Annotated in this window: 60 protein-coding genes, 1 tRNA gene, 1 other RNA gene and 1 pseudogene (1 of these 63 running past the window's edge); 24 read left to right on the forward strand and 39 right to left on the reverse strand. The window is 51.5% G+C overall.

Going from position 1 to position 55,505, the window contains the following annotated elements; all coding sequences use genetic code 11:
- Positions 1-115: 115 nt before the first annotated feature.
- Positions 116-226, forward strand: a pseudogene (locus Q9J80_RS08805) (IS5/IS1182 family transposase); the annotation flags it as partial.
- A gap of 250 nt (positions 227-476) precedes the next feature.
- A complete protein-coding gene (locus Q9J80_RS08810; RefSeq protein WP_301673996.1) occupies positions 477-1,934 on the forward strand; it encodes an oligopeptide:H+ symporter in 1,458 nt (485 codons plus the stop codon).
- A 478-nt stretch (positions 1,935-2,412) separates the two neighbouring features.
- Here Q9J80_RS08810 and rnpB read toward each other — a convergent pair.
- The 5 genes from rnpB to Q9J80_RS08835 all read right to left on the reverse strand — a co-directional run bounded on the left by rnpB (position 2,413) and on the right by Q9J80_RS08835 (position 5,653).
- An RNA gene (gene rnpB, locus Q9J80_RS08815) (RNase P RNA component class A) lies at positions 2,413-2,773 on the reverse strand.
- A 78-nt stretch (positions 2,774-2,851) separates the two neighbouring features.
- Entirely contained in the window at positions 2,852-3,955 is a 1,104-nt protein-coding gene (gene prfB / locus Q9J80_RS08820; protein ID WP_304671493.1) for a peptide chain release factor 2, read from the reverse strand.
- Between the two features lie 102 nt (positions 3,956-4,057).
- Positions 4,058-4,951: a patatin-like phospholipase family protein gene (locus tag Q9J80_RS08825; RefSeq protein ID WP_304671492.1), complete on the reverse strand. Its 894-nt coding sequence runs from the start codon at positions 4,949-4,951 to the stop codon at positions 4,058-4,060.
- Between the two features lie 30 nt (positions 4,952-4,981).
- The gene (locus Q9J80_RS08830; protein WP_181778430.1) at positions 4,982-5,152 is read right to left on the reverse strand and encodes a hypothetical protein; all 171 of its coding nucleotides are present in this window, start codon (positions 5,150-5,152) and stop codon (positions 4,982-4,984) included.
- Positions 5,153-5,164: 12 nt separating this feature from the next.
- Entirely contained in the window at positions 5,165-5,653 is a 489-nt protein-coding gene (locus tag Q9J80_RS08835) for an Imm26 family immunity protein (protein ID WP_304671491.1), read from the reverse strand.
- Positions 5,654-5,926: 273 nt separating this feature from the next.
- Between Q9J80_RS08835 and Q9J80_RS08840 the strand changes: the two genes are divergently transcribed.
- The 7 genes from Q9J80_RS08840 (at position 5,927) to Q9J80_RS08870 (ending at position 9,926) form a co-directional block, all read left to right on the forward strand.
- Positions 5,927-6,376, forward strand: a complete 450-nt coding sequence (locus Q9J80_RS08840) for an HvfX family Cu-binding RiPP maturation protein (protein ID WP_003710760.1) — start codon at positions 5,927-5,929, stop codon at positions 6,374-6,376.
- A gap of 73 nt (positions 6,377-6,449) precedes the next feature.
- On the forward strand, positions 6,450-6,758 hold the full coding sequence (locus Q9J80_RS08845) for an HvfA family oxazolone/thioamide-modified RiPP metallophore (RefSeq protein ID WP_003688122.1): 309 nt from the start codon (positions 6,450-6,452) through the stop codon (positions 6,756-6,758).
- Between the two features lie 117 nt (positions 6,759-6,875).
- Positions 6,876-7,718: an HvfB family MNIO-type RiPP peptide maturase gene (locus Q9J80_RS08850; RefSeq protein WP_304668286.1), complete on the forward strand. Its 843-nt coding sequence runs from the start codon at positions 6,876-6,878 to the stop codon at positions 7,716-7,718.
- Positions 7,708-8,436: an HvfC family RiPP maturation protein gene (locus Q9J80_RS08855; protein ID WP_304671490.1), complete on the forward strand. Its 729-nt coding sequence runs from the start codon at positions 7,708-7,710 to the stop codon at positions 8,434-8,436. Before Q9J80_RS08850 ends, Q9J80_RS08855 begins: the two co-directional genes overlap by 11 nt.
- A gap of 39 nt (positions 8,437-8,475) precedes the next feature.
- Positions 8,476-9,063, forward strand: coding sequence for a sigma-70 family RNA polymerase sigma factor (locus Q9J80_RS08860; RefSeq protein ID WP_304671489.1), 588 nt, complete (start codon positions 8,476-8,478; stop codon positions 9,061-9,063).
- Positions 9,064-9,067: 4 nt separating this feature from the next.
- Positions 9,068-9,247 carry a zf-HC2 domain-containing protein gene (locus Q9J80_RS08865; protein ID WP_304671488.1) on the forward strand — a complete coding sequence of 60 codons (180 nt, stop codon included), beginning with the start codon at positions 9,068-9,070 and terminating at the stop codon, positions 9,245-9,247.
- A 238-nt stretch (positions 9,248-9,485) separates the two neighbouring features.
- Positions 9,486-9,926 (forward strand): surface-adhesin E family protein, encoded by a 441-nt coding sequence (locus tag Q9J80_RS08870; RefSeq protein WP_304671487.1) that lies wholly within the window; start codon positions 9,486-9,488, stop codon positions 9,924-9,926.
- A 164-nt stretch (positions 9,927-10,090) separates the two neighbouring features.
- On the opposite strand, the gene Q9J80_RS08875 is transcribed toward Q9J80_RS08870, so the two are convergent.
- Genes Q9J80_RS08875 through purD form a run of 3 tightly spaced genes read right to left on the reverse strand, consistent with a single transcriptional unit; the run spans position 10,091 to position 12,528 of the window.
- Positions 10,091-10,606, reverse strand: a complete 516-nt coding sequence (locus Q9J80_RS08875) for a hypothetical protein (protein WP_304671486.1) — start codon at positions 10,604-10,606, stop codon at positions 10,091-10,093.
- Between the two features lie 14 nt (positions 10,607-10,620).
- On the reverse strand, positions 10,621-11,223 hold the full coding sequence (locus Q9J80_RS08880; protein WP_304671485.1) for an L-threonylcarbamoyladenylate synthase: 603 nt from the start codon (positions 11,221-11,223) through the stop codon (positions 10,621-10,623).
- Positions 11,224-11,256: 33 nt separating this feature from the next.
- Positions 11,257-12,528, reverse strand: a complete 1,272-nt coding sequence (purD, locus tag Q9J80_RS08885; RefSeq protein WP_304671484.1) for a phosphoribosylamine--glycine ligase — start codon at positions 12,526-12,528, stop codon at positions 11,257-11,259.
- Between the two features lie 156 nt (positions 12,529-12,684).
- On the opposite strand from purD, the gene Q9J80_RS08890 reads away from it, so the two are divergent.
- On the forward strand, positions 12,685-13,002 hold the full coding sequence (locus Q9J80_RS08890) for a DUF4298 domain-containing protein (protein ID WP_304671483.1): 318 nt from the start codon (positions 12,685-12,687) through the stop codon (positions 13,000-13,002).
- 53 nt (positions 13,003-13,055) lie between these two features.
- On the opposite strand, the gene Q9J80_RS08895 is transcribed toward Q9J80_RS08890, so the two are convergent.
- The 6 genes from Q9J80_RS08895 to Q9J80_RS11005 form a co-directional block, all read right to left on the reverse strand.
- Positions 13,056-13,667, reverse strand: coding sequence for an IMPACT family protein (locus tag Q9J80_RS08895; RefSeq protein ID WP_304671482.1), 612 nt, complete (start codon positions 13,665-13,667; stop codon positions 13,056-13,058).
- A 61-nt stretch (positions 13,668-13,728) separates the two neighbouring features.
- Positions 13,729-14,664 (reverse strand): electron transfer flavoprotein subunit alpha/FixB family protein, encoded by a 936-nt coding sequence (locus Q9J80_RS08900; protein ID WP_304671481.1) that lies wholly within the window; start codon positions 14,662-14,664, stop codon positions 13,729-13,731.
- A 10-nt stretch (positions 14,665-14,674) separates the two neighbouring features.
- On the reverse strand, positions 14,675-15,424 hold the full coding sequence (locus Q9J80_RS08905; RefSeq protein WP_304671480.1) for an electron transfer flavoprotein subunit beta/FixA family protein: 750 nt from the start codon (positions 15,422-15,424) through the stop codon (positions 14,675-14,677).
- Positions 15,425-15,638: 214 nt separating this feature from the next.
- Positions 15,639-16,619, reverse strand: coding sequence for a lipopolysaccharide heptosyltransferase I (waaC, locus tag Q9J80_RS08910; RefSeq protein WP_304671479.1), 981 nt, complete (start codon positions 16,617-16,619; stop codon positions 15,639-15,641).
- A 36-nt stretch (positions 16,620-16,655) separates the two neighbouring features.
- Positions 16,656-17,291, reverse strand: coding sequence for a nicotinamidase (locus Q9J80_RS08915; RefSeq protein WP_304671478.1), 636 nt, complete (start codon positions 17,289-17,291; stop codon positions 16,656-16,658).
- A 12-nt stretch (positions 17,292-17,303) separates the two neighbouring features.
- On the reverse strand, positions 17,304-17,591 hold the full coding sequence (locus Q9J80_RS11005; RefSeq protein WP_107863587.1) for an Imm32 family immunity protein: 288 nt from the start codon (positions 17,589-17,591) through the stop codon (positions 17,304-17,306).
- A gap of 161 nt (positions 17,592-17,752) precedes the next feature.
- On the opposite strand from Q9J80_RS11005, the gene tsaA reads away from it, so the two are divergent.
- Entirely contained in the window at positions 17,753-18,433 is a 681-nt protein-coding gene (gene tsaA, locus Q9J80_RS08920) for a tRNA (N6-threonylcarbamoyladenosine(37)-N6)-methyltransferase TrmO (RefSeq protein ID WP_301674006.1), read from the forward strand.
- A gap of 152 nt (positions 18,434-18,585) precedes the next feature.
- Here the strand turns inward: tsaA and gap are convergent, their stop codons facing one another.
- Positions 18,586-19,590, reverse strand: coding sequence for a type I glyceraldehyde-3-phosphate dehydrogenase (gap, locus tag Q9J80_RS08925; RefSeq protein ID WP_301674007.1), 1,005 nt, complete (start codon positions 19,588-19,590; stop codon positions 18,586-18,588).
- A 443-nt stretch (positions 19,591-20,033) separates the two neighbouring features.
- Between gap and mutS the strand changes: the two genes are divergently transcribed.
- The gene (mutS, locus tag Q9J80_RS08930) at positions 20,034-22,628 is read left to right on the forward strand and encodes a DNA mismatch repair protein MutS (protein WP_304672779.1); all 2,595 of its coding nucleotides are present in this window, start codon (positions 20,034-20,036) and stop codon (positions 22,626-22,628) included.
- A gap of 123 nt (positions 22,629-22,751) precedes the next feature.
- On the opposite strand, the gene Q9J80_RS08935 is transcribed toward mutS, so the two are convergent.
- The 5 genes from Q9J80_RS08935 to arsC form a co-directional block, all read right to left on the reverse strand.
- On the reverse strand, positions 22,752-23,243 hold the full coding sequence (locus tag Q9J80_RS08935) for a GNAT family N-acetyltransferase (RefSeq protein WP_304671477.1): 492 nt from the start codon (positions 23,241-23,243) through the stop codon (positions 22,752-22,754).
- A 3-nt stretch (positions 23,244-23,246) separates the two neighbouring features.
- The gene (locus Q9J80_RS08940; protein ID WP_101097009.1) at positions 23,247-23,642 is read right to left on the reverse strand and encodes a hypothetical protein; all 396 of its coding nucleotides are present in this window, start codon (positions 23,640-23,642) and stop codon (positions 23,247-23,249) included.
- Between the two features lie 20 nt (positions 23,643-23,662).
- Positions 23,663-25,057, reverse strand: a complete 1,395-nt coding sequence (gltX, locus tag Q9J80_RS08945; protein WP_101141255.1) for a glutamate--tRNA ligase — start codon at positions 25,055-25,057, stop codon at positions 23,663-23,665.
- A 203-nt stretch (positions 25,058-25,260) separates the two neighbouring features.
- A complete protein-coding gene (locus tag Q9J80_RS08950) occupies positions 25,261-25,905 on the reverse strand; it encodes a YdcF family protein (protein WP_002220030.1) in 645 nt (214 codons plus the stop codon).
- On the reverse strand, positions 25,902-26,255 hold the full coding sequence (arsC, locus tag Q9J80_RS08955) for an arsenate reductase (glutaredoxin) (protein ID WP_002224210.1): 354 nt from the start codon (positions 26,253-26,255) through the stop codon (positions 25,902-25,904). The genes Q9J80_RS08950 and arsC overlap by 4 nt, the downstream gene beginning before the upstream one ends.
- A gap of 123 nt (positions 26,256-26,378) precedes the next feature.
- Here arsC and Q9J80_RS08960 point away from each other — a divergent pair, with 123 nt between their 5' ends.
- From Q9J80_RS08960 to Q9J80_RS08975, 4 genes are all read left to right on the forward strand, one after another.
- Complete coding sequence (locus Q9J80_RS08960) at positions 26,379-26,861, forward strand: TlpA disulfide reductase family protein (RefSeq protein ID WP_301674010.1); 483 nt, start codon at positions 26,379-26,381, stop codon at positions 26,859-26,861.
- Positions 26,862-27,055: 194 nt separating this feature from the next.
- A complete protein-coding gene (gene ftsE / locus Q9J80_RS08965) occupies positions 27,056-27,706 on the forward strand; it encodes a cell division ATP-binding protein FtsE (protein ID WP_118793083.1) in 651 nt (216 codons plus the stop codon).
- A complete protein-coding gene (gene ftsX / locus Q9J80_RS08970; protein WP_301674011.1) occupies positions 27,703-28,620 on the forward strand; it encodes a permease-like cell division protein FtsX in 918 nt (305 codons plus the stop codon). Before ftsE ends, ftsX begins: the two co-directional genes overlap by 4 nt.
- A 91-nt stretch (positions 28,621-28,711) precedes the next feature.
- Positions 28,712-28,960: a BolA family protein gene (locus Q9J80_RS08975; RefSeq protein ID WP_301674012.1), complete on the forward strand. Its 249-nt coding sequence runs from the start codon at positions 28,712-28,714 to the stop codon at positions 28,958-28,960.
- A 66-nt stretch (positions 28,961-29,026) separates the two neighbouring features.
- On the opposite strand, the gene Q9J80_RS08980 is transcribed toward Q9J80_RS08975, so the two are convergent.
- The 11 genes from Q9J80_RS08980 to Q9J80_RS09030 form a co-directional block, all read right to left on the reverse strand.
- Positions 29,027-30,205: a phosphoglycerate kinase gene (locus tag Q9J80_RS08980; protein ID WP_304671476.1), complete on the reverse strand. Its 1,179-nt coding sequence runs from the start codon at positions 30,203-30,205 to the stop codon at positions 29,027-29,029.
- 80 nt (positions 30,206-30,285) lie between these two features.
- Positions 30,286-31,539: a UDP-N-acetylglucosamine 1-carboxyvinyltransferase gene (gene murA, locus Q9J80_RS08985; protein ID WP_301672884.1), complete on the reverse strand. Its 1,254-nt coding sequence runs from the start codon at positions 31,537-31,539 to the stop codon at positions 30,286-30,288.
- 219 nt (positions 31,540-31,758) lie between these two features.
- Positions 31,759-31,834, reverse strand: a tRNA-Lys gene (locus Q9J80_RS08990).
- A 68-nt stretch (positions 31,835-31,902) separates the two neighbouring features.
- A complete protein-coding gene (locus tag Q9J80_RS08995; protein WP_301672883.1) occupies positions 31,903-32,877 on the reverse strand; it encodes a TerC family protein in 975 nt (324 codons plus the stop codon).
- Between the two features lie 32 nt (positions 32,878-32,909).
- The gene (locus Q9J80_RS09000) at positions 32,910-33,359 is read right to left on the reverse strand and encodes a CopD family copper resistance protein (RefSeq protein ID WP_301672882.1); all 450 of its coding nucleotides are present in this window, start codon (positions 33,357-33,359) and stop codon (positions 32,910-32,912) included.
- Between the two features lie 43 nt (positions 33,360-33,402).
- Positions 33,403-34,671 (reverse strand): lipid IV(A) 3-deoxy-D-manno-octulosonic acid transferase, encoded by a 1,269-nt coding sequence (gene waaA / locus Q9J80_RS09005; protein ID WP_301672881.1) that lies wholly within the window; start codon positions 34,669-34,671, stop codon positions 33,403-33,405.
- A 62-nt stretch (positions 34,672-34,733) separates the two neighbouring features.
- The gene (gene gnd, locus Q9J80_RS09010; protein ID WP_301672880.1) at positions 34,734-36,182 is read right to left on the reverse strand and encodes a decarboxylating NADP(+)-dependent phosphogluconate dehydrogenase; all 1,449 of its coding nucleotides are present in this window, start codon (positions 36,180-36,182) and stop codon (positions 34,734-34,736) included.
- A gap of 61 nt (positions 36,183-36,243) precedes the next feature.
- A complete protein-coding gene (locus tag Q9J80_RS09015) occupies positions 36,244-36,525 on the reverse strand; it encodes a hypothetical protein (protein WP_304671475.1) in 282 nt (93 codons plus the stop codon).
- A 330-nt stretch (positions 36,526-36,855) separates the two neighbouring features.
- Positions 36,856-37,779 (reverse strand): UDP-3-O-acyl-N-acetylglucosamine deacetylase, encoded by a 924-nt coding sequence (gene lpxC / locus Q9J80_RS09020; protein ID WP_304671474.1) that lies wholly within the window; start codon positions 37,777-37,779, stop codon positions 36,856-36,858.
- 162 nt (positions 37,780-37,941) lie between these two features.
- Positions 37,942-38,271, reverse strand: coding sequence for an FKBP-type peptidyl-prolyl cis-trans isomerase (locus Q9J80_RS09025; RefSeq protein WP_304671473.1), 330 nt, complete (start codon positions 38,269-38,271; stop codon positions 37,942-37,944).
- A gap of 75 nt (positions 38,272-38,346) precedes the next feature.
- Complete coding sequence (locus Q9J80_RS09030; protein WP_304671520.1) at positions 38,347-38,565, reverse strand: DUF2061 domain-containing protein; 219 nt, start codon at positions 38,563-38,565, stop codon at positions 38,347-38,349.
- A 121-nt stretch (positions 38,566-38,686) separates the two neighbouring features.
- Here Q9J80_RS09030 and Q9J80_RS09035 point away from each other — a divergent pair, with 121 nt between their 5' ends.
- Positions 38,687-39,640: a D-2-hydroxyacid dehydrogenase gene (locus Q9J80_RS09035; RefSeq protein WP_304671472.1), complete on the forward strand. Its 954-nt coding sequence runs from the start codon at positions 38,687-38,689 to the stop codon at positions 39,638-39,640.
- A 73-nt stretch (positions 39,641-39,713) separates the two neighbouring features.
- Here the strand turns inward: Q9J80_RS09035 and metG are convergent, their stop codons facing one another.
- Both metG and glmS read right to left on the reverse strand, forming a co-directional pair.
- Positions 39,714-41,768, reverse strand: a complete 2,055-nt coding sequence (gene metG / locus Q9J80_RS09040; protein ID WP_304671471.1) for a methionine--tRNA ligase — start codon at positions 41,766-41,768, stop codon at positions 39,714-39,716.
- Positions 41,769-41,873: 105 nt separating this feature from the next.
- Entirely contained in the window at positions 41,874-43,712 is a 1,839-nt protein-coding gene (gene glmS / locus Q9J80_RS09045; protein ID WP_304671470.1) for a glutamine--fructose-6-phosphate transaminase (isomerizing), read from the reverse strand.
- A gap of 284 nt (positions 43,713-43,996) precedes the next feature.
- Here glmS and Q9J80_RS09050 point away from each other — a divergent pair, with 284 nt between their 5' ends.
- The gene (locus Q9J80_RS09050) at positions 43,997-44,518 is read left to right on the forward strand and encodes a hypothetical protein (RefSeq protein ID WP_301672873.1); all 522 of its coding nucleotides are present in this window, start codon (positions 43,997-43,999) and stop codon (positions 44,516-44,518) included.
- Between the two features lie 371 nt (positions 44,519-44,889).
- On the opposite strand, the gene mltA is transcribed toward Q9J80_RS09050, so the two are convergent.
- Positions 44,890-46,215 carry a murein transglycosylase A gene (gene mltA, locus Q9J80_RS09055; protein WP_301672872.1) on the reverse strand — a complete coding sequence of 442 codons (1,326 nt, stop codon included), beginning with the start codon at positions 46,213-46,215 and terminating at the stop codon, positions 44,890-44,892.
- 207 nt (positions 46,216-46,422) lie between these two features.
- On the opposite strand from mltA, the gene efeU reads away from it, so the two are divergent.
- The 3 genes from efeU (at position 46,423) to efeB (ending at position 49,833) form a co-directional block, all read left to right on the forward strand.
- Complete coding sequence (gene efeU, locus Q9J80_RS09060) at positions 46,423-47,262, forward strand: iron uptake transporter permease EfeU (protein WP_118811889.1); 840 nt, start codon at positions 46,423-46,425, stop codon at positions 47,260-47,262.
- Positions 47,259-48,425, forward strand: coding sequence for an iron uptake system protein EfeO (efeO, locus tag Q9J80_RS09065; RefSeq protein ID WP_301672871.1), 1,167 nt, complete (start codon positions 47,259-47,261; stop codon positions 48,423-48,425). The genes efeU and efeO overlap by 4 nt, the downstream gene beginning before the upstream one ends.
- 142 nt (positions 48,426-48,567) lie before the next feature.
- Positions 48,568-49,833 carry an iron uptake transporter deferrochelatase/peroxidase subunit gene (gene efeB / locus Q9J80_RS09070; RefSeq protein ID WP_101148238.1) on the forward strand — a complete coding sequence of 422 codons (1,266 nt, stop codon included), beginning with the start codon at positions 48,568-48,570 and terminating at the stop codon, positions 49,831-49,833.
- A 69-nt stretch (positions 49,834-49,902) separates the two neighbouring features.
- Here efeB and Q9J80_RS09075 read toward each other — a convergent pair whose 3' ends face one another.
- From Q9J80_RS09075 to Q9J80_RS09095, 5 genes are all read right to left on the reverse strand, one after another.
- Positions 49,903-50,232 (reverse strand): zinc ribbon domain-containing protein YjdM, encoded by a 330-nt coding sequence (locus tag Q9J80_RS09075; protein WP_301672870.1) that lies wholly within the window; start codon positions 50,230-50,232, stop codon positions 49,903-49,905.
- Positions 50,233-50,506: 274 nt separating this feature from the next.
- Positions 50,507-50,791 (reverse strand): hypothetical protein, encoded by a 285-nt coding sequence (locus Q9J80_RS09080; protein WP_301672869.1) that lies wholly within the window; start codon positions 50,789-50,791, stop codon positions 50,507-50,509.
- 49 nt (positions 50,792-50,840) lie between these two features.
- Positions 50,841-52,220: a bifunctional UDP-N-acetylglucosamine diphosphorylase/glucosamine-1-phosphate N-acetyltransferase GlmU gene (gene glmU / locus Q9J80_RS09085; protein ID WP_301672886.1), complete on the reverse strand. Its 1,380-nt coding sequence runs from the start codon at positions 52,218-52,220 to the stop codon at positions 50,841-50,843.
- 54 nt (positions 52,221-52,274) lie between these two features.
- A complete protein-coding gene (locus tag Q9J80_RS09090) occupies positions 52,275-52,550 on the reverse strand; it encodes a spore cortex protein (protein ID WP_304672778.1) in 276 nt (91 codons plus the stop codon).
- Between the two features lie 25 nt (positions 52,551-52,575).
- Positions 52,576-53,256, reverse strand: a complete 681-nt coding sequence (locus Q9J80_RS09095) for a pyrimidine 5'-nucleotidase (RefSeq protein ID WP_301672867.1) — start codon at positions 53,254-53,256, stop codon at positions 52,576-52,578.
- Positions 53,257-53,314: 58 nt separating this feature from the next.
- On the opposite strand from Q9J80_RS09095, the gene Q9J80_RS09100 reads away from it, so the two are divergent.
- The 3 genes from Q9J80_RS09100 to Q9J80_RS09110 all read left to right on the forward strand — a co-directional run.
- Positions 53,315-54,316 carry a thiamine ABC transporter substrate-binding protein gene (locus Q9J80_RS09100; protein WP_301672866.1) on the forward strand — a complete coding sequence of 334 codons (1,002 nt, stop codon included), beginning with the start codon at positions 53,315-53,317 and terminating at the stop codon, positions 54,314-54,316.
- Between the two features lie 94 nt (positions 54,317-54,410).
- A complete protein-coding gene (locus Q9J80_RS09105) occupies positions 54,411-55,259 on the forward strand; it encodes a mechanosensitive ion channel family protein (RefSeq protein ID WP_301672865.1) in 849 nt (282 codons plus the stop codon).
- Between the two features lie 25 nt (positions 55,260-55,284).
- A protein-coding gene (locus Q9J80_RS09110) for a CinA family protein (protein ID WP_301672864.1) crosses the window boundary here: on the forward strand, positions 55,285-55,505 show its 5' portion. Its footprint extends 265 nt past the window's final position; 221 of the gene's 486 nt are visible here — the first part of the coding sequence; its start codon is at positions 55,285-55,287; its stop codon lies off the right edge, out of view.

The raw sequence follows: 55,505 nt of genomic DNA on the forward strand, positions 1-55,505 counted from the left end.
GCACCTTAGAGAATCGTTCTCTTTGAGCTAAGGCGAGGCAACGCCGTACTGGTTTTTGTTAATCCACTATAATGCGCCCTTCGGCGTGGCGGATATATAAGGCGGTGATTTTCCATCTAAGTATAGTGGATTAAATTTAAATCAGGACAAGGCGACGAAGCCGCAGACAGTACAAATAGTACGGCAAGGCGAGGCAACGCCGTACTGGTTTAAATTTAATCCACTATAAAAAACCGCCCTATCGGATAAGCCGCTTGACTGAAAAGACTTTACCCGCGCCGTATCGGAACACGTCCTCTAAAATACAATCCGTTGAATTGAAACAAATATAAAACATCCGTCCGCAAAAAACGGCAGCGCATCGTTTGACAAAGAATGAAAATATCGGTTAAAAACCGATTTTCATACAAAAAACACCGCCGCCGTCCGCATCCGTTTCAGACGGCATTGAGAGAAAATCTTTTAGGAGAACCTTTATGTCCCGGCATCCCGCCCCCACCGGAGAAAAAACATTCTTCGGCCACCCCTTCCAGCTTTCCACCCTCTTCCATATCGAATTGTGGGAACGTTTTTCATTTTACGGAATGCAGGGCATCCTGCTGATTTACCTCTATTACACCGCCGACAAAGGCGGCTTGGGCATAGACAAAACCCTCGCCGGCGGCATTGTCGGCGCATACAGCGGCAGCGTGTACCTGTCCACCATTTTGGGCGCGTGGTTTGCCGACCGCGTATGGGGTGCGGAAAAAACCCTCTTCCTCTCGGGCATCGTCGTGATGCTCGGACACATCGTCCTTGCCGCAGCACCGGGCCTGTACGGCCTTTTAATCGGGCTGATATTCATCGCATTGGGCAGCGGCGGCGTGAAATCCACGGCCAGCTCTATGGTGGGCGCATTATACGAACAGGACGAAATGCGCCCGCTGCGCGATGCGGGATTTTCCATTTTCTACATCGCCATCAATATCGGCGGCTTCCTAGGCCCGCTGCTGACCGGACTGCTTCAAGAAAACATCGGTTTCCATTATGGTTTCGGCGCGGCGGCAGTCGGTATGGCATTCGGCTTGTGGCGTTATTCCTTGGGACGTAAAAATCTGCCCCATCCCACCGTCCCCCATCCGCTTTCAAAAGGACAGGGCAAAACTGCGACCGCCGTCGGCATCGCCCTCATCGCCGCACTTGCAACCGCCATCAAAACCGGGCTTGTCAACCTCGACAATTTCTCCGGCATCCTCTTATCTACCGTCATCCTTGCCGTCATCGCCTATTTCGCCCGCCTGCTGGCCACCCCCCGCGTCAGTTCCGACAACAAACGGCACATCATCGCCTACATCCCGCTTTTCCTGACCATCTGTATGTTTTGGGCGGTCTGGTTTCAGATTTACACCGTGGCAACCGTCTATTTCGACGAAACCGTCAACCGCACCATCGGTTCGTTTACCGTGCCCGTCGCTTGGAAAGATTCTATGCAAAGCCTGTGGGTCATCCTGTTTTCCGGACTTATGGCGGCAATGTGGACAAAAATGGGGCGCAAACAGCCTAAAACCCCGCTGAAATTTGCTATGGCGGTATTTGTTACCGGCGCGTCGTTTTTGGGATTCGTCCCCTTTATTTCCTCCGGCACGCCGATGCCTATTGCGGTTTTCGCACTGATTGTCCTCGCCATCACGATAGGCGAACTGATGATTTCCCCGATTGCACTGTCCATCTCCACCAAAATCGCACCGCCTTTATTCAAAACCCAAATGGTCGCCCTTAATTTCCTTGCCTTTTCATTAGGCTTCACTTTGGGCGGCGTATTGTTTGAAAAAGGCTATCAGGCGGGCGACGAAATCGGCTTCTACCGGCTGCTGTTCTACATCGGCGCAGCCACAGGCTTCCTGCTGCTCCTGCTCGTCCCCAAATTGAACAAAATGCTCGAAGGCACAGACTAAGTCCTTCCCCGATGCGCCGATGCCGTCTGAACCCTTCAGACGGCATTTTTCCGCATAATGAAACCAAACCGTTTCCATCCGACAGGACAGGCTCCCGCTCAACCGGAAGGCAGCCTGCCGATTGTCATTTGAATACCCGTCTGATTCCGTCTGTTTGCAAGAAAAAACCGCTTATTTCCGCTTGGGCGGAAACCGGTTCTATTGAGTAAAAGGCATTTTGTCCGACTAAATGAGTGCTGCATCAACGAAATATATAGTGGATTAACAAAAATCAGGACAAGGCGACGAAGCCGCAGACAGTACAAATAGTACGGAACCGATTCACTTGGTGCTTCAGCACCTTAGAGAATCGTTCTCTTTGAGCTAAGGCGAGGCAACGCCGTACTGGTTTTTGTTAATCTACTATAAAAACACAGCCTAAATAAAAATGCCGTCTGAACCATATTTCAGGTTTCAGACGGCATTTGCGTGTCGGATGCACACCGGACGGGCGGTAAGCCGGGTTCTGTCGTTGGACAGTCATTCCTCTAGGCATACCGTTGCCGGTATGCTCAAGCAACCTACCCGAACGCTCGGCGGGCAGCGTCATTGCGTTCTGTTTGGTCTTGCTCCGAATGGGGTTTGGCCTGCCGCATATTGTTACCAAATGCGCGGTGCGCCCTTACCGCACCTTTTCACCCTTGCCTGTGCTGCCAAAGCAGCCATCGGCGGTTTTACTTTCTGTTCCACTTTCCGTCGCGTTACCGCGCCCGGCCGTTAACCGGCATTCTACCCTGCGGAGCCCGGACTTTCCTCCCCGTATGCCTTACGCGATACGCGGCGACTGTCTGCCCGTCCCGTGTGCGGCGCGGATTATAACACGAAACGCAAAAATGCCGTCTGAAGCGGTACAGGTTTCAGACGGCATACAGCCTAAACTACACACCCTGTTTCAGGCTGGCTTCGATAAAGCCGTCCAAATCGCCGTCCAATACGGCTTTGGTATTGCCGACTTCGTAGCTTGTACGCAAGTCTTTAATGCGCGAGGAATCCAAGACATACGAACGGATTTGGCTGCCCCAACCCACATCGGATTTACCTTCTTCCAACGCCTGTTTCTCTTCGTTGCGTTTGCGCATTTCCAATTCATACAGTTTGGACTTCAACATTTCCATCGCAGCGGCTTTGTTGGCGTGTTGCGAACGGTCATTTTGACATTGCACTACAATCCCGGTCGGCTCGTGGGTAATACGCACGGCGGAGTCGGTTTTATTGATGTGCTGACCGCCCGCACCGGATGCGCGATAGGTGTCGATGCGCAAATCAGCAGGGTTGATTTCGATTTCAATGGAATCATCGATTTCAGGGTAAACGAACACGGAGGCAAACGAGGTATGGCGTTTGTTGTTCGAGTCAAACGGCGAATAGCGCACCAAGCGGTGAACGCCGGTTTCGGTACGCAGCAAACCATAAGCGTATTCGCCTTCCACTCGGATAGTCGCGCGGTTGATGCCTGCGATTTCGCCGTCGTCTTCCTCAAGGATTTCGATTTTGAAGCCTTTGCGCTCGGCGTAGCGGCTGTACATACGGAACAGCATCCCCGCCCAGTCTTCCGCTTCGGTACCGCCCGCGCCTGCAGTGATGTCGATAAAGCAGTTGTTCGGGTCGGCGGGCTGGTTGAACATCCGCTTGAACTCTAAATCCGCCATCTGTTTTTCCAGCCCCGACACGTCTTCCTGCACGGCGGCAAAACCTTCTTCGTCGTTTTCTTCGACGGTCATTTCAATCAGCATTCGGTTGTCTTCGATGCCCGACGCGATGTTGTCGAGCGTCAGCACGATGCCTTCGAGGATTTTGCGCTCTTTGCCGATTTCTTGGGCGCGTTTCGGGTCATTCCAAAGTTCGGGGTCTTCAGAAAGGCCGACAACTTCTTCCAATCGGTCTTTCTTGCCCTGATAATCCATATAAACGCGGATGTCTTCGCTGCGCTTTTCCAAATCGTTCAGGGTATTGTTGAGCTGGTTGATTACTTCGGCTTCCATGATTCTTTTGTTCTTTCAAAATTTTAGGGGCGTATTGTACGGGATTCGGGTATTTTTTTCTATGGATAAAGCCTTCTGGAAACACGTTCAGACGGCATCGCGTCAATAACGGTATGCCGCCAATTTGCGTTTAATTTCGGGCAATGCGGCACGCGCTGCCTCTTCACCCAACCGGATGGCACGTTTTTTCTGATCGAATCCGCCGACTGCACCCAAACCCAAAACCTGCGGTTTGATAACCACATTTGCCTGCCCCAACTCATTTTGCAGTGCGGAAACGCTCATTACGTTCAGCGTCTGATCGAGATACGAGAAGAAGCCTTGACCGACATTTTTGCTCGGATGTGCGGAAATATCGACGGCAATCACGAAATTCGCTCCCTGCCGCCGGGCGGCACTGACGGGCACGGGCTGCGACAGGCCGCCGTCAACATATGTATGCCCGCTGATGATAACGGGTTGGAACACATTGGGAATTGCTGCGGAAGCACGAACCGCCTGCCCGGCATTCCCCTGATTGAAAGTGGCGGCCTTGCCGGTTTCAAAATCAGTGGCAACGGCGGCAAATTTGATGGGAAACTGCTGAATCTGCCTGCCGCCGACTTTTCGGTTAATGTAATTTTGCAGCTTTTCGCCTTTGATAAAACCACTGGTGGACAAGGTTAAATCGACTAAATCGGTTTTGCCTAAAATTTCGGCTTCCAATTCGAGGCGGTCGGGCGACATACCCGATGCAAAAAGGCTGCCGACTATCGAACCTGCCGATGTGCCGGTAACCACCTTAACAGGAATACCGTTTTCTTTCAAAACCTTAATAATTCCTATATGGGCAAATCCTTTAGATGCGCCGCCACCGAGAGCCAAACCGACCACTGCGGCGGGTTTGGCGGTTTGCACCGGCTTGCGGGCGGCATTGTTTCCCTCCGTACCGCAGGCGGCAAGCAACGCGGCGGCGGCGATTGCCAAAAGTGGTCTGATTTTTGAAAACGTTACCATATTTTCCATTCCTTTATATATCGCATCCCGTCAAAGGGGGATTGCTTTTCTTAACAACCACCTTTGACAGCCAAGCGAAAGGGGCTTTGTTAAGTCATCATCAAAATTAATATTTTCTTTTTTTCCTTTACGGAAATTGTAATTGTTGGGGTCATATGAATGATCGAAGCCACCATCAATAGTTTCATTTTCCAGCGACATAGGCCGTTGCCCCTATAAATACTGAGATGGCAAAGGAAATATGCCTTCACTTTCTGGATAATTTTCCACATTACTAGACAGCCAGAGTTCAAAGATTTTGTAATCGTCAAAGAAACCAAATATATACCCTCGCTTTAGTAAGTCTATATAATCTTTTTGAGGAACTACCAAAGGATTTCCGTTTCTCATTACTCTTGATTGTCTAATAAAAAGTTCTTTATTGTATGATAAGAAAATCGCTAAATCTGGATATATTATATTTTCTTTCTCTAAATCAACTTGCCCTATCAGTTTCCAAATCTTCTTTCTTATGGCTGTTTCTATACAGGCTTTATAAGTCTTAAACCCAACAGAAAGAAGCTCATCCATATTGGCTGTCTTTTCCGAGAGATAATCAAAAATACCAAACTCGTATTGCCTCACCCTACATATGTAAGCAAATTTCCCATTTGGGAGCGAGATTTCATAGATTCTGCCGTATTTTTTTATACCCTTATCCATATTGATTATTTTTTAAGTGATTTATTTGATAAATTATCATCGAGTAGTCCCGTTTTGTTATTGTCGGGATTAACATTTGAAAGCATACCGTCCAAGGCGGGAATTATCTCACAACACCGCCGTTATCCAAATATCCCGCCTTTTTCCCTTTCTTTCCGTCAAAATACTTTCTTTTTATATTCATTAACTTGTTAAATTGTTGGCTGCCGAGTGTCAGTTTTTCCGACAAAATCCGTCTAATGGGGTATCAACAGAACCAAAATAGGAATACTTATGAAAATCGGAACAACTTGGCAGACGGCATCCGCTATGCTGGTTTTGCGTCTGTTTGCCGCATATGAATTTTTGGAATCGGGTTTGCAAAAATGGAACGGGGAGAATTGGTTTTCCGAAATCAACGATCAATTCCCATTCCCGTTCAACTTGCTGCCGGATGCGTTAAACTGGAATCTTGCGATGTATGCGGAGCTTTTGCTGCCCGTACTGTTGCTTTTGGGTTTGGCAACGCGCCTGTCGGCATTGGGGCTGATGGTCGTTACCGCCGTCGCCTGGGCTGCGGTTCACGCCGGTTCGGGTTACAATGTCTGCGACAACGGTTATAAAATGGCTTTAATTTATATCGTGGTATTAATCCCGCTGCTTTTGCAGGGTGCGGGCGGATGGTCGCTGGATACGCTGCTGAAAAAACGGTTTTGCCCCCGATGCCGTCTGAAACAAGATTGATTCAGTCGTGGAATCTGACTTTAAACATTCCAACCTTATCTCGTTAACTTGATATTCTGAAAAGGAAATAGAAATGAACAAAAACATTGCTGCCGCACTCGCCGGTGCTTTATCCCTGTCTTTGGCCGCCGGTGCCGTTGCCGCCGACAAACCGGCAAGCAACGCAACAGGCGTTCAAAAATCCGCCCAAGGCTCTTGCGGCGCATCCAAATCTGCCGAAGGTTCGTGCGGCGCGGCTGCTTCTAAAGCAGGAGAAGGCAAATGCGGCGAGGGCAAATGCGGTGCAACCGTAAAAAAAGCCCACAAACACACCAAAGCATCTAAAGCCAAAGCCAAATCTGCCGAAGGCAAATGCGGCGAAGGCAAATGCGGTTCTAAATAATCCCGCCCCTTCAAACCAAGCCGCGTTTTTCATTAAAATGCGGCTTTTTTAACGGCAAACAAAGATTTTTTTAAACAAGCACATTATTCTTTTGTGTCATCCGAACCGGGTAAAAATATGATTCAACACGCAGGCTTGGGCTACCGCCGCGATTTGGCGGAAGACTTTCTCTCGCTTTCCGAAAACAGCCCGATATGCTTTATCGAAGCTGCACCGGAAAATTGGCTGAAAATGGGCGGCAGGGCGCGCAAACAGTTTGACCGCGTGGCGGAACGGCTGCCGCTGGCGTTGCACGGATTGTCTATGTCGCTGGGCGGGCAAGCACCGCTGGATACCGATTTGATAGACGGCATCAGAGAAATGATGCGCCGTTACGATTGCACGTTTTTCTCCGATCATTTGAGCTACTGCCACGACGGCGGTCATCTTTACGATTTGTTGCCGCTGCCTTTCACTGAAGAAATGGTGCATCATACGGCGCGGCGTATCCGCGAAGTGCAAGACCGTTTGGGCTGCCGCATCGCCGTGGAAAACACGTCCTACTACCTGCATTCTCCGCTTGCCGAGATGAACGAGGTCGAGTTTCTCAACGCAGTTGCCCGTGAAGCCGACTGCGGTATTCATTTGGATGTGAACAATATTTACGTCAACGCTGTCAATCACGGCCTGTTGTCGCCTGAAGCCTTTTTAGAAAATGTGGATGCAGAGCGCGTGTGCTATATCCATATTGCCGGACATGACGTGGAAACGCCGGAATTGTTGATTGATACACATGGCGCGGCAGTTTTGCCGACTGTTTGGGACTTGCTCGAACTTGCCTATGCCAAACTGCCGACGATTCCGCCCACCCTGTTGGAACGCGATTTCAATTTCCCACCTTTTGCCGAACTCGAAGCCGAAGTTGCCAAAATTGCCGACTATCAAACGCGTGCCGGAAAGGAATACCGCCGTGCAGCCTGAAACCTCCGCCCAATACCAGCACCGTTTCGCCCAAGCCATACGCGGGGGCGAAGCCGCAGACGGCCTGCCGCAAGACCGACTGAACGTCTATATCCGCCTGATACGCAACAATATCCACAGCTTTATCGACCGCTGCTATACCGAAACGCTGCAATACTTTGACAGCGAAGAATGGGGCCGTCTGAAAGAAGGTTTCGTCCGCGACGCGCACGCCCAAACGCCCTATTTTCAAGAAATCCCCGGCGAGTTCCTACAATATTGCCAAAGCCTGCCGCTTTCAGACGACATTTTGGCACTGATGGATTTTGAATATACCCAATTACTGGCAGAAGTTGCACAAATTCCGGATATTCCCGACATTCATTATTCAAATCACAGCAAATACACGCCCTCCCCTGCGGCCTTTATCCGGCAATATCGATATGATGTTACTGATGATTTGCAGGAAGCGGAAACAGCCTTGTTAATATGGCGAAACACCGAAGATGATGTGATGTACCAAACATTGGACGGCTTCGATATGATGCTGCTGGAGATAATGGGTTCCTCCGCGCTTTCGTTTGACACCCTCGCCCAAACCCTTGTCGAATTTATGCCCGAAGCCGATAATTGGAAAAATATTTTGCTTGGGAAATGGTCAGGCTGGATTGAACAAAGGATTATCATCCCCTCCTTGTCCGCCATATCCGAAAATATGGAAGGCAATTCCCCGGGCTAAAACCATCTATCCGCATAAAATTACCTTGTTCCCGATACTATGCCGCTACCCGACCTGACCGATGCCGAATTAATGGAGTCTCGCAAACTGCTTCTGCATTTTGCGCGGCTTCAATTGCCCGACCATCCTGATTTGGCTGAAGATTTAGTGCAGGAAACATTGCTGTCCGCATACAGCGCAGGCGACAGTTTTCAAGGCAGGGCGCTTGTCAACAGCTGGCTTTTTGCCATATTGAAAAACAAAATTATTGACGCATTACGTCAAATCGGGAGACAAAGGAAAGTCTTTACCGCACTAGATGACGAGCTGCTGGATGAAGTATTTGAAAGCCATTTTTCCCAAAACGGGCATTGGACGCCGGAAGGGCAGCCGCAACATTGGAACACTCCGGAAAAATCATTAAATAACAACGAATTCCAAAAAATTCTGCAAAGCTGCCTATACAACCTTCCTGAAAACACCGCACGGGTATTTACCCTGAAGGAAATACTCGGTTTTTCATCTAACGAAATACAACAAATGTGCGGTATTAGCACGGCCAACTACCACACCATTATGCACCGCGCCCGAGAATCATTGCGCCAATGCCTGCAAATCAAATGGTTCAACCAAGAAAACCCGAAGTAACGTTATGAAAAAATGCCGCGATATTGCCCTGCTTCTTTCCAAACATCAGGACCGGGAAACCACCCCAGGCGAGAAGATTTCCATATATATGCACCTGCTGTTCTGTCCGTATTGCCGTGAATATAAAAGACAACTTCAAACCATCAAAATATCACTGGCAAAAACAACCAGAACTTCAAAATAAATGCCGTCTGAAAGGGCTTCAGACGGCATAAGCTGACGGAAACAAATCAAACCGATTTACTGTTATCGGCAGTTCATCCATAATACACGCTTCAAAAGCAGCATATTCCCATACGGAATGTATAAATACGCAAAATACGAAGGCTGCATCAATTTGCCATATTTGCTTTATTTGCCTTATTTCACAGACGGCATTATCCCTCCCGCCCAACCCGTTCTTTCTGAATGAGCGGATTTCAATGATTAAGGAAACCCTAATGCGCCCAATCTTCCTATCTTTCGTTTTACTCCCTATATTGCTAACCGCCTGCAGCACACCGGACAAGTCTGCCCGATGGAAAAATATCGGCACGATTTCAAACGGCAATATTCATACATATATCAATAAAGACAGCGTGAGAAAAAACGGAAATCTGATGATTTTCCAAGATAAAAAAGTTGTTACCAATCTAAAACAAGAACGTTTTGCCAACACCCCCGCATACAAGACTGCCATTGCCGAGTGGGAAATCCACTGCAACAACAAAACATACCGCTTAAGTTCGCTACAGCTATTTGATACAAAAAACACGGAAATTTCCACACAAAGCTACACAGCCTCTTCCCTCCGCCCGATGAGCATCCTGTCCGGGACATTAACCGAAAAACAATATGAAACCGTATGCGGAAAAAAACTCTGATTGCAACTTATGCACAAATTTATCCATAAACCTTATCATAAAAATGCCATCTAAAATACTGAAATATCAGCATTTCAGACGGCATTTTGCCATTCCCTGAAAAGTTACCCCGAAGTTATCCACATTATTTTTTTAAACCGGCTTCCATCCGAAATATAAGCCTGCTATACAATTTCACTATCCAAACGTAAATTGTTCCATTGATACACAAAACTGCTTGCCCCTATAATTTTGATAAAGCATTTTTTACATTCCCGGCTCCGTCCCTTAACCAACACAGCCTCTAAAAAATAATCGCTTGTTTTGATACCGATACACTCATACAGATACAGAAATTCAAGAAAATAGCCTTGTGTATTGACCATCTCAAGCAATTCGGAAAGATCAAGGAATTTTCTGACCGTAAACAAACGTTTCCCTAAAAAAACGATGTCTTCAAAAATATCGACCAAATAATCGTCTTCGGCGTTTTCATTTTCATGGGTTAAAACAACACGGGAAAAATCTGTTTTCAGATGCTTGCCCGCTTGATTGTTTGGATTGTTGTTCAGAACGATAAAACCGTCCTCAAAATCAAAGCAGACGTTGCGTCCTTCTACCTTTATCTCTGTGCAATAACAGTCATGTAGAGAAATACCATCCGAAAATTTTTTTCTTTGTGTATGCAAAAAAGTTTTCATTCAAGCAACCATATCTAACGTAAACGTTTACCTGTTTCCCCGTCGATAATCTGACTCGGCGATTTCTGCCTGCCGATTCTCCCACCAACAATCCACACATCGCGTCCGAATTGCCTTCTGACTTCCCTCTCCGTCCGACACGCGCGTTTGCCCGCCCGATTGCATGAAGTGGAAACCAAAGGCATACCCAATGCCTGACACAAACGCCTTGCACCTGCATGATCGGGGACTCTGACCGCCAGCTTGCCGCGCCTCTTCCCACGCAGCTCAGGTAAGACACAGGATTTGGCGGATAATAGGAAAGTCTTAGGAGCAGGCCATTCTTTTCTAAGCACAGCCTGTAGATTTTCAGACGGCATTTGAAGAAAAGGCTGCAATTGTTCAAATTGATTCCCGATGACAATCATACCCTTGTGTTGCGGCCTTTTTTTCAAATGCGCCAACTTACCGAGTGCTTTGGCTAATGTAGGAAGACACCCCAAGCCATAACAAGATTCGGTCGGATAAGCGACCAAACCGCCTTTTTTCAAATAAACGCTTAACCTACGTTGCGCTGATGCTGCGATAATTCTCGGAAATAACATAATATAAAATGCCGTCTGAAGCGTATCAGTCATACTTGGCTCCAGACGGCATCATCCTCTTTCTAATTAACGATTAATCGCTTTATCGGCAATGTCTTTACGGTATTGCATGCCGTCGAAGCTGATTTTTTCCAATGCGCCATACGCCTTGGCTTTCGCTTGCGCCACATCGTCGCCCAATCCCACAACACACAATACGCGTCCGCCGTTGGTCAATACGTCGCCTTTCCCGTTTGCCGTTGTGCCTGCATGGAAAACTTTGCCGATTTGGTTGGCTGCATCCAGACCGGAAATAACATCGCCTTTTTTGGGCGTTTCGGGGTAATTTTGAGCCGCCAGCACTACACCTACGGCAGTTTGCGGGTTCCATTCTGCGGTTACGTTATCGAGTTTGCCGTCTATTGCCGCTTCGACCAAATCCGCCAAATCGCTGTTCAGACGGCTCATAATCGGCTGGGTTTCAGGATCGCCGAAACGGCAGTTAAACTCAATCGTATAGGGTGCACCGCTTTGATCAATCATCAAACCTGCGTACAGGAAGCCGGTAAACTCATGTCCTTCCGCTTTCATACCCGCTACAGTCGGCAAAATAATTTCATTCATCGCGCGCTCATACACGGCTGGCGTTACCACAGGCGCGGGACTGTACGCACCCATACCGCCTGTATTCGGACCTTTGTCGCCGTCTAAAAGACGCTTGTGGTCTTGGCTGGTCGCCATAGGCAATACATGATTGCCATCAACCATAACGATAAAGCTCGCTTCTTCGCCTTGCAGAAAATCTTCAATCACAACGCGTGCGCCTGCATTGCCCATTTTATTGCCCAACAACATATCGTCAATCGCAGCATGCGCTTCATCCAAAGTCATTGCCACAATCACGCCTTTACCTGCCGCCAAACCATCGGCTTTGATGACGATGGGCGCACCTTTCTGATTAACGTAATCATGTGCGGCATCGGCGTTTTCAAAGGTTTGATATTGCGCGGTCGGAATGTTGTATTTCGCCATAAATGCTTTAGCAAAATCTTTAGAACTTTCCAACTGCGCCGCATATTGTGTCGGACCGAATATTTTCAGTCCTGCGGCACGGAATTCATCCACAACACCCGCCGCCAAAGGTGCTTCAGGACCGACGACGGTAAAAGCAATATTTTCTTTACAACAGAATTCGATCAAATCCTGATGCGCAGTCAAGGCGATGTTTTGCAACTTAGGTTCAATCGCCGTACCGGCATTACCAGACGCAACAAATACTGTTTCCACTTTGGGCGACTGCGCCAATTTCCAAGCCAGCGCGTGTTCGCGACCGCCATTACCGATAACCAGCAGTTTCATGCCATCTCCTTGACAAATATATACTTTTAACGAAAACTCGATACAAAGGGACTTTTGTCCCATCTGAAGAAATTTTGGTGGAATCAAACAAAGACCACTTCATTCCACTATGCAACCTATTCAACTTATCCATAAATTAAAAAAGGACAAGCAACCATGCAAAAACGTATTGATGAAATCCAAAGCAAATACCGCGAATGGTGTCATTTACTACCGCAACTGGAAGAAAACATCCACCGTTGGAAATATGCCGTCGCTTTAATTCGCGATATGGATAATTTCTACATCCACGAATATCAGGTGTGTCATCAGGCTATTGAAGATGGAGCAGAACTGGATTTGCGTACGAAAGGCGAATACAGCATTATGAGCGAAGATGCCTTATGGAACGCGCTGGGCGAATTCCATCAATTAGCCTGGCTATATTTGCGCTACAGCGTCGATGCCTTGGACAGATATACGCAAGAAGATTAATGAGCGAAGAGGTCGTCTGAAAACTCTAAGATGTGGATTTTCAGACGACCTTTTCATTCAAAAGGCTTTTCCGTATTTACTTCAATCTGCCGAGTATTCTTCCAAGCCGAAACACAGGCCTCATAATTTGCCAACGATAAACTTACCATCAATCGGCAATCCAACTGTAAATCCTGCTCGAATATATCCGCCTGATATTGTTTGGCAATGCGTATTGCTTCATTCAAAAACGGATACTCACATTTCAGCCAAACGGTTTTTTCAATATTCTTTTCAATCACTTCCGCAATAGCCAACGCCTGAGCCGTCGCCTCTTTGTACGCGTGAATCAGACCAGGAACGCCCAATAAAGCACCACCGAAATAGCGGACGATCACGACCAAAACATCGGTGATGCCCACCGAATCAATCTGTCCCAAAATTGGTCGTCCAGCACTTCCTGATGGCTCTCCATCATCGTTGGCACGAAATTGCATACCATCCACGCCCAAACGATAGGCATAACACCAGTGTCGTGCTTTATGATGTTCTTCCTTTAACGGATCGAGGTATTTTTTCACATCAGCCAATGTCCGAATCGGATAGGCAAATGCAATAAAACGGCTGCCTTTATCTTTAAACTCAGCCTGTGTCGGGGAAGTAATGGTTTTATAAGTCGTAATCATGCTGAAATGTTTTCAGACGACCTCATTAATACAAGGTCGTCTGAAAGTTTCACGTGAAACATCATTTTTTCAATACTTCTGTTAACTGTGGAACAATTTCAAATAAATCGCCAACCAATCCGTAATCGGCTACATTGAAAATCGGCGCATCGGCATCTTTGTTGATTGCGACAATCACCTTACTGTCCTGCATACCAGCAACGTGTTGAATCGCACCTGAAATACCGATTGCAAAATAGAGTTGCGGCGCAACCACTTTACCGGTTTGTCCGACTTGAGCATCGTTTGGCGCATATTCGGCATCAACTGCCGCACGGGATGCACCGATTGCCGCACCTAAAACATCCGCCAACGGTGTCAGCACTTCATTAAATTTTTCCGCACTACCCAACGCACGACCACCGGAAACAATCACTTTTGCCTGAGTCAGTTCGGGACGATCGGAATGGGAAAGCTGACGGTTAACAAAACGACTCAGGTTTTGGGCAGGGGTTGTTTCAATATTAATTACCTCAGCATTACCACCTTGCACCGCCGCTGCGTCAAAAGCCGTCGCACGGAAGGTCAGCACCAATTTTTCCGCATTGGCTTGCACGGTTTCAAATGCATTACCTGCATAAATCAGACGTACAAAAGTCGTGTTATCTACAATCTCGGTCAAATCAGAAATTTGCGGTACGTCTAATAAGGCGGCTACGCGGGGCAAAAGGTTTTTACCGAATGTGGTTGCCGTTGCTGCAACATAGCGGTAATCCGCCGCCAATTTGACAACCAGCGGAGCCAACTCTTCAGCCAAACCTTCAGCATAATGGGCAGCATCTGCAACCAAAACTTTTTCCACTCCCGCTACTTGCTTCGCGAACTCCACGACGGACGATGCGCCGTTTCCGGCGACCAATAAATCGACTTTGCCTAGTTTTGCGGCAGCGGTAACAGCATGCAAAGTGGCAGGATTCAACTGTTTGTTGTCGTGTTCGGCAATAATCAATACGCTCATTTCAGTCTCCTCAAATCACTTTGGCTTCGTTTTTCAATTTTTCAACTAATTCGGCAACGCTTGCTACTTTTACGCCTGCCTGACGCGCTTTAGGCTCGGCGAATTTCACCGTTTTCAGACGAGGTGAAATGTCAGCAACCAAATCGGCAGGAGCCAGTTTTTCCAAAGGTTTTTTCTTCGCCGCCATAATATTGGGGAGTTTGACGAAGCGCGGCTCGTTCAAACGCAAATCTGCACTGATAACAGCGGGCAATTTCAATGCTATGGTTTCTTCGCCGCCATCAATTTCGCGCACAATCTGTACTTCATCACCTTCAATTTGTACTTTTGAAGCAAACGTACCTTGCGCCGCATTCAGCAAAGCTGCCAGCATTTGCGCCACTTGATTGGCATCGTCATCAATCGCTTGTTTACCCAAAAAGAAAATTTGCGGATTTTCTTTGTCCGCAACAGCTTTCAGCAGCTTGGCAACGGCCAGCGGCTCCAATTTTACATCGGTTTCAACATGAATTGCACGGTCGGCACCCATAGCCAAAGCGGTACGCAAGGTTTCTTCGCATTTTTTCTCACCCAAAGAAACCGCTACGATTTCGCTTACTTTTCCGGCTTCTTTTAGTCGGACAGCTTCTTCCACAGCGATTTCGTCAAACGGATTCATCGACATTTTGACATTGCCGATATCCACATTCGAACCATCGGCTTTTACACGAACTTTGACGTTGTAGTCCACTACGCGCTTTACTGCGACCAGTGCTTTCATTGAACCCTCCTAAAAAGAACGCTGCTTTCACCATCCAGCGAAACCAAACCTTCTTCCCTATAAAACCAAATCCGTTTTCCTTAAAAACGAATTCATTCAAAAATCTTTCGGATAATGCTTGCCGATTATACCATTTTTAAAGCATTTACTCAGGCTGAAGGATATACATTCCTGTACTCAACAAACTGGAAAATGTCATGCCGCTATATCAGTTTCAGACGACCTTTGAGCCTTCATCAGCAGCCACACAATCCATCAACGTTTGATAAACCAAATCCGCAGTCGGAATCTGCCCGATATTGCCCAAATTTTTTGCAACAGCCGAAACTTGAACGCCTGTTTTAATCGGATCGGTATCGGTATAAATACCGACCACAGGTTTTTCCAAAGCATTTGCCAAATGCAGTAAACCGGTATCCACACCGACAATTCCAACCGCGTGTTTCAGCAGATACGCCGCCTGCAATAAATTCATTTTGTCGCACACAATGGCAAATGGCAGTCCGTCTGCAATTTGTTCGGCACGCGTTTTTTCAGTTTCATTTCCCCATGGCAGGTAAACGTTGCATTGTTGTTCTTCATTCAGCTTTTGCAGCAAGGCCCGCCAGTTTTCCACAGGCCATAACTTACTGTCCCGGCTGGTCGCGTGCAAAGCCGCATAATACGGCTGCTCCAAATTTTTCAGACGACCTGCTTCAAGAATGGTCAAACCGAATACCTGTGTTTCCGGCATTGCATATCCAAATACTTGGGCGAACAGTTCACGGTTGCGCCAAACGGCATTTTTTCCTTTCGGTACAGCGTATGTTTTCGCATACGCCAATGCAGCCAATCCTTCGCGTGCGCTGTTTTTATCTAAACCATAAATAGGGGATTTTGCCATTTTGGCGAAACACGCGCTTTTAATCAGACCTTGACTGTCCAATACAAAATCAAATACTTCCTGCCGCAAAGTCTGTTTCAGACGACCTATTTCCTGCCAAGTTTCTGCTTGAAAAAGATGTTTGCGCCATTGCCGCCATTTCATCACATGGATTTTTTTCACAAACGGATGCAGGCGCGCAATATTCGCAAATCCAGCTTCACACAACCAATGAAGTTCCGCATCAGGAAATTGTCGCGCCAAATCTTCGATTGCGGGCAAAGTGTGAATTAAATCGCCCATACTGGACAAGCGGACAAGCAAAATTTTCATATTTAGGAAGGGTGTTTCACGTGAAACGATTTTAACTTATTGATTATTAATATATTTTTTAATTTCTTCAGCGTTTTTTAAGATAATAGCACCGGCAGAACGCATTTCCTGCCATGCTGTTTCGATGGTTTCCGGCGCAATGCCCCGACAAGCCGCTTCATTGACGATAACCTGCCAACTACCGCCTTTAAGCAACTGTAAAACCGTTGTTTTCACACAATAATCCGTAGCCAGCCCACCGACAATGACCGTATCTGTATTTTGACAGCGCAGCCACTCAATCAGCCCCGTGCTTAGTTTTTCCTCAATATCGTGAAAACACGCACCGTAAGGATGCAACTCAGGATCAACGCCTTTCCAAACGCAATAATCATATTCCTTGACAGAAGGCAGCCCGTCCAACAATTCATAGCCGCGCGTACCGACCATCGCATGAGCCACCCAAGTCAAATCCGCATCGGGCAAACCTGTCGGTTTCAACATATCAATAGGGTTATCCACAAGCCATTTCGCCGCCATATGATGCGCATCTTTCGTCATCACGCGCAAATCCGCCAAAGCGGCTTGGGCATTCAACTCTTCGACAATCAAATGCCCCTCGTTCACAGGCAGCTCTTTAGGACACAAAGGCGTAAACGTTTTTTGTGCATCAACATCAATAGAAACAATCATCTCATTACTTCTTCACTTAAGATCGTCATTCTCTATTTTACGAATAACAAAACTCTTACCTTCTTTATTTAAGGAGTACAATTCATCTAGGTGGATATGATATGTCATATCCACCTCCTCCATTTTAGCTATACCTAAGATACTCCTTGCTAGAAGCTGTAATCCGATTTTATTACCCAAAATTTCAATCTCACCTCCTATAGGTGAGATCTGAAAGGAAAGATAACAACCTGACTTGGGTGTAATATACGGGATTCCCTCTTCGTTATAGCGAACCGTTATGCTTCTTTTTTTTATCAATACTCCAATGCCTTTTTTAAGAGCGTCTTGGACACGAGGATTCTGTGCTACTTTATTTCAACACGATTAAAATGCCCTGTATTATAACAAATTACTGCCCCAAAGCGGTAAAACCGACTGTGATAAGATAGCGTTTTTCCGAAAAACTTATCCACAACCTTATGACTTATACCATTACCCCCATCGGCACCGCCCGCTCGCCCTACAAACAGAAATTCGGCATCGCCCGCCAGCCCGGTTTGGTCTCCGCCGCAGAAGTCTGCATCGAGCTGAATCCCGAATTTACCGCAGACAGCGTGCGCGGACTGGAACACTTCGACTATGTGTGGATAAGTTTTATTTTTCACGGCGTATTAGATGAAGGCTGGGTACAAATGGTGCGCCCGCCACGGCTCGGCGGCAAACAAAAAATGGGCGTATTCGCTACGCGCAGCCCCCACCGCCCCAATCATCTCGGACTGTCACTTTTAAAACTCGAACGCATTGAAACCGGCAAACCCGTCCGCCTCTATTGCAGCGGCGCAGACCTGTTGGACGGCACACCGATTGTCGACATCAAGCCTTATATCCCCTTTGTCGAATCCAAACCCGATGCCGCATCCGGCTTTGTCAGCGGCAAACCCGAAGAGTTGGAAGTCGTATGGCTGGAAAACATCGGCGCGGAAAATTTATCTGAAAGCACCAAAAATCTCATCAGCCAAAGTATTGCCCAAGACCCGCGCCCCGCCTATCAGGATATTCCCGAACGAATTTATGTGATGAATATTGCGGATTACGAAGTCAGGTTTCAAATCGAGGAAAACCGCGCAACCGTTATTGATCTTTCCCCAACCCCGCTTTAAATCGGGCAAAAATCCGGTTTTGCCGCATAGCAGTTGAACAAACGGCTGTTGTTTGTTCACCATAAGCCGCAATATCAAGTTACAGATAAACAATGCCGTCTGAACACATTGCGTTCAGACGGCATTTACTTATCCACAGGTTTGTTCAAGCCTTAGATTTTGCCTGCAAAGTATTCCAAAGTGCGGACGAGTTGGCAGGTGTAGGACATTTCGTTGTCGTACCAGGCAACGGTTTTCACCAGCTGTTTGCCGCCCACGGTCATCACGCGGGTTTGGGTTGCGTCAAAGAGCGAACCGTATTCGATGCCGACAACGTCGGAAGAAACGATTTGATCTTCGGTGTAGCCGTAAGATTCGCTGGCGGCGGCTTTCATCGCGGCGTTGATTTCTTCTTTGGTTACGGGGCGTTCGAGGACGGAAACCAATTCGGTCAGCGAGCCGGTGGCGACGGGGACGCGTTGGGCGGATCCGTCGAGTTTGCCGTTCAATTCGGGGATAACCAGACCGATGGCTTTGGCGGCGCCGGTGCTGTTGGGCACGATGTTGAGCGCGGCGGCGCGGGCGCGGCGCAAATCGCCTTTGCGGTGCGGCGCGTCAAGGGTGTTTTGGTCGCCGGTGTAGGCGTGGATGGTGGTCATTAGGCCTTCGACTACGCCGAATTCCTTTTGCAGGACTGCCGCCATCGGGGCAAGGCAGTTGGTGGTGCAGGAAGCGGCGGAAATGACGGTTTCGCTGCCGTCCAAAATGTCTTGGTTTACGCCATATACGACGGTTTTCACATCATTGCCGCCGGGCGCGGAAATCACGACTTTGCGCGCGCCGGCACGAATGTGTGCTTCGGCTTTGGTTTTGCTGGTAAAGAAACCGGTACATTCAAGGACGACATCCACACCCAACTCGCCCCAAGGCAATTCTTCGGGATTCGGATTGGCGAAAACTTTGATTTCTTTGCCATTTACTACGATGGCATCGTCTTTTAATTCAGCAGTACCTTGGAAACGGCCTTGTGTGCTGTCGTATTTGAAAAGGTGCAGCAGCATTTCGGCAGGGGTCAGGTCGTTGACGGCGACGACTTCGATGCCGTGGGCTTTTTCAATTTGACGCAATGCGAGGCGGCCGATGCGGCCGAAACCGTTAATCGCTACTTTAATGCTCATGTTTATACTCCAAGCTATGAAACGAAATTTCAATACCTGTATTGTATTCTGAAATAAAGTTACATTCTACTATTACACCCAACTACTTGATGCTTATTTGATATAGATGAATTTTGCTGTTTTCGCAGATTTCCAAAACTTTTATTATCAATATTTGAATTTAAAATTTTAACGATGATTTTGATGATTGCCGACCTGCTTGTGTATAAGTATTAAATATCCAATATTTTCATTAACTTTTTGTCAAATAAATTTGAGTTTAAGGCTTGCCGTATAAGACAGATAAGCGTGGATGTTTTTTGACTTAATAATATTCTTGTGGATAACTTTGCTGTTTTCCTATTTATCTCCACAACTTTATTGACAGGCTTACGGTCAGTCTCATTCCGTCGAAGACAAAACCTTTTGCTACAATACCGTTTTCCTAATGATAAGGCAGCCCCATGTCCAAACCCTCCGTTTCCCCGATGATGCAGCAGTATCTCGCCATCAAAGCGCAACATGCCGACAAACTGGTGTTTTACCGCATGGGCGATTTTTACGAGCTGTTTTTGGATGACGCAGTGGAAGCGGCAAAGCTGCTGGACATTACCCTGACCACGCGCGGGCAGATGGACGGCGTGCCGATTAAAATGGCGGGCGTGCCGTTTCACGCGGCGGAACAGTATCTGGCGCGGTTGGTGAAGATGGGCAAAAGCGTGGCGATTTGCGAACAGGTCGGCGAAGTCGGCGCGGGCAAAGGGCCAGTAGAACGCAAAGTCGTGCGCATCGTAACGCCTGGCACGCTAACCGATTCCGCATTGCTGGAAGACAAGGAAACCAACCGCATCGTTGCCGTGTCCCCCGACAAAAAATACATCGGTTTGGCGTGGGCATCGCTGCAAAGCGGCGAATTCAAAACCAAGCTGACAACTGTGGATAAATTGGACGACGAACTGGCGCGCCTGCAGGCGGCGGAAATTCTGTTGCCGGACAGTACAAACGCACCGCAACTTCAGACGGCATCGGGTGTTACGCGCCTGAACGCGTGGCAGTTTGCCGCCGACGCGGGGGAAAAACTGCTGACGGAATATTTCGGCTGCCAAGATTTGCGCGGCTTCGGTTTGGACAGCAAAGAACACGCCGTTGCGATTGGCGCGGCAGGTGCACTGTTGAACTATATCCGCCTGACGCAAAACCTGATGCCGCAACACTTGGACGGCCTGTCGCTCGAAACCGACAGCCAATATATCGGCATGGACGCCGCCACGCGCCGCAATCTCGAAATCACGCAAACCCTCTCCGGCAAAAAATCGCCGACCCTGATGTCCACGCTCGACCTTTGCTCTACCCACATGGGCAGCCGCCTCTTGGCTCTCTGGCTGCACCACCCTTTACGCAACCGCGCCCACATCCGAGCGCGCCAAGAAGCTGTAACCGCGCTGGAAAGCCAATACGAACCCCTCCAATGCCGTCTGAAAAACATTGCGGACATCGAACGCATTGCCGCCCGCATCGCCGTCGGCAACGCACGTCCGCGCGACCTCGCCGCCCTGCGCGACAGCCTGTTTGCCCTGTCCGAAATCGACTTGTCCGCAAACGGCAGCAGCCTGTTGGAAACCCTCAAAGCCGTTTTCCCGGAAAACCTATCTACAGCCGAACAGCTCCGCCAAGCCATTTTGCCCGAACCTTCCGTCTGGCTGAAAGACGGCAATGTCATCAACCACGGTTTTCATCCCGAACTGGACGAATTGCGCCGCATTCAAAACCATGGCGACGAATTTTTGCTGGATTTGGAAGCCAAGGAACGCGAACGTACCGGTTTGTCCACACTCAAAGTCGAGTTCAACCGCGTTCACGGCTTTTACATTGAATTGTCCAAAACCCAAGCCGAACAAGCACCTGCCGACTACCAACGCCGGCAAACCCTCAAAAACGCCGAACGCTTCATCACGCCGGAACTGAAAGCCTTTGAAGACAAAGTGCTGACTGCCCAAGACCAAGCCCTCGCCTTAGAAAAACAACTCTTTGACGGCGTATTGAAAAACCTTCAGACGGCATTGCCGCAGCTTCAAAAAGCCGCCAAAGCCGCCGCCGCACTGGACGTGTTGTCCACATTTTCAGCCTTGGCAAAAGAGCGGAACTTTGTCCGTCCCGAGTTTGCCGACTATCCGGTTATCCACATCGAAAACGGCCGCCATCCCGTTGTCGAACAGCAGGTACGCCACTTCACCGCCAACCACACCGACCTCGACCACAAACACCGCCTCATGCTGCTCACCGGCCCCAATATGGGCGGCAAATCCACCTATATGCGCCAAGTCGCGCTGATTGTTTTATTGGCACACACCGGCTGTTTCGTGCCTGCCGATGCCGCCACAATCGGGCCTGTCGATCAAATCTTCACCCGCATCGGTGCATCGGACGACCTCGCCTCCAACCGCTCCACCTTCATGGTCGAAATGAGTGAAACCGCCTACATCCTGCATCACGCCACCGAACAAAGCCTTGTTTTAATGGACGAAGTCGGACGTGGCACTTCGACGTTTGACGGTCTCGCCCTCGCGCACGCCGTTGCCGAACACCTGCTGCAAAAAAACAAATCCTTCAGCCTGTTTGCCACCCACTATTTCGAGCTGACCTACCTGCCCGAAGCCCACGCCGCCGCCGTCAATATGCACCTTTCCGCGCTCGAACAGGGACAGGACATCGTGTTCCTGCACCAAATCCAACCGGGTCCCGCCGGAAAAAGCTACGGCATCGCCGTCGCCAAACTCGCCGGCCTGCCTGTACGCGCATTGAAATCCGCCCAAAAGCATTTGAACGGACTGGAAAACCAAGCCGCCGCAAACCGGCCCCAACTGGATATTTTCAGTACCATGCCGTCTGAAAAAGGAAATGAACCGAATGTGGGCAACTTTGTGGACAAAGCAGAGGAAAAACATTTTGAAGGTATATTGGCAGCAGCCCTGGAAAACCTCGATCCCGACAGCCTGACCCCGCGCGAAGCATTGTCAGAACTGTACCGTCTGAAAGATTTGTGCAAATCCGTATCTTAATTTCCGTTGTCGGAACAGCATCAAACCATATGGAAAAATCTGTGGATAAATATTATCTGACAGGAAGTTTCCAAACATAAAAAATGCCGTCCGAACAGCTCAGACGGCATTTGTCCATTCGGCTTAAACCTTATCCACATCCAAACGCATAACCGTAACCCATTCACCGTTATGGAAATGTCGCCCGACAACCGCCCAGCCGAATGATTCATAAAATATTTGCACATCAGGCGTATAAAGATACAAGAACTTTATCCCCAGCGAACGCACTGCGCCTATGCAGTGGGCGACCAGCCTCCTACCAATGCCTTTTCCGCGATATTCAGGTAAAACAAAGACATCACCCAACCAATATTCATACTGTGGAAAACTTTCCATATCATGCCGCTTGACCGTAGCCGAACCCAACAGGATTCCGGAATCATCCACAGCCGCAAATGCCAGCGGCAGTTCGTCATCCTTCAAACACCTGCCGTAATAGGCATGAATCTTATCCACAGAAGACCACGGTTCAAATCCGTGCCACTCCTCAAACAACGCCTGAACCAACCTGCCGATATGCCCGGCTTTCAGCCGTGTAATGAAAACAGTATTGTCCACAAAGAGGGAATTCATCGGTCAATTCCCCGACGCTTTCGTTCCCCCTGCGCCGTAAACCGCATTCCAAGCATGGTCCAAACGCACTCCGATTTGCCTCAGCTCTTCAGCCTGCCGGGCTTTTTGCGCCATTGCTGCAGGAATTTCCGCTTCCAAACGGGCGATGTCTGCCTGAGCCGCCTGCAACCGTCTGCGCGCATCTTCCAAATCCGACTGCATCCCGATAATTTTTCCGTCAAGCTTGTTTTGTTTTTGCAATAAGGCGCGGTAACCGGATTGGATACTGAGCAAATTGTCTTCAGCATCCCCGGCCCATACGCTTGTAGAAAAAACAACCATCAGAAAATAAAATATTTTTTTCATGTTCAACTTCCGTTTGAATGCCGTCTGAAGCCGCATTCCGACATCAGACGGCATCGCCCACGCCTGTGGATAACTTAAGCGCGGATACGTTTCAACACTTCTTCTTTGCCGATTAATGCCAACACGGCATCGACGCTGGGGGTTTTCGCCGTACCGCAGACAGCAAGGCGCAGGGGCATGCCGAGTTTGCCCATTTTAATGCCTTCTTCGTCGCAGAAGGGTTTGAAGAGGTCGTGGATGGCTTCGGCATTCCAGTCTTCCAGCCCTTCGAGGCGTTCGGCGAAGCGCAGCATGCGTGCCGCCGCTTCGTCATCCCAGTGTTTGGCAACATCGGCTTCGGCAGGGACTTGTTTTTTGTAGAAATACAGACATTCGTCTGCCAAGGCGTTCAAATCTTGGGCACGGTCTTTGACCAATGCCAACACGTCTTCCAAAGCAGGTTTTTCGGTTTCATGAATATCGCGCAGGGCAAGGCGCGGTTTGACGAGTTCGGCGAGTTTGCCGTTGGGCGTGATTTTGATGTGTTCGCCGTTAATCCAGTAGAGTTTCTTCAAATCCATACGGCTTGGGGACGGGGAAACGTCTTTCAAATCAAACCATTCGATGAATTGTTCCATCGTAAAGAACTCGTCGTCGCCGTGCGCCCAGCCCAAACGTGCCAGATAGTTGAGCATGGCTTCGGGCAGGATGCCCATCGCGCCGAAATCGGTAATGGCAACGGTATCGCCGCTGCGTTTGGAGATTTTTTTGCCTTGTTCGTTAAGAATCATCGGCAGGTGGCCGTATTCAGGCAGGGTAGCGCCGATGGCTTTTAAGATGTTGATTTGTTTCGGGGTGTTGTTCACATGGTCGTCGCCCCGGATAACGTGGGTAACGCCCATGTCGTAGTCGTCCACCACGACGCAGAAGTTGTAGGTCGGCGTACCGTCGGCGCGGGCAATAATCAGGTCGTCGAGGGCTTCGTTGGGGATGGAAATTTCGCCTTTGACCAAGTCCGTCCATTGGGTGACGCCGTCCAAAGGCGTTTTGAAGCGGACGACGGGTTGCACGCCGGCAGGAATTTCGGGCAGGGTTTTGCCTGCTTCCGGTCGCCAGCGGCGGTCGTAAGTCGCCGTGCCTTCTTTTTCGGCTTTCTCGCGCATCGCTTCCAATTCTTCTTTGCTGCAATAGCAGTAGTAGGCATCGCCTTTTGCCAAGAGTTCGGCAATGACTTCTTTATAACGGTCGAAACGGCGGGTTTGGTACACCACGTTGTCGGCGTTGTCGTAATCCAGTCCGACCCATTTCATGCCGTCGAGGATGATGTTGACGGATTCGGCGGTGGAACGCGCCAAGTCGGTGTCTTCGATACGCAATAAGAATTCGCCTTTATGATGGCGGGCAAACGCCCAAGAAAACAAGGCGGTGCGCACGCCGCCGATGTGCAGGTAGCCGGTAGGGCTGGGGGCGAAACGGGTTTTGACGGTCATGATGGCTCCAGAATCTTTGAAAGCGTTTATTTTACTGGTTTTACCGTGCTTGGGCATCAAAAATGCCGTCCGAACCCTGCCTGTGGATAAGTTTCAGACGGCATTTTCCTTGTTTTCAATGCTTCGGCACGCGGAACAGTGTATCACGCGCCGCCGACCGGATTTCTTCGGGATTGCATCCAAAAAAAAGTTCAATGAAACAGCTAATTGAAAAAATCCCGCCCCCATTTTTCCAAACGGTAGAGGGATAACGCATATCCCTCTTGCAGCATAAAGATTTTTTTCTTATTTCCCGCATCAAACCGCGTGGTCGGCGTGGCAGACATATAAACGCGGACACCCAAATCCTCCGCCATTTCCGCTGCCCGCGCCAAATGGTAGGGATCGCTGACAATCACCACGCTGGCAATACCGTTGGCACGCAAAACCGGACGGATGTTGTTCAGGTTTTCATAAGTGTTGCGCGAAGTGTTTTCAAACAGGATGTTGCGCGCCGGAACCCCCTGTTTGAGCGCGTACCGCCGCCCGACCTCGGCTTCGGTCATATAGCCTTTTTTGGTTCGCCCTCCCGTAAACACGATTTTGCCTACCCTGCGGCTCTGATAAAGCGCGATGGCGTGGTTGATGCGTTCCCGAAAAACCGGGGAAGGGCGTTTGTCCCACGCGGCTGCGCCCAACACCAGCGCGGCATCCGCTCGGACATACGGCGGCAAAACCTGCCCGCCCGTCCGATAAACCGCCCAAACGGATGAGGCAAACACCAGCAAAAGCGGAAAAACACTCAAACAGAAACCGCCCAACAGGTAATAGCGCAAGCCGTTGCGGCTGCAAAACAGCCGTTTGTTCACAATACCGCTTCGATATTTTCCAACGGTCTGCCGACAGCCGCCTTACCGTTCGCTAAAACAATCGGACGCTCCAACAGGGCGGGATGATCGGCGATGGCACGCAGCAGCGCGTCATTGTCCAAGTTTGGGTTGTCCAAACCCAATTCCTTGTACAAATCATCTTTCACACGCATCATCCCGCGCGCCGATGCCAAGCCCAATTTGTTGAAAATATCCTTCAATTCGGACAAGTCGGGCGGCGTATCCAAATATTTGACCACTTCGGCAGCAATGCCGCGTTCTTCCAATAGGGACAAGGCGGCACGCGATTTGCTGCAACGCGGATTGTGGAAAATTTTGATTTCAGACATGACATTTCCTTACTTCTCGACAATCCCCTTATTATCGGCTTACGCAGGATTTTACTCAATATCCCGCCTCCAACCGTACCAAACGGTTTACAATACCCGAATCGACATACAAAGGACAAAACGATGAAATACTTGAATCTTGCCGCAATCGCCCTTGCCGCCACATTTGCCGCACATACCGCCTCGGCAGACGAGCTTGCCGGATGGAAAGACAACACCCCGCAAAACCTGCAATCGCTCAAAGCCCCCGTCCGCATCGTCAACCTGTGGGCGACTTGGTGCGGCCCGTGCCGAAAAGAGATGCCCGCCATGTCCAAATGGTACAAAGCGCAGAAAAAAGGCAGCGTCGATATGGTCGGCATCGCGCTCGACACATCCGACAATATCGGCAACTTCCTCAAGCAAACCCCCGTCAGCTATCCGATTTGGCGTTACACCGGGGCGAACAGCCGAAACTTTATGAAATCCTACGGAAACAATGTCGGCGTACTGCCCTTTACCGTCGTCGAAGCCCCGAAATGCGGATACAGGCAGACCATTACCGGGGAGGCAAACGAAAAAAGCCTGACCGAAGCCATCAAACTCGCCCGTTCAAAATGCCGTTAAATGCCGGATGCCGTCTGAAGCCGCTTCAGACGGCATTTTTCTTTTCCACCCGCCTGCCGGTGCAAACTTATCCACTATCTAAAAGCAGGCGGAATCTTTATAATCGGCACTGTCTTACCTATTGTTCAGACGGCATATCCCTGCGGACGCAACCGCCCGAAACGATATGCCGCCCATTTCTTACAGGACCTCCTATGATCCGTTTCGAACAAGTTTCCAAAACCTATCCCGGCGGTTTTGAAGCCCTGAAAAACGTCAGCTTCCAAATCAAAAAAGGCGAAATGATATTTATCGCGGGGCACTCCGGTTCGGGCAAATCCACCGTCCTCAAGCTGATTTCGGGTATCACCAAGCCGAGCAGGGGCAAAGTCCTGTTTAACGGGCAGGATTTAGGCACATTGTCCGACAACCAAATCGGCTTTATGCGCCAACACATCGGCATCGTGTTCCAAGACCACAAAATCCTCTATGACCGCAACGTCCTGCAAAACGTCATCCTGCCCCTGCGGATTATCGGCTATCCGCCGCGCAAAGCCGAAGAACGCGCCCGCATCGCCATTGAAAAAGTCGGCTTGAAAGGCCGCGAATTGGACGACCCGGTAACCCTCTCCGGCGGTGAACAGCAGAGGCTGTGCATCGCCCGCGCCGTCGTCCACCAGCCCGGCCTGCTAATTGCCGACGAACCCTCCGCCAACCTCGACCGCGCCTACGCGCTCGACATCATGGAACTCTTCAAAACCTTCCACGAAGCAGGAACAACCGTCATCGTCGCTGCTCATGACGAAACCCTCATGGCAGACTACGGCCACCGCATCCTGCGCCTCTCGAAAGGACGACTCGCATGAGCATCATCCACTATCTCTCGCTGCACGTCGAATCCGCACGCACCGCACTCAAGCAGCTTCTGCGCCAACCCTTCGGCACACTGCTTACCCTCATGATGCTCGCCGTCGCCATGACCCTGCCGCTGTTTATGTATCTGGGCATCCAAAGCGGGCAAAGCGTATTGGGCAAACTCAACGAGTCGCCGCAAATCACAATCTATATGGAAACCGCCGCCGCACAAAGCGACAGCGATACCGTCCGCAGCCTGCTGACGCGCGATAAGCGGATTGACAACGTCCGCTTCATCGGCAAAGAAGACGGTTTGGAAGAATTACAGTCCAATCTCGACCAAAATCTGATTTCCATGCTTGACAGCAACCCCCTGCCGGATGTCTTTATCGTTACCCCCGACCCGGCAACTACTCCCGACCAAATGCAGGCAATCTACCGGGACATTACCAAGCTGCCTATGGTCGAATCCGCGTCTATGGATACCGAATGGGTGCAAACGCTGTACCAAATCAACGAGTTCATCCGCAAAATTTTGTGGTTTCTTTCCCTGACGCTGGGTATGGCGTTCGTCCTTGTCGCACACAACACCATCCGCCTGCAAATCCTCGGCCGCAAAGAAGAAATTGAAATCACCAAACTCTTGGGCGCACCCGCGTCGTTTATCCGCCGCCCCTTCCTTTATCAGGCAATGTGGCAGAGTATCTTCTCCGCCGCCGTCAGCCTCGGATTGTGCGCCCGTTTGCTTTCCTCAGTGCGCCCCTTGGTCGATGCCATCTTCAAACCCTACGGCTTGAACATCGGCTGGCGTTTCTTTTACCCTGAAGAAATCGTGCTGGTGTTCGGCTTCGTCATCGCGTTGGGCGTATTCGGCGCGTGGCTTGCCACCACCCAGCACCTGCTCGGCTTCAAGGCCAAAAAATAAAACACCGTCAAAAATGCCGTCTGAAGCCGTTTCAGACGGCATTTCGATTTGCCAGTATAATGGCGCATTTTCCCAATAAGGACTCCCCACTATGCTGACACCCGAACAAGTCAAAGCCCTGATTGCAGGCGTAGCAAAATGCGAACACATCGAAGTAGAAGGCGACGGACACCATTTTTTCGCCGTCATCGTTTCATCAGAATTTGAAGGCAAAGCACGCCTTGCACGCCACCGCCTGATTAAAGATGGGCTTAAAGCCCAACTGGAAAGCAACGAACTGCACGCACTTTCCATTTCAGTAGCCGCCACACCGGCAGAATGGGATGCCAAAGCACAATAACCGCCATACAAAAATGCCGTCTGAAACAGCACAACGTTTCAGACGGCATTTTTTATCTCAAACCGTTTACTCGCTACGTTTTTCCAAAGCGGCTACAGCTGGCAGCTCTTTACCTTCCAAGAACTCCAAGAACGCACCGCCGCCGGTGGAGATGTAGCCGATTTGACCGGTAACGCCGAATTTGGCAATCGCCGCCAGCGTGTCGCCGCCGCCTGCAATCGAGAACGCTTTGCTTTGGGCGATGGCTTCGGCAAGGGCTTTCGTGCCGCCTGCGAATTGATCGAACTCGAACACGCCGACCGGCCCGTTCCATACCACCGTACCGGCAGCTTTGAGCAAATCGGCAAGTGCAGCGGCGGATTTCGGGCCGATGTCCAAAATCATCTCGTCTTCGGCAACGTCGGCAATGTCTTTCACCACAGCTTCCGCATCAGCGGCAAAGGCTTTGGCAACGACGACATCGGTCGGCCGCGGCACAGAACCGCCTTTGGCCGCCATTTTCGCCATGATTTTTTTGGATTCTTCCACCAAATCGTGTTCCGCCAAAGATTTGCCGATGGCTTTGCCTTCCGCCAACAGGAAGGTGTTGGCGATACCGCCGCCGACGATGAGTTGGTCGACTTTATCTGCCAGCGATTCGAGGATGGTCAGCTTGGTGGACACTTTGCTGCCGGCAACGATGGCAACCATCGGGCGCACAGGCTCTTTCAGGGCTTTGCCCAAAGCGTCGAGTTCGCCCGCCATCAATACGCCGGCGCAGGCAACGGGTGCGGCTTGGGCGACGGCTTCGGTCGAGGCTTGGGCGCGGTGGGCGGTGCCGAACGCGTCGTTGACGAACACGTCGCACAAGGCGGCATAGGCTTTGCCCAGTTCCAAATCGTTTTTCTTCTCGCCTTTGTTGATGCGCACGTTTTGCAGCATGACGACATCACCCGCGTTCAGGGCAGGTTTGTTTTCACTCCAGTCGTTCAATACTTTCACGTCTTTGCCCAACAGACCGCCCAAGTGCGCGGCAACGGGCGCGACATCGTCTTCGGAATGGAATTCGCCTTCGGTCGGGCGACCCAAGTGGGTCATCACGATGACGGACGCGCCGTTGTCCAAGCAGTATTTGATGGACGCAAGCGAGGCGCGGATACGGGTGTCATCGCTGATTTTGCCGTCTTTGAACGGCACGTTCATATCGGCGCGGATGAGGACGGTTTTGCCCCGCACGTTTTGTTCGGTCAGTTTTAAAAATGCCATAATCAGTCCTTTTCAATCAGTGTTTGCGATACAGAAACAATTAATGCCGTCTGAAGGCTTCAGACGGCATCGCAACCCGATCAGCCGGATACGCGCTCGATTTTCGCGCCGACGCTGCCGAGTTTTTTTTCAATATTTTCATAACCGCGATCCAAGTGGTAAATCTGTTCGACCACGGTTTCGCCTCGCGCCGCCAAACCGGCGATAACGAGGCTTGCGGACGCACGCAAATCCGTCGCCTTGACGACCGCGCCGGAAAGCTGTTCCACACCCTGCACAAATGCCGTATTGCCCTCGGTTGTAATGTTCGCCCCCATTCGATTCAACTCGGGGACGTGCATAAAGCGGTTTTCAAAAATCGTTTCCACCACGCGGCAGCTTCCCTCCGCCACGGCATTCAATGCCATAAACTGCGCCTGCATATCCGTGGGGAAGCCGGGGTGGACGACCGTGCGGATGTCCACCGCCTTCGGACGCTGCCGCATATCGATGGCGATCCAATCGTCGCCCGCCTCAATCACCGCACCTGCCTCAACCAGTTTGTCCAACACCACTTCCATCGTTTTCGGCGCGGCATTCCGCAAAACCACCCTGCCGCCGGTTATCGCCACCGCGCACAGGAACGTCCCCGCTTCAATCCGGTCGGGGACGACGCTGTGTTCGCAGCCGTGCAACTCATCCACCCCTTCCACAATCATGGTTGAGGTTCCTATACCGCTGATTTTCGCGCCCATTTTGACCAGGCATTCCGCCAAATCGACCACCTCGGGCTCGATGGCGCAGTTTTCCAAAACCGTCGTACCTTCCGCCAGAGTCGCCGCCATCAGCAGGTTTTCCGTACCGCCGACGGTAACGACATCCATCGCCACACGCACGCCCTTGAGTTTGCCCTTGGCTTTGACGTAACCGTGTTCGATGACGATTTCCGCCCCCATTGCCTCCAAGCCCTTCAAATGCTGGTCGACAGGGCGGGAACCGATGGCGCAGCCGCCCGGCAGGCTGACTTGCGCCTCACCGAAACGCGCCAGCGTAGGGCCGAGTACCAAAATTGAGGCGCGCATGGTTCTGACCAATTCGTAAGGGGCGCAGGTATTGTTTACCGTACCTCCGTTGATTTCAAATTCGCTGATATTGTCGGTCAGAACGCGTGCGCCCATGCCCTGAAGCAGTTTTTGCGTGGTTTTGACATCAGCCAGCATGGGGACGTTTTTCAAGCGGAGCGTACCTGATGTCAACAAGCCAGCACACATCAGCGGTAAAGCTGCATTTTTTGCACCGGAAACTGTAATTTCGCCGTTGAGCGGCCCGTTTGCGGAGATTTTCAGTTTGTCCACGTTTGTTCTTTCCTAGTAGGTACTTGTAATATTTCAATACTCGGGACAACGCATAAAGCATCACCCGATGAAGGTTGCAGAGGCGGAATTATAAGGGATTTTCGGGAAAAATACGGAAGCCGCACCAAAGAATTTGACGAAATGCCGCGCTTTCCGAACAAGGATTGTCAGAAAACAAAAAAAGCCGAGTTTTGAAAACTCAGCTTTTTTTGTTTTATCTGGTGGGTCGTGAGCGATTCGAACGCTCGACCAACGGATTAAAAGTCCGCTGCTCTACCGACTGAGCTAACGACCCGATAAGCCCGAAATTCTATACATCAAGCCTGATGCTGTCAACCATTTTGTCGGCGTTCAGACGGCATTTTATTTATCAGGCTGTTTTTTCGTATAAATTAACGAGGTCAGTATCGATGCACCCAACGCGCCGAAGACGACCGACAGCGAAACGGAAATCGGGATATGCACCCAATGCATTACCAGCATTTTCACACCGATAAAACTCAACACGAATGCCAAGCCGTATTTCAGGAAGATAAAGCGTTCCGCCACATCCGCCAGCAGGAAATACATCGCCCGCAAGCCCAGAATTGCGAAAATATTGGAAGTCAGCACGATAAACGGATCGGTGGTAACGGCAAAGACGGCGGGAATGCTGTCCACGGCAAACACGACATCGCTCAATTCAATCATGACCAGCACCAAAAACAGCGGCGTGGCGATTTTTTTGCCGTTCTCGACGGTAAAAAATTTCTCGCCGTGAAACTCCGTGCCGACCGGAACGACTTTCTTGACGGCATTCAGCAGCCTGCTGTTTGCCAAATCCTCTTTCTCATCGCCTTCGGGCTTCATCATGTGTATGCCGGTATAGAGCAGGAACGCGCCGAACAGATACAGAATCCACTCGAACTGCCGAACCAGTGCAGATCCGACGAAAATCATGACGGTGCGCAATACCAATGCGCCCAATACGCCGTACAGCAGCACGCGGTGCTGAAACTGCGGTGCGACTTTGAAGTAGCCGAATATCATCAGGAACACGAAAATATTGTCGACTGCCAACGATTTTTCCAAAATGTAGCCGGTAAAGAATTCCAATACCTTTTCTTTTGCGACTGCCGCGCCGTAGCCGGGATTGCCGGCGAGTTCGAAATACAGCCAGCCCGCGAACAGGCAGGATACGGCAACCCACAAGCCGCTCCATGCCAAGGCTTCTTTGACACCGACTTTATGGCTGCCGTTTTTCTTCAGCGAAAACATATCCAAGGCAATCATGACCAGCACTGCCGCAAAAAAAACGCCGTAAAACAACGGCGACCCGATGCCGGGATATTCTGTCATGGTTCAATCTCCTGATTTGAAATGTAGTTATGTTACCAACCGATATAAAACATCGCTTTTGCCAAAAACACAATCAGCAGCATATGGGTAAAGACGACGGCGTGTATGTATTTCGACCACCCGACAGTCAGCGTGGAACGCGCCATTTTGACGACGGCGATGGCAAAGTGCGCCAACACGCTGAACGCCAACAGGATTTTCAGCGTCAGCATCGTGCCGAATGAAGTGGTAAACGGTTCGCCCAATACGGGAAGGTAGCGGTTTGCCGCCATCACGATGCCGCTGGCGAACAGCAGTCCGACCACAAACGGCATCACCCTGACGGCACGGTAGGACATGGCTTTTTCCACTTCGCGCCGCGCCTCGCGCGACACCCGTCCCGTGTGCAGGACGGACAAAACCAGCACTTCAAAAAACACGCCGCCGACAAAGGCAATGGCGCAATACAGATGGACGATGTGCGCGACGGCATAAATACTCATACGATGCTCCAACCGGAAAACTCGGATACGGATTGTATCACTATCACCCCCGATGTCCGCATACCGCTTCCCGCACCGCCTCGGCGATTCTCGCGCCCGCTCCGCGATGTTGTGCGATAAAGCCGTCCACACGCGCCTGCATCCGCATTCCGCCCCCCTCGTCCGATAAGGTTTTTTCAACGGCTTCCCGCCACGCGTCCGCCGATTCGACTTGAACCGCCGCACCCGATGCCAAGGCGTGCCGGCAGGCTTCGGAAAAATTGTAGGTTGAAAAGCCGAATATCGTCGGAACGCCGCAGGAAAGCGGTTCGATGATGTTCTGACAGCCCGAATCGACCAGACTGCCGCCGACAAAAGCGACATCGGCGCACAGGTAATACGCATACAGCTCGCCCATACTGTCGCCTATCCACACCTGCGTATCGGGCTCGACCGGCAAACCGTCGCTGCGCCGCTGAACCTTAAACCCGAAGCGTTTTGCCGTTTCAAATGCCGTCTGAAAATGCTCGGGATGGCGCGGCACGACGACCAGCAGGGCATCGCCGCGATATTGTTGCCACGCCGCCAGCAGTTTTTCCGCCTCGTCCTCGCCCCGATAAACACGCGTGCTGCCGCACACGGCAACCGGCCGGTCTCCGATTCGTTTTTCAAACTGCCCCGCCAGCGTTTTCATCTGTTCAGACGGCATCAGGTCGTATTTGGTATTGCCGCACACCTGCACGGATGCCGCGCCCAATTCTGCCAACCGCGCCGCATCCGCCTCCGTCTGCGCCAAACAGCCCGTCAGCGAAGCGGCTGCAGGACGGATCAGGCGGCGGACTTTCAGATAACCGTTCAGCGATTTTTCCGACAGCCGCGCATTCGCCAAAAACAGCGGCACCCCCGCGCGCCGGCATTCCTTCATCAGATTGGGCCAGATTTCGGTTTCCATCAAAATGCCGAACATCGGGCGGTGTTCGCGCAAAAACTGCCGTACCCACGTTTTTTTGTCATACGGAAGATAGCGGCATTGCGCATCGGGAAATAGAACTTGCGCGGTTTCCCGTCCCGTCGGGGTCATCTGCGTCATCAGCAGCGGCGCATCGGGAAAACGCTGCCGCAACTCGCGTATCAAAGGTTGGGCGGCACGCGTTTCCCCGACCGAAACGGCGTGTATCCAAACCGCGCCGGTAACGGGATTCGGATACGGCTTGCCGAAACGCTCGCCCCGATGCGCCCGATATGCCGGGGCACTTCCGGAGCGTTTGTCCAAATAACGCCGTATCCATATCGGCGCAAGCAGCCACAATACATCATAAAGCCATTGGAACATCTTTCTATTTCCTGCAAAACAAATGCCGTCTGAACGGTTCAGACGGCATTTCGGCAACGGAATCAAATATCGTAGGTTGTCGAAGCGGTATCTCCGCCCTTGCCCGTCCAGTTGGTATGGAAAAACTCGCCGCGCGGTTTGTCGGTGCGTTCGTAAGTGTGCGCGCCGAAGTAGTCGCGCTGTGCCTGCAAGAGGTTGGCAGGCAGACGTTCGGTCGTGTAACCGTCCAAGAACGTAATCGCCGATGCCGTGCAGGGCATAGGGATGCCGCATTCGACCGCCTTGGCAACCACCTTGCGCCACGCCGGCAGGCAGTTTTCCAAAATATTTTTGAAATACGGATCTGTACCCAAGAACACCAAATCGGGATTGTTTTCATACGCGTCGCGGATATTGCCCAAAAACGCGCTGCGGATGATGCAGCCTTCGCGCCACAGCAGCGCAGTGTTGCCGTAGTCCAAATCCCAGCCGTAGCTTTCGCCCGCTTCGCGGATCAGCATAAAGCCTTGTGCGTAGGAAATGATTTTGGATGCAAGCAGGGCCTGTCTCAACGCCTCGACCCATTCTTGTTTGCCGCCTTCGACGGGCGTAACGGTTCGGGCGAACAGCTTGCCGGTCTGCACGCGCTGTTCTTTGAACGACGAAACGCAGCGGGCGAACACGGCTTCGGAAATCAGCGTCAGCGGAATGCCCAAATCCAAGGCATTGATGCCCGTCCACTTGCCCGTGCCTTTTTGCCCTGCCGTATCGAGGATTTTCTCGACCAGCGGCTCGCCGCCTTCGTCTTTATAGCCCAAAATTGCTGCTGTGATTTCAATCAGATAAGAATCCAGCTCGGTTTTGTTCCACTCGGCAAACACGCGGTGCATTTCGTCGTAGGACAGTCCCAAACCGTCTTTCATAAACTGGTAAGCCTCGCAAATCAACTGCATATCGCCGTATTCGATGCCGTTGTGCACCATTTTGACAAAATGTCCCGCGCCGTCCTTGCCGACCCAGTCGCAACACGGTTCTCCATGCGGCGTTTTGGCGGCAATCGCCTGAAAAATCGGTTTGACGGCTTCCCAAGCGCGTTTATCCCCGCCCGGCATGATGGACGGGCCGCGCCGCGCGCCTTCCTCGCCGCCGGATACGCCCGCGCCGACAAACAAAATCCCTTTTCCGGCAAGGTAATGTGTCCGCCGTGTCGTGTCGGGGTAATTGGCATTGCCGCCGTCGATAATGATGTCGCCTTCTTCCAACAGCGGAAGCAGTTGTTCGATAAAGTCGTCAACCACCGAACCTGCGCGAATCATCATCATGATTTTTCTTGGTTTTGCCAGCTTATCGACCAAGTCGTGCAGGGAGTACGCGCCGATAATACCCGTCCCTTTTGCCGCGCCGTTTAAAAACTCGTCCACTTTATTGGTTGTCCGGTTGTAGGCAACCACCTTAAATCCGCAATCGTTCATATTCAGAATCAGGTTTTGCCCCATAACCGCCAAACCGATTACGCCAATATCGCCTTTCATTGCAGGAAGCTCCGTTATAGATTTAATTTATCGACCGCAACTCTACCCGATTTACACTTGTTTAACAATCCTTAACTTTTAAATTTTTTGAAAAGATGCCTTTACGCTTTGCTGTACCGTTTTGCTGAAGGGTTATAAATAAAATATAAAATTTAAATAATAAAACGATGATTATATTGATATGGAAAGTTTTCTGTGGGTAACTTTTTTTTATTTTTAAAATCATCGGGATTGCTGTTTTTAAAGGGTGTCGGTAAGGCGGTTTTCCTTTTGTGCATCCCTGTGGATTGTTTTTCGTGGGGAATAGGCTTTGTGGATAGTTTGCTTGTTGTGCAGATGACATCCCGCTTTTCTTTACCGAATGGCTGCCGGTGACTTTAAGGACGGGAATGCTGTGGAGATTTGAGCAGGAAATGTGTTTGGAACTTGTGGGGATAAGAAAGTGTCGGCACGGATGTCTTTTTTTCTGCATATTGGCAGGGTGTGCATCCGGATTTGTGTATAAGTGGTGGAGAAAATGAGATTTGTGGGTAAATCTCGTAATATTTCAAAAAGATAACTTTTGGCGAATTATGTATAAGTAAAGTTTCGGATGGGGATACGTATATAAAAAAATGCCGTCTGAAGCGGGTATTTTATCGATTCAGACGGCATTTGTTTGGAAAAGGGAGTGTTATCCACATTTTTTAATGTTCAGCTCGTGAAATGCGTCGGGCAAATCATCGCTGTTGGAAAATTCGACCCATTCGTAGGCGGTCTCGTCCGCCAGAACTGCGCGTAAGAGCGCATTGTTAATGGCATGTCCCGATTTGTAGCCTTCAAACGCGCCGACAATCGGGTGTCCGACGATATACAAATCGCCGATGGCATCAAGGATTTTGTGGCGCACAAACTCATCGGGATAGCGTAAACCTTCGGGATTCAGGACATCCGTGTCGTCAATCACGATGGCGTTGTTCAGATTGCCGCCTAAGCCGAGATTGTGGGCGCGCATCATTTCAACTTCGTGCATAAAGCCGAAAGTGCGCGCGCGTGCGATTTCATCGATGTAGGATTTGCCAGCGAAATCGATTTCAAAAGTGGGCGAACTGCGGTTGAAAACCGGATGGTCGAATTCGATGGTCAGGGTAACTTTAAATCCGTCATACGGTGTAAAGCGCACCCATTTTCCCGCTTCTTTGACTTCAACGGGTTTGAGGATTTTCAAAAAACGCTTTTGCGCCGTTTGGTCGACCACGCCCGCATCTTGCAGGAGGTAAATAAACGGCAGGCTGGAGCCGTCCATAATTGGGATTTCAGGCGCGTTCAACTCAATCAGCGCATTGTCGATACCGTAGGCGGACAGTGCGGACATGATATGTTCGATGGTGCCGACGCGCACGCCTTTGTCGGTAACGATGGTGGAGGAAAGGCGGGTATCGTTGATTAAATAAGGGGTCAGCTTGATTTGTTCACCCATCTCGCCGTCCAAATCGGTGCGGCGGAAGGAAATCCCGCTGTTTTCAGGCGCGGGGTGCAGGGTCAGTGCGACGCGTTCGCCCGAATGCAGCCCGACTCCGGTAACGCTGATGGATTTCGCCAAGGTTCTTTGCAGCATAAACCGCCTCCTTAAAAATTGCTTATGGTCGGGATAATACGATAAAAGGGAAAAAACAATCCATCAAATTTAATAGTATTTGCCAATACGGATGTTTTATTTAAAACAAAATGCCGTCTGAAACGATTTGTTTGTGTTTCAGACGGCATGGGTCAGGCAGCTTTATTCGTACACTTTCAGCAGCTCGACTTCAAATATCAAAGTGGCGTGCGGAGGAATCACGCCGCCCGCGCCGCGTGCGCCGTAGCCCATTTCCGAAGGGATGGTCAGCTTGCGTTTGCCGCCTTCTTTCATGCCGCCGAAGCCTTCGTCCCAGCCTTTGATGACTTGTCCGACACCGAGCGTGATGGTCAGCGGTTGGCGGCGGTCGAGGCTGGAGTCGAATTTGGTTCTGTCTTCCAGCCAACCTGTGTAATGCACGGTAATCTCTTTGCCTTTAACTGCTTCTTTTCCGAAGCCTTCCTGCAAGTCTTCAATAATCAGGCCGCCCATATTTGTCCTTTCGCGTATCTGTTAAAAAAAACAAGGGTAACATACCGTCCGTCGAAGTCAAATGCCGCTCAAACGTCATCCGCACCGGTGCAGCTGAAACGGCTGCGTTTGTTTGATTGTTTTATTTTTTTCGTAAAGGTTCCATGCTTTTTCATGGAAATAGAAAACGACGGTGTTGATTAGGGGCTTGACCAGCGCGACCGCCCCGGATACGCCTATGCTGCCCGTCAGCACATAGGTTACACTGAAGGCGGTGCTGAAATGCAGTACGGCAAAAGTCGGGGTTTTTAGCATCATTCTCTCCCGGATTGGACATTGACGGAGGGATGATAAAGATTATCATAAGGCTGTGCGGTTTAAATTTGCTATTTGCTGTTAGTGTAAATAAATCGTTTTTCAAATAAGGATAGAAATTATGAATCATAAAAAGATAGTCGTATTGGATGCGGATACTTTGCCCTGTCGGGTTTTTCATTTTGATTTCCCACACGAGCTTGCGGTTTACGGCACGACAGATGCCGAGGAAACGGCGGTACGCGTATGCGGTGCGCACATCGTCATCACCAATAAGGTTGTCATTTCTGCCGATATCATTGCGGATAATCCTCAGCTTGAGCTGATTGCCGTCAGTGCGACCGGCGTGAACAATGTCGATATTGAGGCTGCGAAGGCGGCGGGCGTTGCGGTATGCAATGTCCGCGCATACGGAAACGAATCGGTTGCGGAACACGCCTTTATGCTGATGATTGCGTTGATGCGGAATTTGCCCGCCTATCAGCGTGATGTTGCGGCAGGATTATGGGAGAAGTCGCCGTTTTTCTGCCATTACGGCGCGCCGATTCGGGATTTGAACGGCAAAACGCTGGCGGTTTTCGGACGCGGCAATATAGGGCGGACGCTTGCCCGATACGCGCAGGCATTCGGTATGGAGGTGGTGTTTGCCGAACACAAACACGCACCCGACGTGCGAGAAGGCTATGTTTCCTTTGAAGATGCGGTACGGACTGCCGACGTGTTGTCACTGCACTGTCCGCTGAACGCCCAAACTGAAAATATGATAGGCGAAAACGAATTGCGGCAGATGAAGCCGGGCGCGGTTTTAATCAATTGCGGGCGCGGCGGGCTGGTGGATGAAAACGCGCTGCTTGCCGCACTCAAATACGGGCAGATCGGCGGGGCGGGTGTCGATGTTTTGACGGAGGAGCCGCCCAAAAACGGCAATCCCTTGTTGAAGGCTCACCTTCCCAATCTGATTGTTACGCCGCATACCGCGTGGGCAAGTCGTGAGGCTTTGGACAGGCTGTTTGATATATTGTTGGCGAACATTCACGCCTTTGTGAAAGGCGAGGCGCAAAACCGGGTAGTTTGAGCTTGTCGGGATGACGAAAAAATGCCGTCTGAACGCCTCAAGGGTTCAGACGGCATTGTTTTGACATTTCTGCTTAACCGACTTTGTCGCCCGGTTGTGCGCCTGCATCCACATCCAAGAGCTTCAGTTTCCCGTCTGCCGTGGCGGCACTTAAAATCATGCCTTCGGATACGCCGAATTTTGCCATTTTGCGCGGGGCGAAGTTGGCAACGGCGATGACCATACGGCCGTTCAATTCGGCAGGATTTGGGTAAGACGCGGCGATGCCGGAGAAGATGATACGTTTTTCAAAACCGAAATCGAGGTCGAATTTCAGGAGTTTGGTGCTGCCTTCGACGGCTTCGCAGTTCAATACTTTGGCGACGCGCATGTCGATTTTCATAAAGTCGTCGAAACTTGCCTGTTCGGCGACTTTTTCGTATTTGCTGTCTTCAACAGGCGCGGGGGTTGTCTGAATACTTTGTTTGTTGGCTTCGATTAAATCGTCCACTTGTTTTTGCTCCACTCGTTGCATTAAATGTTCGTATTTGTTGATGGTGTGTTCGCCCAAGGTTTCGCGTGTATTTGCCCAAGTGATGGCTTCCAAATTCAGGAATTTGGCGGCATTTTCGGCCACTTTCGGCAATACGGGGGCGAGGTAGGCGGTCAACATGGTAAAGGCGTTGATGAGCTCGCTGCATACTTCGTGCAGGCGTGCGTCTTGGCCTTCTTGTTTGGCGAGTTCCCAAGGTTTGTTGGCATCAACGTATTCGTTGACAATGTCCGCCAAGGCCATGATGTCGCGCAGGGCTTTGGCGTATTCGCGGCTTTCGTAGCATTCGGCAATGGCTTCGCTTTGTGCGGCAAGTTTTGCCAGCAATTCGCTGTCGGCAACATCTTTCAGACGGCCTTCAAAGCGTTTGGCGATAAAGCCTGACGCGCGGGCGGCGATGTTGACGTATTTGCCGACGAGGTCGCTGTTTACGCGGCTGATAAAGTCTTGCAGATTCAAATCGATGTCTTCGATTTTGCTGTTGAGCTTGGCGGCGATGTAGTAGCGCATCCACTCGGGGTTCAGGCCTTGTTCCAGATAGGATTTGGCGGTGATGAAGGTACCGCGCGATTTGGACATTTTTTGTCCGTCCACGGTCAAAAAGCCGTGTGCGTACACGCCGGTCGGGGCGCGGTGGCCGGAGAAATGCAGCATGGCGGGCCAGAACAGGGCGTGGAAATAGAGGATGTCTTTGCCGATGAAGTGGTACATCTCGGTTTGGCTGTCGGCTTTGAAGTATTCGTCAAAATCGACGCCGATGCGGCCGCACAGGTTTTTAAACGAGGCCATGTAGCCGACGGGCGCGTCCAGCCAGACGTAGAAGTATTTGCCCGGCGCGTCGGGGATTTCGAAACCGAAATACGGCGCGTCGCGGGAGATGTCCCAGTCGGACAGCGTGGTTTCTTCGCCTTCGCCCAGCCATTCTTTCATTTTGTTGAGGGCTTCGGCTTGCAGATGGGGCTTGCCGTCGTGCGGGTTGTTGCCGGAAGTCCATGCTTTGAGGAAGTCGGCACATTCGCCCAGTTTGAAGAAGAAGTGTTCGGATTTGCGCAATTCGGGTTTGGCACCGGAAACGGCGGAATACGGGTTAATCAGTTCGGTCGGGGAATAGGTCGTGCCGCAGACTTCGCAGTTGTCGCCGTATTGGTCTTGGGTGTGGCATTTGGGGCATTCGCCTTTGACGAAGCGGTCGGGCAGGAACATTTGCTTTTCAGGGTCGAAAAGCTGCTCGATGACGCGGCTCTCAATCTTGCCGCCGGCTTTCAGCGCGCGGTAAATGTCTTGGGAAAACTGTTTGTTTTCAGGGGAATGGGTGCTGTAATAATTGTCGTAGCCGATGCCGAAACCGGTAAAGTCGGCGAGGTGCTCTTCGCGCACTTTAGCAATCATGTCTTCGGGCGCGATGCCTTGTTTTTGCGCGGCAAGCATTACGGGCGTGCCGTGGGTGTCGTCGGCGCAGCAGTAGTAGCATTCGTTGCCGCGCAGTTTTTGGAAGCGCACCCAAACGTCGGTTTGGATGTGTTCGACCATGTGGCCGAGGTGGATGCTGCCGTTGGCATAGGGCAGGGCGGAGGTAACGAGGATTTTGCGTGTCATGGTTTATGCTTTTGGGGATAGATGGTAAAGGGGAATTATACCGTAAATGCCGTCTGAAGCCTGAAAAATCAGGCTTCAGACGGCATGTTCGCAAACTGTCCGGACTTATTCGACCGTAACGGATTTCGCCAGGTTGCGCGGTTTGTCCACATCGGTACCGCGTGCGAGGGCGACATGGTAGGAAAGAAGCTGCACGGGGATAGTATGCACGACGGGGGACAATTCTCCGACATGGCGCGGTGCGCGGATAACGTGCACGCCTTCGGTGGCATTAAAATTGCTGTCGAGGTCGGCAAAGACGAAAAGTTCGCCGCCGCGTGCGCCGACTTCCTGCATATTGGCTTTGACTTTGTCCAACAGGCTGTCGTTGGGCGCGATGACGACGACGGGCATGTTTTCGTCCACCAAGGCAAGCGGCCCGTGCTTCAGTTCGCCGGCAGGATAGGCTTCGGCGTGAATGTAGGTGATTTCCTTCAGCTTCAACGCGCCTTCGAGGGCAATCGGGTAATGGATGCCGCGCCCTAAAAACAGCGCGCTGGTTTTCTTAGCAAACTGTTGCGCCCAAGCGGCAATTTGCGGTTCGAGGTTCAAAGCGTGCTGCACGCTGCCGGGAAGCTGGCGGAGTTCTTCGGTGTAACGTGCTTCATCTTCGCCGGATACCAAGCCGCGTACCTTCGCCAGCGTTACCGCCAAACCGAACAGAGCGACCAGTTGCGTGGTAAATGCTTTGGTCGAGGCGACGCCGATTTCCGCACCGGCACGGGTATAAAGCACGAGGCTGCTTTCGCGCGGCAGGGCGGATTCCATCACGTTGCAGATAGAAAGGCTGTGGCGGTGTCCCAAAGATTTGGCGTATTTCAAAGCCTCCATCGTGTCCAGCGTTTCGCCGGATTGGGAAATGGTAATGACCAGTTGGTCGGGGTCGGCAATCACGCTGCGGTATCGGTATTCGCTGGCGATTTCGACATCGGCCGGGATTTTGGCGATGGATTCCAACCAATATTTGGCGGTCAGCGCGGCGTAATAGGACGTGCCGCAGGCAAGGATTTTGACGCTGCGGATGCTTTCAAACACGCTTTTGGCGTTTTTGCCGAAGTTTTCGGGGATGAAGCCGCCGTCGAGGAAAACCTCCGCCGTGTCCGCAATCGCGCGGGGCTGCTCGTGGATTTCCTTTTGCATAAAGTGGCTGTACGGGCCCAGTTCCAAAGAAGCAAGGGAGAGTTCGGATACCTTGACTTTGCGTTCGGCGGACAGGCCGTTTTTATCGGTCAGCCTTTTGATGCCGTCTGAAGCCAGCAGCGCGATGTCGCCGTCTTCGAGGTACGCCACGCGGCGCGTAAAGGCGATGACGGCGGACACGTCCGAAGCGATAAAGGTTTCATCGTCGCCCAAAGCGACCAAAAGCGGGCAGCCCATACGCGCCACAACTAATTCATCAGGCTTGTCTTGGGCAATAACCGCGATGGCGTATGCGCCGTGGAAACGTTTGACCGCTTCCTGTACCGCTTCAAACAGCCTGCCGCCGTTTTGCGCGTATTCGTGATTGATGCTGTGGGCGATGACTTCGGTATCCGTTTGCGATTCAAAACGGTATCCCAAACCTTCCAAGCGTTTGCGTTCGCTTTCAAAGTTTTCGATGATGCCGTTGTGGACGACGGCAATCATCCCGCCGCTGATGTGCGGGTGGGCGTTCGGCTCGGTTACGCCGCCGTGTGTCGCCCAGCGCGTATGACCGATGCCGATGCTGCCCGCTATTCCTTTTTCGCGTGCCGCGTCCTCCATAAGCTGCACGCGTCCGACGCGGCGCACGCGTTTGATTTTGCCGTCGGTGTTGACGGCAATGCCTGATGAATCATAACCCCGGTATTCGAGGCGTTTGAGTCCGTCGGTCAGAAAATCGACGACGTTGTGATGGGCGCGGATGGCGCCGACGATACCGCACATAACTGTTCCTTAGTATCCGGTTGAAAAAAAAAAACAGGCGCGGACGGCTCCCGTGCCGCACCTTCCGCTTCGGATTATAAACCGCCTCCCGCACCGGAAAACAGCAAAATGCCGTCTGAAGGCTTGGGCTTGCTCAAAAAAAGGAGGGATTTCCCTGTCTGCCCGTGAAAGGCGTTCAGACGGCATTGCCTGCTACTAGTTTATAGTTTTTGCAAATCAATATTGACAAGCTGAAAAAAAAAAACAATATACTCGCCCGGTCTTAATGTTAACGGAGTATGGAAATGAAACAAATGCTTTTGGCCGTCGGCGTAGCGGCAGTGTTGGCGGGCTGCGGTAAGGATGCCAGCGGTTACGAGGGGTATTGGCGCGAAAAGTCGGACAAAAAAGAGGGTATGATTGCCGTCAAAAAAGAAAAAGGCAATTATTTCCTTAATAAAATCAACGTATTTACAGGCAAGGAAAAGTCTTTGCTTTTGTCTGAAAAAGACGGCGCGCTTTCGATAAACACGGGGATAGGGGAAATCCCGATCAAACTTTCCGACGACGGGAAAGAGCTGTATGTCGAACGCAGGCAGTATGTCAAAACCGATGCGGCGATGAAGGACAAAATCATCGCCCATCAGAAAAAGTGCGGACAAACGGCACAGGCATACCTCGACGCGCAAAATGCGTTGCCGTCAAACCAAACGTATCAGCAGCGTCAGGCGGCGATCGAGCAATTAAAACAGCGGTTTGAAGCCGAGTTTGACGAATTGGAAAAAGAAATCAAATGCAACGGCAGACCCCGGGCATTGTTGCTTTAGCGGAGGATAACCGGGAGGATGCCGCCGTCCGAATCGGACGTGCGGTTTCCGTACCGGTACGGGCGGGCAGGAATGTCCGCCTTTTTTTGTTCGGACGCGTTTGAATATCCGTTTGATTCTGTTCGTTTGCAAGGGGTATTTCCGTTTGGGCGGAAATCCATTCCGTCAAATATAGTGGATTAACAAAAATCAGGATAAGGCGACGAAGCCGAATAGTACGGCAAGGCGAGGCAAAGCCGTACTGGTTTTGTAATCCACTATAAAAAAGGCATTTTGTCCGACCGGCAGGCTTGTGCCTGCGGTATCGCAAAACTTCGCCTTAATGCGCCCGATTGGCCGTGATGGGCTTCAGACGGCATTGTTTTGCCGGTTTACGGCCGGTATTCGGGCTTCATGCCGTTGGGTAGAAGCTGCCAGACGTAACCCGGTTCTTTCATTTTACCAGCCGTTTCCCCTGCTTCGTCGCCGTAACCCCAGAAATAATCCACGCGCACCGCGCCTTTAATCGCGCTGCCGGTATCCTGCGCCATAATCAGGCGGTTGAGGGCTTTGCGGGTAACCGGGTGGGCGGTGGCGACAAATAAGGGCGCGCCCAAGGTAATGTAGTGCCGGTCGATCGCGCCGGCGTATTCGCCCATCAGCGGCGTGCCCAGTGCGCCGACGGGGCCGTCATTGCCGCTTCCGGCAAGCTCGCGGAAAAAGATATAGCTGGGGTTTTGCCCTAAAACTTCGGCGAGGCGTTGCGGATTTTGCCGCATATAGGCTTTGATGCCCTGCATGGAGGTTTGCCCGAGCTTGAGGTAGCCCTTATCCGCCATGTATTTTCCGATGGAAACATACGGATGCTCGTTTTTGTCGGCGTAGCCGATGCGGATGTATTTGCCGGACGGGGTTTTCAGACGGCCCGAGCCTTGGATGTGCATAAAAAAGAGTTCGACGGGGTCTTCGGCGTAACCGAGTATCGGGGCTTTGCCGTCAAGCGCGCCGCCGTTGATTTGGTTGCGCGTGTGGTAGGGGAGGAAGCGGCTTCCTTCAAACCTGCCTTTGATTGCCGTTGTGCGCGCGGTGATGGGGAATCGGGAGAGGTCGGCGGTATGCGTGCCTCCGGCATTGTCGATTGTGCCGCTGTTTTTTCCCGTCTGCCTGATGCGGACAAGGGCTTTTCCGCTCCGCAAACCGGCAGGCAGGGGGACGGAGATAAAATCGTCGGGAATGCCGTAAATCGGGAAGCGGGCCTGTTCCGTCCGCCTGTCGTCGCCCTTCAGCACCGGCTCGTAATAGCCGGTAACCGTACCGGCAAGGCTTCCGTTGCCTGCAACCTGCCACGGCGTGAAATAGCGTTCAAAAAACTGTTTTGCCTGAAAGGAATGGACGGGGGTTTGAAAGGCTTGGGCGCACACATCCTGCCAGCCTTGGCGGTTTTTCAAATTTGAGCAGCCAAGCCGGAAAGACTGTAGGCTCTGGGTAAAGTTTTGCGCGCTCCAGTGCGGCAGGCTGTCGTGAGGAACCGCCGTGTAAACCGCCCCTCCGCCTGAAACCGTAGTGCCGACAGGAAAAGGGGTACCCGCAGGGCGGTCGGGGCCTTGAATAACGGATGTATCAGGAATCGGGAGGGGTTGGATGCTTTTGCTTTGACAGGCGGCAAGAATGGCGGCAACCATGCTGAATAGTGCCGTTTGAAACAGGTGTTTTTTCATAATGGGCAATGACGTTGAAATACTTGAGTCGGATTTTCAAGCAACTGATTTTTTAAAGGTTTGAAAAAGGAGATTTTAACACAGCCCTGAAGTTTTCCGGCGGTGGGGTAGTTTGAAAAAAATATGGCAAAATAGTTTGTATTCTTATTTACAAGTCATATAAATGTCCTGATAATATACCGTCCATTTACTTATAAACTGATACTTATGCTGGTTGCTTTTTTAATTATGTTGCGCGAGGGTATCGAAGCTGCACTGATTGTCGGTATCGTTGCGGGTTTTTTGAAACAGTCCGGACATTCCAAACTGATGCCTAAGGTCTGGTTCGGGGTTGTCCTTGCTTCTTTGATGTGTTTGGGTATCGGATACGGCATCCATTCGGCAACGGGCGAGATTCCCCAGAAGCAGCAGGAGTTCGTCGTCGGTATTATCGGTTTGGTTGCCGTCGCGATGCTGACTTATATGATTTTATGGATGAAAAAGGCGGCGCGTTCGATGAAGCAGCAGCTTCAGGACTCCGTGCAGGCGGCTTTGAACCGTGGCAGCGGTCAAGGATGGGCCTTGGTCGGTATGGCGTTTCTTGCCGTGGCGCGCGAAGGTCTGGAGAGCGTTTTTTTCCTGCTTGCCGTATTCAAACAGAGCCCGACGTGGCAGATGCCGGCTGGTGCGGTAGCGGGGGTTTTGGCTGCCGCCGTGATTGGCGCGTTGATTTATCAGGGCGGGATGCGCCTGAATCTGGCGAAGTTTTTCCGTTGGACAGGGGCGTTTCTGATTGTCGTTGCTGCCGGTCTGCTTGCCGGTTCGCTGCGTGCGCTGCACGAAGCAGGCATTTGGAACGCGCTTCAGGATATTGTGTTCGACTCATCAAAATATTTGCACGAAGACAGTCCGTTGGGCGTGCTGCTTGGCGGATTTTTCGGCTATACCGACCATCCGACGCAGGGCGAGGCCTTGGTTTGGCTGCTGTACCTTATTCCCGTCATGACTTGGTTTTTACGCGGCAGTAGGTCGTCTGAAACTTTAACCCGTAAAGAGGAGCTGAAATGAGAAAACTCAATTTGACTGCATTGTCCGTGATGCTTACCTTAGGTTTGACTGCTTGCCAGCCGCCGGAAGCGGAGAAAGCCGCGCCGGCCGCGTCCGGTGAGGCGCAAGCCGCCAACGAAGGCGGTTCGGTCAGTATCGCCGTCAACGACAATGCCTGCGAACCGATGAATCTGACCGTACCGAGCGGACAGGTTGTGTTCAACATTAAAAACAACAGCGGCCGCAAGCTCGAATGGGAAATCCTGAAGGGTGTGATGGTGGTGGACGAGCGCGAAAACATCGCCCCCGGGCTTTCCGACAAAATGACTGTAACCCTGCTGCCGGGCGAATACGAAATGACCTGCGGCCTTTTGACCAATCCGCGCGGCAAGTTGGTGGTTACCGACAGCGGCTTTAAAGACACCGCCAATGAAGCGGATTTGGAAAAACTGTCCCAACCGCTCGCCGACTATAAAGCCTACGTTCAAGGCGAAGTCAAAGAGCTGGTGGCGAAAACCAAAACCTTTACCGAAGCCGTCAAAGCAGGCGACATTGAAAAGGCGAAATCCCTGTTCGCCGCCACCCGCGTCCATTACGAACGCATCGAACCGATTGCCGAGCTTTTCAGCGAACTCGACCCTGTCATCGATGCGCGTGAAGACGACTTCAAAGACGGTGCGAAAGATGCCGGGTTTACCGGGTTCCACCGTATCGAACACGCCCTTTGGGTAGAAAAAGACGTATCCGGCGTGAAGGAGATTGCAGCCAAGCTGATGACCGATGTCGAAGCCCTGCAAAAAGAAATCGACGCATTGGCGTTCCCTCCGGGCAAAGTGGTCGGCGGCGCGTCCGAACTGATTGAAGAAGTGGCGGGCAGTAAAATCAGCGGCGAAGAAGACCGGTACAGCCACACCGATTTGAGCGATTTCCAAGCTAATGTGGACGGATCTAAAAAAATCGTCGATTTGTTCCGTCCGCTGATCGAGGCCAAAAATAAAGCCTTGTTGGAAAAAACCGATACCAACTTCAAACAGGTCAACGAAATTCTGGCGAAATACCGCACCAAAGACGGTTTTGAAACCTACGACAAGCTGAGCGAGGCCGACCGCAAAGCGTTACAAGCCCCTGTCAACGCGCTTGCCGAAGACCTTGCCCAACTTCGCGGCATACTCGGTTTGAAATAAGCCTTAAGCGTTCAGACGGCATTTGGCGACAGATGCCGTCTGAAATTTTATCTGCAAAACCGGAAAGGTATTGAAAAAGGCGGAGGTTTCCGTTCCCCGCGTTCCGCCGTATCGGATACAGAGTTTAAACAAAGGATAAAACATGAGTACGAATAACCCGACACAACCGACCAGGCGCACTCTCTTTAAAACTGCGATCGCAGCCGGAGCAGTCGGCGCAATCGGAGGTTATCTCGGCGGCAAAAAACAGGGCGAAACCGCCGAACGCACCGCTGAAAGCCAACACTCGCCCCAAGCTTATCCCTGCTACGGCGAACATCAGGCAGGCATCGTTACGCCGCAGCAGGCGTTTTCCATTATGTGCGCCTTCGACGTAACCGCGCAAAGTGCCAAGCAACTGGAAAACCTGTTCCGCACACTGACCGCCCGCATCGAGTTTCTCACCCAAGGCGGCGAATACCAAGACGGCGACGACAAACTTCCACCCGCCGGCAGCGGCATTTTGGGCAAAGCCTTCAACCCCGACGGGTTGACCGTTACCGTGGGGGTGGGCAGCAGCTTGTTTGACGGCCGATTCGGACTCAAAGACAAAAAACCGGTTCATTTGCAGGAAATGCGCGACTTCTCCAACGATAAGCTGCAAAAAAGCTGGTGCGACGGCGATTTGAGCCTGCAAATCTGCGCCTTCACCCCCGAAACCTGCCAAGCCGCCCTGCGCGACATCATAAAACACACCGCCCAAACCGCCGTTATCCGCTGGAGTATCGACGGATGGCAGCCTAAATCCGAACCCGGCGCAATGGCGGCGCGCAACCTGTTGGGCTTCCGCGACGGCACGGGCAACCCCAAGGTTTCCGATCCTAAAACCGCCGACGAGGTTTTGTGGACGGGTGTGGCCGCCAACAGCCTTGACGAACCGGAGTGGGCGAAAAACGGCAGCTATCAGGCAGTCCGCCTTATCCGCCACTTTGTCGAATTTTGGGACAGGACGCCGCTTCAAGAGCAAACCGACATTTTCGGGCGGCGCAAATACAGCGGCGCGCCGATGGACGGTAAAAAAGAAGCCGACCAACCGGATTTTGCCAAAGACCCCGAGGGCAATACCACGCCCAAAGACAGCCATATACGCCTGGCGAATCCGCGCGATCCCGAATTCCTCAAAAAACACCGCCTCTTCCGCCGCGCCTACAGCTATTCGCGCGGACTCGCCTCAAGCGGACAGCTTGATGTCGGGCTGGTGTTCGTCTGCTATCAGGCAAACCTTGCCGACGGATTCATCTTCGTGCAAAACCTCCTCAACGGCGAACCGCTGGAAGAATACATCAGCCCCTTCGGCGGCGGCTATTTCTTCGTGCTGCCTGGCGTGGAAAAAGGCGGCTTCTTGGGACAAGGGCTGCTGGGCGTATAAACCTGCCTGACGGACAAATGCCGTCTGAATCCGATAAGGGGTTCAGACGGCATTTTACTGTTTGGGCGGTCAGGCTTTTTTGACGAATTCAGATTTTAAATTCATCGCGCTGCCGTCGATTTTGCAGGCGATGTTGTGATCGCCTTCCTGTAGGCGTATGCCTTTGACTTTTGTACCTTGTTTGATCGTCATCGAGCTGCCTTTTACCTTGAGGTCTTTGATGAGGATGACGGTGTCGCCGTTTTGCAGTGCCGCGCCGTTGGCATCGAGCACTTCCGCCTCAAGGTCGGCGGCGGATTCGGTTTCATTCCATTCGTGGGCGCATTCGGGGCAGATGTATTGTCTGCCGTCTTCATAGGTGTATTCGGAGGCGCATTGCGGGCATGGGGGTAATGACATGGTTTGCCGTCCTTATCGGATGTTTGTTTCGGGATGCCGTCTGAAACCTGAAACCGGTTTCAGACGGCATTGTCGGGTTTTACCTGTGTTTCAAAACGGTGTCGGAACAGGGATGGGGTTGAATAAAACCATCTCGCCAAATAATCGGACGATGCCTGTCCGGCATTTCATAGGGCGACGCTTTATGTGTCGTCCTGTGTGTTGAAACGTATGGGCAAATCGGCGCAATCTTAAAACACGGTCTTTGTTCGGGAACAGTAGTATTTCATTATTGTTACTTAATTACTGCTCTTTGTGTTTCTGCTATCTTTTGCCTACGACGTATTTCAGATAAACGTATTAGTCCTTTATCATTCATACATTGTTCTACTAATATTGAACCACCATTCCACATATATTTGTCAGAACATTCTTTCCACGCAGCATCTGCTTTGGCTTGACTAACATGGCTACCTCTTGCCCAGTCATCATGAGGAATGCCGCCACTCATTCCATATTCAAGCCCATAGCATCCAGATAGTATGCAGCTAGTAAACAATGTAATAGTGATTACTTTCATTTTTTTACTCCTTGTTCTTTATATTTATCAGAAATATTTGGAATACCTGTTACTTCGCTAAATTGCTTGTTTTTTCGGGACGCTTCCAGCCTTCGATGACGGTTTGGCGGGCGCGGGCGAGGGCGAGTTTGTTGTCTTCGACATTGCGGGTAATCGTGCTGCCTGCGCCTGTGGTTACTTTGTTGCCCAGTGTGACAGGGGCAACCAGTACGCAGTTTGAACCGATGCGCACTTCGTCGCCGATGACGGTTTTGTGTTTGTGCACGCCGTCGTAGTTGGCAATAATCGTACCTGCGCCGAAGTTGGTTTTGCTGCCGACTTCGGCATCGCCGATGTAGGTGAGGTGGTTGGCTTTGGTGCCTTTGCCGATGGCGGCGTTTTTGATTTCGACGAAGTTGCCGACGTGTACGTCGTCTGAAAGGTGTGCTTGCGGACGCAGGCGGGCGTATGGGCCGATTCGGTTGTTTTCGCCGACTTCGCAGTCTTCGAGGTGGGAGAAGGCGGCGATTTTGCTGTTTGCGCCGATTTTGGCGTTTTTGATGACGCAGTTTGCGCCGATTTCGACGTTGTCGCCGATTTCGACTTCGCCTTCAAAGATACAGTTCACATCAATCACGACATCCTGTCCGTGTTTCAGACGACCCCGCAAATCGAAACGCGCCGGATCGCGCAGGGTAACGCCTGCTTTGAGCAATTCTTGCGCCTGTCCGGTTTGGAAGATGCGTTCGAGTTCGGCGAGCTGGAGTTTGTTGTTCACGCCGGCGGCGAGGTGGGAGGCGCGCACTCGGACGGGGCGGACTTTGATGCCGTCTGAAACGGCTTTGGCGATGAGGTCGGTCAGATAGTATTCGCCTTGGGCATTGTTGCTGGAAAGGCTGTTCAGCCAGTTTTCCAGTTTGGCGTTGGGCAGGACGAGGATGCCTGTGTTGATTTCGCGGATGGCTTTTTGGGCGGCACTTGCGTCTTTTTCTTCGACAATGGCGGTTACGCTGCCGTTGCCGTCACGGATGATGCGCCCCAAGCCTGTCGGGTCGGTGGGAACATCAGTCAACAGCCCGACTTCGTCGCCTGCGGCTTCGAGCAGGGTTTTGAGGGTTTCAACGTCAATCAGGGGAACGTCGCCGTACAACACCAGCGTGCGGCCTTCGGCAGACAGGTGCGGCAGGGCGGTTTTGACGGCGTGGCCGGTGCCGAGCTGTTCGGTTTGTTCGACCCAAACGACATTGCGTTTGACGGTGTCTAAAACTTGCTCTTTGCCGTGTCCGATGACGACGCAGATGTTTTGCGGATTCAGTGCGGCAGCGGTGTCGATAACGCGCTCAAGCATTGTTTCGCTGCCGATTTCGTGTAAAACCTTGGGCTTTTGCGAATACATGCGCGTGCCTTTGCCTGCGGCGAGGATGACGATGTTTAAAGTATTGTGTGGCATAGCGTTTTCCTGTGCGATGCCGTCTGAAGCGGCTTCAGACGGCATCGGGCGGGTTTATCGGTTTTGAAACTTTGGTTTTTGCCAGTGTTGGCGATGCTCTTCGTCGGCGTTGTTGCCGGTTTGGTTGGGTAACACGGTATGGCGTTCGGGGCGGTATTGGTTGTAGTTCATATTTTTCGAGTAGCTGCCGTCTTGGTAATAAACGGGTGTACCGGCAGGATATTTTTGACGGACGGCGGTCTTGCCGTTGCCGTCTTGATAAGTTTCCCACGCGCAGCCCGACAAAAGGGCGGCGGCGGCAGTTATCAGGATAAGGAAGGTTTTACGCATGGCTTTTCTTTCGTATTTTCAGGATTTAGGGGGTATTGTAATGATTTTGGCGGCGTTCTGACAAAGTTTCTGCATACTGTGCCAGTTGCGCCATATCGCGTGCGCAGGCATCGATAAAGGGTAGCGCGTGGGATTTTGCACCGAACCAGACGGTTTTCATGCCCAATGCTTTTGCCTGATGCAGGTTGTCCGCGCTGTCGTCCACCATAATGCAGCATTCGGGCGGTACGTCCAGCAGGCGGCAGACATTGAGATAGGCTTGCGGATTGGGTTTGTAGAGCAGGCCGAAATCATCCGTGCCGAACAGTGCGTCGAAACAGTTTTCCAAACCGAGTGCGCCGACAACGGCACGGACGTAAAACGACGGACCGTTGGAAAAAACCGCCTTGCGCCCGTTCAGACGGCATAGGGTGTGTTCCGTGTCCTCCATGCCGTGCAGCTTGGTCAGGATTGCATCGACCGGATGGCTTTCGCGTAAAAATTCCGCAATGTCAATTTCGGGATGGTGGATTTGCAGTCCGGCGAGCGTTGCGCCGTAACGGTGCCAATAGTCTTGACGCAGGTCGGACGCGGCGGATTCGGAGAGTTTGAGGCGGCGTGCCATATAGCGTGTCATAGAGCGGTTGATGAGTGTGAAGATGCCTGCGTCGGCATCGTGCAGCGTGTTGTCGAGGTCGAACAGCCACACGGTCGGGTTTTCTTGCATTTTGAACCGTGAAAATTTGTTAGAATGTTATTTTACAGCGAATAGAGGAGGACTCGGAATGAAACAGAAAATTTGGCTGCTGCCGCTGCTGGCGGTTTCGGCATACCTGCAGGCGCAGACGGAAGTCAGGCTGGCGGTGCATAAGTCGTTCAGCCTGCCCAAAGGGCTGATTGCGCGCTTCGAGCGGGCAAACAATGCGAAGGTGTCGATTATTCAGGCGGGCGGCGCGAACGAAATGCTCAACAAACTGATTTTGAGCCGTGCCAACCCGATTGCCGACGCGGTGTACGGTTTGGACAACGCCAATATCGGCAAGGCGCGGGAAATGGGTATTTTGGCGGCGGCGCAACCCGGATCCGCCCCCGTCGCGGTCGGGCTGCCTTCGGCTTTGGCGGTCGATTACGGCTATGTGTCCATCAATTACGACAAAAAATGGTTTGAAGGCAAAAAGCTGCCCCTGCCGCAAACCCTGCAGGATTTGACCCGCCCCGAATATAAAAACCTATTGGTCGTGCCGTCCCCCGCCACGTCGTCCCCCGGCTTGGGCTTCCTGATGGCGAACATCAGCGGGATGGGCGAAGAAGGCGCGTTCAAATGGTGGGCACAGATGCGGCAGAACGGCGTGAAGGTCGCCAAAGGCTGGAGCGAGGCGTATTACACCGACTTTTCGCACAACGGCGGCGCGTATCCGCTGGTGGTCGGTTATGCCGCCAGCCCAGCGGCGGAAGTGTATTTTTCCAAAGGCAAGTACAGCGAGCCGCCGACGGGCAACCTGTTTTTAAAAGGCGGCGTATTCCGCCAAGTCGAAGGCGCGGCGGTCTTGAAGGGTGCGAAACAGCCGCAGTTGGCGGCAAAACTGGTGCAATGGCTGCAAAGTCGGGAAGTGCAGCAGGCGGTTCCGTCCGAAATGTGGGTTTACCCCGCCGTCAAAAACACGCGCCTGCCTGATGTGTTCCGTTTTGCACAAGCACCGACGTACACCACCGCCCCCGCGCAGCGCGATATTGATGCGAACCAGCGCGGATGGGTTTCCCGTTGGATCAGGACGGTTTTGAAATAAAACAAGCATGCCGCCCCGCAGGGCTTCAGACGGCATTTTTACACCGGTGCCGATTCCGCAGCACGGGGCGGATGTTCGATCGAGAGGAAAAACAATGGACTTCAAACAATTTGATTTTTTACACCTGATGAGTGTTTCCGGCTGGGAGCATCTGGCTGAAAAGGCGTGGGCGTTCGGGCTGAACCTTGCCGCCGCGCTGCTTATTTTCCTGATTGGGAAATGGGCGGCGAAACGCATTGTCGCCGTGATGAGGGCAGCGATGACGCGCGCCAAGGTCGATGCCACGCTGATTAGCTTTTTGTGTAATGTTGCCAATATCGGCTTATTGATTTTGGTGATTATTGCCGCATTGGGTCGGTTGGGCGTTTCCACAACATCCGTAACCGCCTTAATCGGCGGCGCGGGTTTGGCGGTGGCGTTGTCCCTGAAAGACCAACTGTCCAACTTTGCCGCCGGCGCGCTGATTATCCTGTTCCGCCCGTTCAAAGTCGGCGACTTTATCCGCGTCGGCGGTTTTGAAGGGTTTGTCCGGGAAATCAAAATGGTGCAGACTTCTTTGCGGACGACCGACAACGAAGAAGTCGTGCTGCCCAACAGCGTGGTGATGGGCAACAGCATCGTCAACCGTTCCACACTGCCGCTGTGCCGCGCCCAAGTGGTTGTCGGCGTCGATTACAACTGCGATTTGAAAGTGGCGAAAGAGGCGGTGTTGAAAGCCGCCACCGAACACCCCTTGAGCATTCAAAACGAAGAGCGGCAGGCCGCCGCCTACATCACCGCCTTGGGCGACAACGCCATCGAAATCACACTGTGGGCCTGGGCACACGAGTCGGACCGCTGGACGCTGCAATGCGACTTGAACGAACAAGTGGTCGAAAACCTCCGCAAAGTCAATATCAACATCCCGTTCCCGCAACGCGACATACACATCATCAATTCTTAAACGCCGTCTGAAAGGGGAGTGGGAAATGGACGCATTGCACACCATCGCCCGAAACCTGACGAAAAAACGTCAAACCGTAAGCTGTGCCGAATCCTGCACGGGCGGAATGCTTGCCGCCGCATTCACAAGCGTTGCAGGCAGTTCGCAATGGTTCGACCAGAGTTTTGTAACATACAGCAATAAAGCCAAAGAAGACCGCTTGGGCGTGTTGCCCGAAACCCTGCTCGAACACGGCGCGGTCAGCCG

Source organism: Neisseria blantyrii (assembly GCF_962747855.1).
Taxonomy (GTDB): domain Bacteria; phylum Pseudomonadota; class Gammaproteobacteria; order Burkholderiales; family Neisseriaceae; genus Neisseria; species Neisseria viridiae.

Bases quoted from the DNA above. Each gene is read 5' to 3' on its own strand.
- Q9J80_RS08810 (WP_301673996.1), top strand. From the start codon at position 477: ATGTCCCGGCATCCCGCCCCCACCGGAGAAAAAACATTCTTCGGCCAC.
- prfB (WP_304671493.1), bottom strand. From the start codon at position 3,955: ATGGAAGCCGAAGTAATCAACCAGCTCAACAATACCCTGAACGATTTG.
- Q9J80_RS08825 (WP_304671492.1), bottom strand. From the start codon at position 4,951: ATGGTAACGTTTTCAAAAATCAGACCACTTTTGGCAATCGCCGCCGCC.
- Q9J80_RS08830 (WP_181778430.1), bottom strand. From the start codon at position 5,152: ATGTCGCTGGAAAATGAAACTATTGATGGTGGCTTCGATCATTCATAT.
- Q9J80_RS08835 (WP_304671491.1), bottom strand. From the start codon at position 5,653: ATGGATAAGGGTATAAAAAAATACGGCAGAATCTATGAAATCTCGCTC.
- Q9J80_RS08840 (WP_003710760.1), top strand. From the start codon at position 5,927: ATGAAAATCGGAACAACTTGGCAGACGGCATCCGCTATGCTGGTTTTG.
- Q9J80_RS08845 (WP_003688122.1), top strand. From the start codon at position 6,450: ATGAACAAAAACATTGCTGCCGCACTCGCCGGTGCTTTATCCCTGTCT.
- Q9J80_RS08850 (WP_304668286.1), top strand. From the start codon at position 6,876: ATGATTCAACACGCAGGCTTGGGCTACCGCCGCGATTTGGCGGAAGAC.
- Q9J80_RS08860 (WP_304671489.1), top strand. From the start codon at position 8,476: ATGCCGCTACCCGACCTGACCGATGCCGAATTAATGGAGTCTCGCAAA.
- Q9J80_RS08865 (WP_304671488.1), top strand. From the start codon at position 9,068: ATGAAAAAATGCCGCGATATTGCCCTGCTTCTTTCCAAACATCAGGAC.
- Q9J80_RS08870 (WP_304671487.1), top strand. From the start codon at position 9,486: ATGATTAAGGAAACCCTAATGCGCCCAATCTTCCTATCTTTCGTTTTA.
- Q9J80_RS08875 (WP_304671486.1), bottom strand. From the start codon at position 10,606: ATGAAAACTTTTTTGCATACACAAAGAAAAAAATTTTCGGATGGTATT.
- Q9J80_RS08880 (WP_304671485.1), bottom strand. From the start codon at position 11,223: ATGACTGATACGCTTCAGACGGCATTTTATATTATGTTATTTCCGAGA.
- purD (WP_304671484.1), bottom strand. From the start codon at position 12,528: ATGAAACTGCTGGTTATCGGTAATGGCGGTCGCGAACACGCGCTGGCT.
- Q9J80_RS08890 (WP_304671483.1), top strand. From the start codon at position 12,685: ATGCAAAAACGTATTGATGAAATCCAAAGCAAATACCGCGAATGGTGT.
- Q9J80_RS08895 (WP_304671482.1), bottom strand. From the start codon at position 13,667: ATGATTACGACTTATAAAACCATTACTTCCCCGACACAGGCTGAGTTT.
- Q9J80_RS08900 (WP_304671481.1), bottom strand. From the start codon at position 14,664: ATGAGCGTATTGATTATTGCCGAACACGACAACAAACAGTTGAATCCT.
- Q9J80_RS08905 (WP_304671480.1), bottom strand. From the start codon at position 15,424: ATGAAAGCACTGGTCGCAGTAAAGCGCGTAGTGGACTACAACGTCAAA.
- waaC (WP_304671479.1), bottom strand. From the start codon at position 16,619: ATGAAAATTTTGCTTGTCCGCTTGTCCAGTATGGGCGATTTAATTCAC.
- Q9J80_RS08915 (WP_304671478.1), bottom strand. From the start codon at position 17,291: ATGATTGTTTCTATTGATGTTGATGCACAAAAAACGTTTACGCCTTTG.
- tsaA (WP_301674006.1), top strand. From the start codon at position 17,753: ATGACTTATACCATTACCCCCATCGGCACCGCCCGCTCGCCCTACAAA.
- gap (WP_301674007.1), bottom strand. From the start codon at position 19,590: ATGAGCATTAAAGTAGCGATTAACGGTTTCGGCCGCATCGGCCGCCTC.
- mutS (WP_304672779.1), top strand. From the start codon at position 20,034: ATGTCCAAACCCTCCGTTTCCCCGATGATGCAGCAGTATCTCGCCATC.
- Q9J80_RS08935 (WP_304671477.1), bottom strand. From the start codon at position 23,243: ATGAATTCCCTCTTTGTGGACAATACTGTTTTCATTACACGGCTGAAA.
- Q9J80_RS08940 (WP_101097009.1), bottom strand. From the start codon at position 23,642: ATGCCGTCTGATGTCGGAATGCGGCTTCAGACGGCATTCAAACGGAAG.
- gltX (WP_101141255.1), bottom strand. From the start codon at position 25,057: ATGACCGTCAAAACCCGTTTCGCCCCCAGCCCTACCGGCTACCTGCAC.
- arsC (WP_002224210.1), bottom strand. From the start codon at position 26,255: ATGTCTGAAATCAAAATTTTCCACAATCCGCGTTGCAGCAAATCGCGT.
- Q9J80_RS08960 (WP_301674010.1), top strand. From the start codon at position 26,379: ATGAAATACTTGAATCTTGCCGCAATCGCCCTTGCCGCCACATTTGCC.
- ftsE (WP_118793083.1), top strand. From the start codon at position 27,056: ATGATCCGTTTCGAACAAGTTTCCAAAACCTATCCCGGCGGTTTTGAA.
- ftsX (WP_301674011.1), top strand. From the start codon at position 27,703: ATGAGCATCATCCACTATCTCTCGCTGCACGTCGAATCCGCACGCACC.
- Q9J80_RS08975 (WP_301674012.1), top strand. From the start codon at position 28,712: ATGCTGACACCCGAACAAGTCAAAGCCCTGATTGCAGGCGTAGCAAAA.
- Q9J80_RS08980 (WP_304671476.1), bottom strand. From the start codon at position 30,205: ATGGCATTTTTAAAACTGACCGAACAAAACGTGCGGGGCAAAACCGTC.
- Q9J80_RS08995 (WP_301672883.1), bottom strand. From the start codon at position 32,877: ATGACAGAATATCCCGGCATCGGGTCGCCGTTGTTTTACGGCGTTTTT.
- Q9J80_RS09000 (WP_301672882.1), bottom strand. From the start codon at position 33,359: ATGAGTATTTATGCCGTCGCGCACATCGTCCATCTGTATTGCGCCATT.
- waaA (WP_301672881.1), bottom strand. From the start codon at position 34,671: ATGTTCCAATGGCTTTATGATGTATTGTGGCTGCTTGCGCCGATATGG.
- gnd (WP_301672880.1), bottom strand. From the start codon at position 36,182: ATGAAAGGCGATATTGGCGTAATCGGTTTGGCGGTTATGGGGCAAAAC.
- Q9J80_RS09015 (WP_304671475.1), bottom strand. From the start codon at position 36,525: ATGTCATCTGCACAACAAGCAAACTATCCACAAAGCCTATTCCCCACG.
- lpxC (WP_304671474.1), bottom strand. From the start codon at position 37,779: ATGCTGCAAAGAACCTTGGCGAAATCCATCAGCGTTACCGGAGTCGGG.
- Q9J80_RS09025 (WP_304671473.1), bottom strand. From the start codon at position 38,271: ATGGGCGGCCTGATTATTGAAGACTTGCAGGAAGGCTTCGGAAAAGAA.
- Q9J80_RS09030 (WP_304671520.1), bottom strand. From the start codon at position 38,565: ATGCTAAAAACCCCGACTTTTGCCGTACTGCATTTCAGCACCGCCTTC.
- Q9J80_RS09035 (WP_304671472.1), top strand. From the start codon at position 38,687: ATGAATCATAAAAAGATAGTCGTATTGGATGCGGATACTTTGCCCTGT.
- metG (WP_304671471.1), bottom strand. From the start codon at position 41,768: ATGACACGCAAAATCCTCGTTACCTCCGCCCTGCCCTATGCCAACGGC.
- glmS (WP_304671470.1), bottom strand. From the start codon at position 43,712: ATGTGCGGTATCGTCGGCGCCATCCGCGCCCATCACAACGTCGTCGAT.
- Q9J80_RS09050 (WP_301672873.1), top strand. From the start codon at position 43,997: ATGAAACAAATGCTTTTGGCCGTCGGCGTAGCGGCAGTGTTGGCGGGC.
- mltA (WP_301672872.1), bottom strand. From the start codon at position 46,215: ATGAAAAAACACCTGTTTCAAACGGCACTATTCAGCATGGTTGCCGCC.
- efeU (WP_118811889.1), top strand. From the start codon at position 46,423: ATGCTGGTTGCTTTTTTAATTATGTTGCGCGAGGGTATCGAAGCTGCA.
- efeO (WP_301672871.1), top strand. From the start codon at position 47,259: ATGAGAAAACTCAATTTGACTGCATTGTCCGTGATGCTTACCTTAGGT.
- efeB (WP_101148238.1), top strand. From the start codon at position 48,568: ATGAGTACGAATAACCCGACACAACCGACCAGGCGCACTCTCTTTAAA.
- Q9J80_RS09075 (WP_301672870.1), bottom strand. From the start codon at position 50,232: ATGTCATTACCCCCATGCCCGCAATGCGCCTCCGAATACACCTATGAA.
- Q9J80_RS09080 (WP_301672869.1), bottom strand. From the start codon at position 50,791: ATGAAAGTAATCACTATTACATTGTTTACTAGCTGCATACTATCTGGA.
- glmU (WP_301672886.1), bottom strand. From the start codon at position 52,220: ATGCCACACAATACTTTAAACATCGTCATCCTCGCCGCAGGCAAAGGC.
- Q9J80_RS09090 (WP_304672778.1), bottom strand. From the start codon at position 52,550: ATGCGTAAAACCTTCCTTATCCTGATAACTGCCGCCGCCGCCCTTTTG.
- Q9J80_RS09095 (WP_301672867.1), bottom strand. From the start codon at position 53,256: ATGCAAGAAAACCCGACCGTGTGGCTGTTCGACCTCGACAACACGCTG.
- Q9J80_RS09100 (WP_301672866.1), top strand. From the start codon at position 53,315: ATGAAACAGAAAATTTGGCTGCTGCCGCTGCTGGCGGTTTCGGCATAC.
- Q9J80_RS09105 (WP_301672865.1), top strand. From the start codon at position 54,411: ATGGACTTCAAACAATTTGATTTTTTACACCTGATGAGTGTTTCCGGC.